The sequence below is a fragment of the Streptomyces macrolidinus genome (assembly GCF_023887685.1).
Classification (GTDB): domain Bacteria; phylum Actinomycetota; class Actinomycetes; order Streptomycetales; family Streptomycetaceae; genus Streptomyces; species Streptomyces macrolidinus.
Genome location: NZ_JAMWMR010000007.1, coordinates 1 through 57,002 on the forward strand (window position 1 = coordinate 1; position 57,002 = coordinate 57,002).

The 57,002-nt window shown below is 70.6% G+C and carries 51 protein-coding genes and 3 pseudogenes (1 of these 54 running past the window's edge); 35 read left to right on the plus strand and 19 right to left on the minus strand.

The genetic code is table 11. From position 1 onward, the window contains the following. Window positions 1-111: 111 nt before the first annotated feature. From NGF19_RS10530 to NGF19_RS10560, 7 genes are all read left to right on the plus strand, one after another. On the plus strand, window positions 112-1,332 hold the full coding sequence (locus NGF19_RS10530) for an MFS transporter (protein WP_252424347.1): 1,221 nt from the start codon (window positions 112-114) through the stop codon (window positions 1,330-1,332). Continuing rightward, complete coding sequence (locus NGF19_RS10535; protein ID WP_252424348.1) at window positions 1,283-2,455, plus strand: acetoin utilization protein AcuC; 1,173 nt, start codon at window positions 1,283-1,285, stop codon at window positions 2,453-2,455. Before NGF19_RS10530 ends, NGF19_RS10535 begins: the two co-directional genes overlap by 50 nt. Before the next feature lie 87 nt (window positions 2,456-2,542). After that, entirely contained in the window at window positions 2,543-3,247 is a 705-nt protein-coding gene (locus tag NGF19_RS10540; protein WP_372505651.1) for a phosphatase, read from the plus strand. Window positions 3,248-3,376: 129 nt separating this feature from the next. Continuing rightward, complete coding sequence (locus tag NGF19_RS10545; protein ID WP_004984898.1) at window positions 3,377-3,589, plus strand: helix-turn-helix domain-containing protein; 213 nt, start codon at window positions 3,377-3,379, stop codon at window positions 3,587-3,589. 144 nt (window positions 3,590-3,733) lie between these two features. Beyond that, entirely contained in the window at window positions 3,734-3,832 is a 99-nt protein-coding gene (locus NGF19_RS10550; RefSeq protein ID WP_003948845.1) for a 30S ribosomal protein bS22, read from the plus strand. A 251-nt stretch (window positions 3,833-4,083) separates the two neighbouring features. After that, window positions 4,084-5,145 carry an NAD-dependent epimerase/dehydratase family protein gene (locus NGF19_RS10555; RefSeq protein WP_252424352.1) on the plus strand — a complete coding sequence of 354 codons (1,062 nt, stop codon included), beginning with the start codon at window positions 4,084-4,086 and terminating at the stop codon, window positions 5,143-5,145. Window positions 5,146-5,159: 14 nt separating this feature from the next. Further along, entirely contained in the window at window positions 5,160-6,206 is a 1,047-nt protein-coding gene (locus tag NGF19_RS10560) for a lysophospholipid acyltransferase family protein (RefSeq protein ID WP_252424354.1), read from the plus strand. A 123-nt stretch (window positions 6,207-6,329) separates the two neighbouring features. On the opposite strand, the gene NGF19_RS10565 is transcribed toward NGF19_RS10560, so the two are convergent. From NGF19_RS10565 to NGF19_RS10575, 3 genes are all read right to left on the minus strand, one after another. After that, the gene (locus NGF19_RS10565; protein WP_252424356.1) at window positions 6,330-7,568 is read right to left on the minus strand and encodes a DUF5667 domain-containing protein; all 1,239 of its coding nucleotides are present in this window, start codon (window positions 7,566-7,568) and stop codon (window positions 6,330-6,332) included. A 367-nt stretch (window positions 7,569-7,935) separates the two neighbouring features. Continuing rightward, window positions 7,936-8,715 carry an ECF subfamily RNA polymerase sigma factor, BldN family gene (locus NGF19_RS10570; protein WP_252424358.1) on the minus strand — a complete coding sequence of 260 codons (780 nt, stop codon included), beginning with the start codon at window positions 8,713-8,715 and terminating at the stop codon, window positions 7,936-7,938. A 401-nt stretch (window positions 8,716-9,116) separates the two neighbouring features. Next, entirely contained in the window at window positions 9,117-10,058 is a 942-nt protein-coding gene (locus tag NGF19_RS10575; RefSeq protein WP_252424359.1) for an HAD family hydrolase, read from the minus strand. 182 nt (window positions 10,059-10,240) lie between these two features. Here NGF19_RS10575 and NGF19_RS10580 point away from each other — a divergent pair, with 182 nt between their 5' ends. The 6 genes from NGF19_RS10580 to hemB all read left to right on the plus strand — a co-directional run bounded on the left by NGF19_RS10580 (window position 10,241) and on the right by hemB (window position 17,240). After that, the gene (locus NGF19_RS10580) at window positions 10,241-10,543 is read left to right on the plus strand and encodes a glutaredoxin family protein (RefSeq protein WP_252424360.1); all 303 of its coding nucleotides are present in this window, start codon (window positions 10,241-10,243) and stop codon (window positions 10,541-10,543) included. Between the two features lie 391 nt (window positions 10,544-10,934). Next, on the plus strand, window positions 10,935-11,696 hold the full coding sequence (locus tag NGF19_RS10585) for a redox-sensing transcriptional repressor Rex (RefSeq protein WP_252424361.1): 762 nt from the start codon (window positions 10,935-10,937) through the stop codon (window positions 11,694-11,696). After that, window positions 11,693-13,420 carry a glutamyl-tRNA reductase gene (locus NGF19_RS10590; RefSeq protein ID WP_252424362.1) on the plus strand — a complete coding sequence of 576 codons (1,728 nt, stop codon included), beginning with the start codon at window positions 11,693-11,695 and terminating at the stop codon, window positions 13,418-13,420. The genes NGF19_RS10585 and NGF19_RS10590 overlap by 4 nt, the downstream gene beginning before the upstream one ends. Next, window positions 13,417-14,412: a hydroxymethylbilane synthase gene (hemC, locus tag NGF19_RS10595; RefSeq protein WP_252424363.1), complete on the plus strand. Its 996-nt coding sequence runs from the start codon at window positions 13,417-13,419 to the stop codon at window positions 14,410-14,412. The genes NGF19_RS10590 and hemC overlap by 4 nt, the downstream gene beginning before the upstream one ends. Next, complete coding sequence (locus NGF19_RS10600; protein ID WP_252424364.1) at window positions 14,409-16,100, plus strand: bifunctional uroporphyrinogen-III C-methyltransferase/uroporphyrinogen-III synthase; 1,692 nt, start codon at window positions 14,409-14,411, stop codon at window positions 16,098-16,100. Before hemC ends, NGF19_RS10600 begins: the two co-directional genes overlap by 4 nt. 147 nt (window positions 16,101-16,247) lie before the next feature. Further along, complete coding sequence (gene hemB / locus NGF19_RS10605) at window positions 16,248-17,240, plus strand: porphobilinogen synthase (RefSeq protein ID WP_252424365.1); 993 nt, start codon at window positions 16,248-16,250, stop codon at window positions 17,238-17,240. Here hemB and NGF19_RS10610 read toward each other — a convergent pair. Both NGF19_RS10610 and NGF19_RS10615 read right to left on the minus strand, forming a co-directional pair. Beyond that, entirely contained in the window at window positions 17,204-17,413 is a 210-nt protein-coding gene (locus NGF19_RS10610) for a hypothetical protein (protein WP_252424366.1), read from the minus strand. The genes hemB and NGF19_RS10610 overlap by 37 nt on opposite strands. Window positions 17,414-17,557: 144 nt before the next feature. Continuing rightward, window positions 17,558-18,319 (minus strand): DUF4232 domain-containing protein, encoded by a 762-nt coding sequence (locus NGF19_RS10615; protein ID WP_252424368.1) that lies wholly within the window; start codon window positions 18,317-18,319, stop codon window positions 17,558-17,560. Between the two features lie 212 nt (window positions 18,320-18,531). Here NGF19_RS10615 and NGF19_RS10620 point away from each other — a divergent pair, with 212 nt between their 5' ends. The 3 genes from NGF19_RS10620 (at window position 18,532) to NGF19_RS10630 (ending at window position 21,914) form a co-directional block, all read left to right on the plus strand. Beyond that, complete coding sequence (locus NGF19_RS10620) at window positions 18,532-19,944, plus strand: helix-turn-helix domain-containing protein (RefSeq protein WP_252424370.1); 1,413 nt, start codon at window positions 18,532-18,534, stop codon at window positions 19,942-19,944. Between the two features lie 89 nt (window positions 19,945-20,033). Further along, window positions 20,034-20,936, plus strand: a complete 903-nt coding sequence (locus NGF19_RS10625) for an SAM-dependent methyltransferase (RefSeq protein ID WP_252424372.1) — start codon at window positions 20,034-20,036, stop codon at window positions 20,934-20,936. A 66-nt stretch (window positions 20,937-21,002) separates the two neighbouring features. After that, window positions 21,003-21,914 (plus strand): SAM-dependent methyltransferase, encoded by a 912-nt coding sequence (locus NGF19_RS10630; protein ID WP_252424374.1) that lies wholly within the window; start codon window positions 21,003-21,005, stop codon window positions 21,912-21,914. Window positions 21,915-21,982: 68 nt separating this feature from the next. Here NGF19_RS10630 and argS read toward each other — a convergent pair whose 3' ends face one another. Next, complete coding sequence (argS, locus tag NGF19_RS10635; RefSeq protein ID WP_252424375.1) at window positions 21,983-23,743, minus strand: arginine--tRNA ligase; 1,761 nt, start codon at window positions 23,741-23,743, stop codon at window positions 21,983-21,985. Between the two features lie 266 nt (window positions 23,744-24,009). Here argS and lysS point away from each other — a divergent pair, with 266 nt between their 5' ends. Further along, entirely contained in the window at window positions 24,010-25,752 is a 1,743-nt protein-coding gene (gene lysS / locus NGF19_RS10640) for a lysine--tRNA ligase (RefSeq protein ID WP_252424376.1), read from the plus strand. An 80-nt stretch (window positions 25,753-25,832) separates the two neighbouring features. Here lysS and NGF19_RS10645 read toward each other — a convergent pair whose 3' ends face one another. The 3 genes from NGF19_RS10645 to NGF19_RS10655 form a co-directional block, all read right to left on the minus strand. Continuing rightward, a complete protein-coding gene (locus NGF19_RS10645) occupies window positions 25,833-27,212 on the minus strand; it encodes a DUF2637 domain-containing protein (protein ID WP_252424377.1) in 1,380 nt (459 codons plus the stop codon). A gap of 147 nt (window positions 27,213-27,359) precedes the next feature. Beyond that, window positions 27,360-28,253: a DUF3558 domain-containing protein gene (locus NGF19_RS10650; protein WP_252424378.1), complete on the minus strand. Its 894-nt coding sequence runs from the start codon at window positions 28,251-28,253 to the stop codon at window positions 27,360-27,362. A 125-nt stretch (window positions 28,254-28,378) separates the two neighbouring features. Then, entirely contained in the window at window positions 28,379-29,188 is an 810-nt protein-coding gene (locus NGF19_RS10655) for a DUF3558 domain-containing protein (protein ID WP_252424379.1), read from the minus strand. Between the two features lie 180 nt (window positions 29,189-29,368). Between NGF19_RS10655 and NGF19_RS10660 the strand changes: the two genes are divergently transcribed. The 6 genes and pseudogenes from NGF19_RS10660 (at window position 29,369) to NGF19_RS10685 (ending at window position 35,172) form a co-directional block, all read left to right on the plus strand. Continuing rightward, entirely contained in the window at window positions 29,369-30,625 is a 1,257-nt protein-coding gene (locus tag NGF19_RS10660; protein WP_252424380.1) for an RtcB family protein, read from the plus strand. Between the two features lie 118 nt (window positions 30,626-30,743). Beyond that, complete coding sequence (locus tag NGF19_RS10665; protein WP_252424381.1) at window positions 30,744-31,247, plus strand: hypothetical protein; 504 nt, start codon at window positions 30,744-30,746, stop codon at window positions 31,245-31,247. A 195-nt stretch (window positions 31,248-31,442) separates the two neighbouring features. Continuing rightward, window positions 31,443-32,126, plus strand: a pseudogene (locus NGF19_RS10670) (helix-turn-helix domain-containing protein); the annotation flags it as partial. Between the two features lie 55 nt (window positions 32,127-32,181). Continuing rightward, complete coding sequence (locus NGF19_RS10675) at window positions 32,182-32,622, plus strand: hypothetical protein (protein WP_252424382.1); 441 nt, start codon at window positions 32,182-32,184, stop codon at window positions 32,620-32,622. A gap of 610 nt (window positions 32,623-33,232) precedes the next feature. Then, on the plus strand, window positions 33,233-33,529 hold the full coding sequence (locus NGF19_RS10680) for a hypothetical protein (RefSeq protein WP_308288471.1): 297 nt from the start codon (window positions 33,233-33,235) through the stop codon (window positions 33,527-33,529). Window positions 33,530-33,948: 419 nt separating this feature from the next. Further along, window positions 33,949-35,172 (plus strand): MFS transporter, encoded by a 1,224-nt coding sequence (locus tag NGF19_RS10685; protein WP_252424383.1) that lies wholly within the window; start codon window positions 33,949-33,951, stop codon window positions 35,170-35,172. A gap of 105 nt (window positions 35,173-35,277) precedes the next feature. Here the strand turns inward: NGF19_RS10685 and NGF19_RS10690 are convergent, their stop codons facing one another. Then, complete coding sequence (locus NGF19_RS10690) at window positions 35,278-35,682, minus strand: hypothetical protein (protein WP_252424384.1); 405 nt, start codon at window positions 35,680-35,682, stop codon at window positions 35,278-35,280. Next, window positions 35,679-36,128, minus strand: a pseudogene (locus tag NGF19_RS10695) (transposase); the annotation flags it as partial. The gene NGF19_RS10690 and the pseudogene NGF19_RS10695, both read right to left, overlap by 4 nt. A gap of 290 nt (window positions 36,129-36,418) precedes the next feature. Here NGF19_RS10695 and NGF19_RS10700 point away from each other — a divergent pair. Beyond that, window positions 36,419-36,721, plus strand: a pseudogene (locus tag NGF19_RS10700) (RtcB family protein); the annotation flags it as partial. 42 nt (window positions 36,722-36,763) lie between these two features. On the opposite strand, the gene NGF19_RS10705 reads toward NGF19_RS10700, so the two are convergent. From NGF19_RS10705 to NGF19_RS10720, 4 genes are all read right to left on the minus strand, one after another. After that, window positions 36,764-36,949: a hypothetical protein gene (locus NGF19_RS10705; protein WP_252424386.1), complete on the minus strand. Its 186-nt coding sequence runs from the start codon at window positions 36,947-36,949 to the stop codon at window positions 36,764-36,766. Next, on the minus strand, window positions 36,946-37,725 hold the full coding sequence (locus NGF19_RS10710) for an SDR family NAD(P)-dependent oxidoreductase (RefSeq protein WP_252424388.1): 780 nt from the start codon (window positions 37,723-37,725) through the stop codon (window positions 36,946-36,948). Before NGF19_RS10710 ends, NGF19_RS10705 begins: the two co-directional genes overlap by 4 nt. 214 nt (window positions 37,726-37,939) lie before the next feature. Further along, entirely contained in the window at window positions 37,940-38,275 is a 336-nt protein-coding gene (locus tag NGF19_RS10715; protein ID WP_252424389.1) for a YnfA family protein, read from the minus strand. A 205-nt stretch (window positions 38,276-38,480) separates the two neighbouring features. Then, window positions 38,481-39,293, minus strand: a complete 813-nt coding sequence (locus NGF19_RS10720) for a helix-turn-helix transcriptional regulator (protein WP_252424391.1) — start codon at window positions 39,291-39,293, stop codon at window positions 38,481-38,483. Between the two features lie 184 nt (window positions 39,294-39,477). Between NGF19_RS10720 and NGF19_RS10725 the strand changes: the two genes are divergently transcribed. After that, window positions 39,478-40,194, plus strand: coding sequence for a response regulator transcription factor (locus NGF19_RS10725; protein WP_252424394.1), 717 nt, complete (start codon window positions 39,478-39,480; stop codon window positions 40,192-40,194). 99 nt (window positions 40,195-40,293) lie between these two features. Further along, window positions 40,294-41,916, plus strand: a complete 1,623-nt coding sequence (locus NGF19_RS10730; RefSeq protein WP_252424717.1) for a sensor histidine kinase — start codon at window positions 40,294-40,296, stop codon at window positions 41,914-41,916. A gap of 34 nt (window positions 41,917-41,950) precedes the next feature. Here the strand turns inward: NGF19_RS10730 and NGF19_RS10735 are convergent, their stop codons facing one another. Beyond that, window positions 41,951-43,906: an APC family permease gene (locus NGF19_RS10735; RefSeq protein WP_252424396.1), complete on the minus strand. Its 1,956-nt coding sequence runs from the start codon at window positions 43,904-43,906 to the stop codon at window positions 41,951-41,953. 254 nt (window positions 43,907-44,160) lie between these two features. Here NGF19_RS10735 and NGF19_RS10740 point away from each other — a divergent pair, with 254 nt between their 5' ends. After that, entirely contained in the window at window positions 44,161-44,619 is a 459-nt protein-coding gene (locus NGF19_RS10740; RefSeq protein WP_252424398.1) for a hypothetical protein, read from the plus strand. Window positions 44,620-44,730: 111 nt separating this feature from the next. On the opposite strand, the gene NGF19_RS10745 is transcribed toward NGF19_RS10740, so the two are convergent. Beyond that, a complete protein-coding gene (locus NGF19_RS10745; RefSeq protein ID WP_030860612.1) occupies window positions 44,731-45,168 on the minus strand; it encodes a hypothetical protein in 438 nt (145 codons plus the stop codon). 442 nt (window positions 45,169-45,610) lie between these two features. Here NGF19_RS10745 and hemL point away from each other — a divergent pair, with 442 nt between their 5' ends. From hemL to NGF19_RS10785, 8 genes are all read left to right on the plus strand, one after another. Beyond that, window positions 45,611-46,930, plus strand: a complete 1,320-nt coding sequence (hemL, locus tag NGF19_RS10750) for a glutamate-1-semialdehyde 2,1-aminomutase (RefSeq protein ID WP_252424400.1) — start codon at window positions 45,611-45,613, stop codon at window positions 46,928-46,930. Continuing rightward, complete coding sequence (locus NGF19_RS10755) at window positions 46,927-47,601, plus strand: histidine phosphatase family protein (protein WP_252424402.1); 675 nt, start codon at window positions 46,927-46,929, stop codon at window positions 47,599-47,601. The genes hemL and NGF19_RS10755 overlap by 4 nt, the downstream gene beginning before the upstream one ends. 178 nt (window positions 47,602-47,779) lie before the next feature. After that, on the plus strand, window positions 47,780-49,033 hold the full coding sequence (locus tag NGF19_RS10760; protein ID WP_252424719.1) for a polysaccharide deacetylase family protein: 1,254 nt from the start codon (window positions 47,780-47,782) through the stop codon (window positions 49,031-49,033). Window positions 49,034-49,497: 464 nt separating this feature from the next. Further along, window positions 49,498-50,133 (plus strand): TlpA family protein disulfide reductase, encoded by a 636-nt coding sequence (locus NGF19_RS10765; protein WP_252424404.1) that lies wholly within the window; start codon window positions 49,498-49,500, stop codon window positions 50,131-50,133. Between the two features lies 1 nt (window position 50,134). Then, window positions 50,135-50,908: a cytochrome c biogenesis CcdA family protein gene (locus NGF19_RS10770; protein WP_252424406.1), complete on the plus strand. Its 774-nt coding sequence runs from the start codon at window positions 50,135-50,137 to the stop codon at window positions 50,906-50,908. Window positions 50,909-50,911: 3 nt separating this feature from the next. After that, a complete protein-coding gene (gene resB / locus NGF19_RS10775) occupies window positions 50,912-52,723 on the plus strand; it encodes a cytochrome c biogenesis protein ResB (protein ID WP_252424408.1) in 1,812 nt (603 codons plus the stop codon). Further along, window positions 52,720-53,805, plus strand: coding sequence for a c-type cytochrome biogenesis protein CcsB (gene ccsB / locus NGF19_RS10780; protein ID WP_252424410.1), 1,086 nt, complete (start codon window positions 52,720-52,722; stop codon window positions 53,803-53,805). The genes resB and ccsB overlap by 4 nt, the downstream gene beginning before the upstream one ends. A gap of 136 nt (window positions 53,806-53,941) precedes the next feature. After that, on the plus strand, window positions 53,942-54,370 hold the full coding sequence (locus NGF19_RS10785; protein ID WP_252424412.1) for an SRPBCC family protein: 429 nt from the start codon (window positions 53,942-53,944) through the stop codon (window positions 54,368-54,370). Window positions 54,371-54,376: 6 nt separating this feature from the next. Here the strand turns inward: NGF19_RS10785 and NGF19_RS10790 are convergent, their stop codons facing one another. Both NGF19_RS10790 and NGF19_RS10795 read right to left on the minus strand, forming a co-directional pair. Then, window positions 54,377-55,921: a type 1 periplasmic-binding domain-containing protein gene (locus NGF19_RS10790; RefSeq protein WP_252424413.1), complete on the minus strand. Its 1,545-nt coding sequence runs from the start codon at window positions 55,919-55,921 to the stop codon at window positions 54,377-54,379. Further along, a protein-coding gene (locus NGF19_RS10795; RefSeq protein ID WP_252424414.1) for a hypothetical protein crosses the window boundary here: on the minus strand, window positions 55,921-57,002 show its 3' portion. It continues 1,027 nt past the right edge of the window; 1,082 of the gene's 2,109 nt are visible here — the last part of the coding sequence; its start codon lies beyond the right edge, outside the window — the gene reads right to left on this strand; the stop codon is at window positions 55,921-55,923. Before NGF19_RS10795 ends, NGF19_RS10790 begins: the two co-directional genes overlap by 1 nt.

The following is a 57,002-nucleotide window of genomic DNA, read 5'->3' on the forward strand; positions in this document are numbered from 1 at the left end:
CCAGTTCCGGGCCAGTTTCTGGACGCGACTGTCGCCGTCGCCAGGTAAAGCTGAACAGAAATCATCTTCGCGGGTCTACCCGCTGGTAGCCCGTGGCCCTACGCTCCCGCCATGACAGATGTGCTGCGGCGCGGCAGAGCCCTCCTGGCGTTCAGCTTCTTCGCCCAGGGAGCCACCTTCGCTCTGCTGGTGACCCGTATCCCGGCCATCCAGCGCCAGTACGGGCTTTCCGACACCCTGCTGCCCGTCGTCCTCGCCGCTGTGCCGATCCTCGCGGGCGTCGGCAGCGTCGGCGCCGAGCAGCTCGTCAGGCGCATACGGCCCAGCCGACTGCTGCGCTGGTCGCAGCCCGTCGTACTGCTCGCCCTGCTCGGCGTCGGGGCCGGTGGCCGTATGGCCGAACTCGCGCTCGCGTTGGGCGTGTTCGGGCTGGCCGTAGGGGCGCTGGACGCCTCCATGAACATGCTCGGGGTGAGCCTCCAGCGGTCCTACGGGCGCAGCATCATGCTCGGCTTCCACGCCGCGTACAGTCTCGGCGGGATCGTCGGCGCCTCGCTCGCGTGGGCGGGGGCGCACTGGCACCTCGCGCTGTGGGTCTCGTATCTACCGGTCGTCGCCGTCCTGCTGCCGGCCACCTTCGTCGGCAGCCGCTGGTACGTCGACGGGGGCATGCCCACGGCGGACACCCAGGACGCCCAGGCGGCGACGGCCCGCCCGGTGGCGTTCCGGCTCCTGCTGCCGCTGTGTCTGGTGATGACCTTCGCGTACATCGGGGACTCGACCGTCTCCAACTGGAGCGCCAAGTACCTTCAGGACACCCTCGGGAGTTCGGAGCAGCTCGCGACCGTTCCGTACAACATCTATATGGTCACTACGCTGCTCGGGCGGTCCCTCGGGGACCTCGGGGTGCGGCGGTTCGGGGCCGCGGCCGTCGTACGGCTCGGGACGCTGGTGGCGGCGGCCGGGTTCGCCGTGGTGGCGGGCGCGCCCGCGGCCTGGGCCGGGATGCTCGGGTTCACTCTGCTGGGTCTTGGGCTGTGTGTGCTCGTCCCGCAGACCTTCGCGGCGGCGGGGCGACTGTTCCCCGAGGCGTCGGACGCGGCCGTCGCGCGCCTCAACATCTTCAACTACGTCGGGTTTCTGGTCGGTTCACCCCTGGTGGGAGCGCTCGGGGACGCCTGGAGCTACCGGGGGGCCATGCTCGTACCGATGGCACTGGTCCTGGTGACTCTGGTCCACGTCCGCTCGTTCGCGCCGGGCGCGGAACGCTACCGTGACGACCATGAGCGGTCGCGCGCAACTGATGTGGGACGAGGCGGTAACGGGATATGACTTCGGTCCGGACCATCCCATGGACCCGGTGCGGCTCGCGCTGACCAGGAGGCTCGTCGACGCCCTTGGCCTGGACCGGCATATCGAGGTGGTCGCGGCCAAGCCCGCTGGCGACTCCACGCTGCGGCTCGTGCACCGCGAGGACTACGTCCAGGCCGTGAAGGACGCCTCCTCCGACCCGGCGTCCGCCGATGTGGCGTACGGGCTCGGGACGGTGGACGACCCCGCCTTTGCCGGGATGCACGAGGTCTCGGCGCTGATCGCCGGGCAGTCGGTGGCGGCGGCCGAGGCCGTGTGGCGCGGAGACGCCCTGCACGCCGTGAACTTCGCCGGAGGGCTGCACCACGCGATGCCGGGCGCGGCCTCCGGGTTCTGTGTCTACAACGACGCCGCGCTCGCCATCGCCCGGTTGCTGGAACTGGGCGCGCAGCGCGTGGCGTACGTGGATGTGGACGTCCACCACGGGGACGGCGTGCAGGCCGCGTTCTGGGAGGACCCGCGGGTCCTCACCGTCTCGCTGCACGAACATCCGCGGACGCTCTTCCCACAGACCGGGTGGCCGCAGGAGACGGGCGCCCCGAACGCGGAGGGCAGTGCCGTGAACCTGGCGCTGCCGGCCGGGACCGCGGACACCGGGTGGGTGCGGGCCTTCCACGCCGTCGTGCCGGAGCTGCTCGCCGACTTCCGGCCACAGGTGCTGGTCACCCAGCACGGCGCCGACACCCATATCGAGGACCCGCTCGCGCATCTCGCCGTCTCGCTGGACGCGCAGCGGGCCGTGCAGAGCGCCTGCCACGACCTCGCGCACGCGTACTCCGACGGCCGCTGGGTCGCGTTGGGCGGCGGTGGGTACGCGGTCGTGGACGTCGTACCGCGCTCCTGGACGCATCTGGTGGCCATCGCGGCCGGGCGGCCGGTCGCCCCGGAGACCGTGATCCCCGAGAGCTGGCGGCAGGAAGTGTACGCGCGGACACGGCAGTTGGCGCCCGCGCGGATGACGGACGGCCGCTGGCCGGTGCCTTACGCGGACTGGCAGGCGGGGTACGACCCGGCGGACCGGCTGGACCAGGCGGTGATCGCCACCCGCAAGGCGGCGTTCCCGCTGCGCGGGCTGCTGGCCTGAGTCCTGTCGCGAATCCCCTGTGGCGAACGCCCCGTCACCCATCACCCGTCACCCGTCACCCATCACCCGTCACCCGTCACCCGTCACCTGCTCACCACTTGCCGTCCCGGCCGCCGTGCAGGATCGCACGATTACGCCAACTGTGGGGCGTTCACCGCGTTTTGCCCACCCCTCCTCGGCAACTGGGCCAGCATCGCTGACGTGTTGAGCCCCGGAGCGCTGCGTGCGCATCTGCCGACCGCCAAGCCGGCCGGGGCTGTGGCCACTTCACGCGAGGACAGGTCCCCGGTTCTGCTGGGCACCGGCCATCCGCACCGTTTGCTCGGCTTCTACGCCGCACTCGCGGACGCTTTGTCGACGGCGGGATGTGCTGTCCTCACCCCAGCGCATGGTCGCTGTATCGACATAACGACCCGGTTCGGTCTACGTACCTACGCTCTCGATTACGTACGAGGAGTCGCATTCGTGCGCAAAACGGGGCGTGAAGCCGCCGGTTGTGAGCCCGGCGCACATACGCACTCGCCGCTCCCGGTTCGTAGTGTGCCGGCCGCCGCGGCGGAGGCCGGAGGGCCGCTTCCGTGGCTGGTCATCGGGGACCACGGACGGGTCTGCGGGGCAGGTCAGCTCGGGTTCGAGGGGGTCGGGCCGGCCGATACGGATGATCCCGCGCCCTTCGTCGGGGAGACGGAGGGGCGGGTGTCCGTCGCCGTTCCGCTTGATGACGCTGTGCGGTCTGCTTACTACGGACCGCTTACTCGCTATGTACTCAATCGAGCGTGTCTGTCACAGTAGGCCGCGGATGCCATCCCCTCTTCCCCACTTGCATCACCCGCCCCTAGTCTGGGGAGTGAGCACGCAACGACGAAGAGTCACCGGAAGGGGAAGCCGGTGGCCGTCGAGTGCGGAAGGTTCAGGTGTGTCATGGCTGCTGCTGGCGAGAGGCCTCTGAACGAGGTTCAGTTCCTGACCGTGGCGGAAGTCGCCTCGGTGATGCGCGTGTCGAAGATGACCGTGTACCGGTTGGTGCACAGCGGTCATCTGCCGGCGATCCGGGTGGGGAGGTCCTTCCGGGTGCCGGAGCAAGCGGTTCACGAGTACCTCCGCGAGAGCTATGTGGGGGTGGAGACGGCCTGACGGCGGGCCCGGCGGGGCCGTTCCCGGCCCCCCCGGATCACCTCGATTACGACCTCAGCGCTCGGGCGGGTAGGCTAGCCCCTCGTAGGTCGTGTGGGCCCATGGCGCCCAGCACCGAGTGATGAGAAGTGAGCGAGGGTAGTCGTGGGCTCTGTTATCAAGAAGCGGCGCAAGCGGATGGCCAAGAAGAAGCACCGCAAGCTGCTCAAGCGCACGCGCGTTCAGCGTCGCAACAAGAAGTAAGGCACTGCCCCGTGAGGGGCATCCTTGCTCGTTGCGCGCAGCGCACAACCATGGCCCCCCACCACCGGTGGGGGGCCATGGGCGTTGTCGGCGGCCCGCGCCGATGAGGCAAATGGCTTGCTCTGTACGTCCGTCATCGGGCTGTCGTCCCCGCGCGACATCGACCCGCTAAGTTGGCCGCACACGAGGGACGCGGCACGGCCGCGCCCGTGCGGAAGCGGTGTGACGGGACGGGAAGAGAGGCGCTGATCTTGGGGCAGGTCGTGCTCGTGACCGGGGTGGCCCGTCGGCTCGGGGGCCGGTTCGTACGACGGATCCAGCGTGACCCCGAGGTCGACCGGGTCGTCGGCGTGGACGTGGTCGAGCCCGAGCACGACCTGGGCGGCGCCGAGTTCGTCCGGGCCGACATCCGCCAGCCCGCCATCGCCCGGGTGCTCGCCGAGCACTCCGTCGACACGGTCGTCCACATGGACGTGACCGGCACCCCGCTGGGCAGCGGCAGCCGGGCCACGGTCAAGGAGACCAACGTCATCGGCACCATGCAGTTGCTGGGCGCCTGCCAGAAGTCCCCGACCGTCGCACGGCTCGTCGTGAAGTCCAGTACGAACGTGTACGGATCCGCGCCCCGCGACCCGGCGGTGTTCACCGAGACGACACCGCCCAAGTCCCTGCCCAGCGGCGGCTTCGCCAAGGACACCGTCGAGGTCGAGGGCTATGTACGGGGGTTCGCGCGGCGGCGGCCCGATGTCGCCGTCTGTGTGCTGCGCTTCGCCAACATCCTTGGTCCGGACGCCGATTCACCGCTCGCCTCGTACTTCTCGCTGCCGGTCCTGCCCACCGTCTTCGGCTATGACCCGCGGTTGCAGTTCGTGCACGAGGACGACGTCATCGACGTGCTGCGGATCGCCTCGCACGAGCCGCGGCGTGGCACGCTCAACAGCGGCACGTTCAACATCGCGGGCGATGGGGTGCTGCTGCTGTCGCAGTGCGCGCGGCGGCTCGGGCGGCCCACCGTGCCGCTGCTGCTGCCCGCGGTGACCTGGGTGGGCTCGGCGGTGCGCAGCGTGGGCATGACGGACTTCTCGCCCGAGCAGATCCGGCTGCTCACACATGGCCGGGTCGTGTCGACGGACCAGATGCGCGAGACTCTCGGTTTCGAGCCGACCTACACGACCGCGGAGACCTTCGCGGACTTCGCGCGCAGCCGCGGCCCCGGACTGCTGCCCCCGGAGGCCCTCGCGGCAGCCGTCGACCGGATCGCCGGGCTGCCCGCCCTGGGCGGTGGCCACCCCCCGACGCAGAGCGCCAACTGAGGAGCGCATCAACGATGGCGGACGCCAAGGTCATTCCGTTCGACGACGACCGGTCCCGCGGGGCTGCCGCGCAGCGGTCGCAGCGGCGCCGGAGCGCGGGGAGCCGGCGCTCGGGCGAGCCTGCGGCGGTTAGGGAGGTCCAGCCGCTGCGCGGCAGGGCGGCCCCGCAGGATGATGGGGGTGTGACAGGCGAGAAGAAGCCGCCGGTGCGCCCGCGGGAGTCGGGCGTGGAGCGGCGCGTCGCCGAGGGCCTGGCGTTCCTGCGCCGACGGCTCACGGGCGACTACGAGGTCGACGACTTCGGCTACGACGAGGAGTTGACCGACCACGTCCTGATGTCACTGCTGCGGCCGTTGTACGAGAAGTACTTCCGGGTCGAGGTGAAGGGCGTCGAGAACATCCCGGCCAAGGGCGGGGCGTTGATCGTCGCCAACCACTCCGGGACGCTGCCGCTGGACGGCCTGATGCTCCAGGTCGCGGTGCACGACCACCACCCGGCCGAGCGCCATCTCCGGCTGCTCGCCGCGGACCTGGTCTTCGTGCTGCCGGTGGTCAACGAACTGGCCCGCAAGGCCGGTCACACCCTGGCGTGCGCGGAGGACGCCCAGCGGCTGCTGGAGCGTGGCGAACTGGTCGGGGTGATGCCGGAGGGCTTCAAGGGCATCGGCAAGCCGTTCAGCGAGCGCTACAAGCTCCAGCGGTTCGGGCGCGGTGGCTTCGTCTCCACGGCCCTGCGCGCCGGGACGCCGATCGTGCCGTGCTCGATCGTCGGGGCCGAGGAGATCTACCCGATGATCGGCAACGCGAAGACCGTGGCCCGGGTGCTGGGCTTCCCGTACTTTCCGATCACGCCGACGTTCCCGTGGCTGGGCCCGTTGGGGGCGGTGCCGCTGCCGACGAAGTGGACGATCCAGTTCGGCGAGCCGATCCACACGGAGAGCTATCCGCCGGAGGCCGCCGAGGATCCGATGCTGATGTTCAACCTGACGGACCAGGTCCGCGAGCAGATCCAGCACACGCTGTACAAGCTGCTGGTGCAGCGCAGGTCGGTCTTCTTCTGAGCGGTCTCCTGAGCGGCTTCCACCGGCTTCCGGTGGCTTCCGGGTCGGTTTCGCGAGTCGTACGAGGACGGGGCGCCCCCTTTCGCCCGGGGGTGCCCCGTCCTCGTACGTGCCCTGCTCGCCCTACCTGTTGTCCTCGCTGTTGATGCCCAGGCCCGGCAGCAGGCCGGGGAGCAGCGGGGGCAGGGTCACCTGCGGGTCGGGCGCGGTGCTCTTGCTCGGTGACGGCGTGCTGCCGGTGGTGTCCTTCGGCGGGTCCAGCAGGCCGCCCGTGCCACCGCCGAGCAGGCCGCCGCCGTCGCCGCTGGTGGACGAGGACGGCTGGGGTTCGCCGCTGCCGTGGCCGCCGGTGGGGCTGCCGCCGGTGGCGCTGGGCGTCGGGCTGTCCGCGCCGGTCGCGCCGACGGGGGCGGTGGGCTTGCTGTCGCCGCCCTGATGCCGCCCGGGGCTGCGCTGCGACGAGGGCCGCGGCAGCAGCGACTGCAGCGGGGCGACCTCTTGGTCTATGGCGTCGAACACCGACGAGACCTGCTGACTGACGTCACCGAGCTGGACGGGCAGCCGGTCGCGCAGGGCGCCCCAGGCCTCGCGGTGGGACTCGGAGAACGTGGAGAGGGCCTGGATAGGGCCGAGGGAGCCGTCTCGCTTGTAGGCGTCGTGCAGCAGGCGGTGGCCTTCGGAGGCGTCGCGTTGCATGCCGGACAGCGTGCGGCGGATCTCGCCGATGGACTCGTGGTCGAGTTGGCCGCCGCGATCGCGCTCCATCAGCCTGCGGGCTTCGCTCAGCCGCGTCGACGCCTGGTCCAGATAGATCCGGCCGCGCGCGTTGTCGCCGTCGGCCATGCCGAGCTTGACGTCCTCGATGCCGCGTTTGAGGCCGTAGAGCGTGTCACCGGGCAGGGCGTCGGAGCTGGCCGCGGCCACGCCGCCGAAGGAGGCGGCGGCCACCCCCACGCTGAGCCCGCCCGCGGCCAGGCCTTTGGTGAGCCGGGTACGGGGCCGCAACTTCCCGAGCGGGCTCGCCCGATGGGCGCCCCGGCCGCGGTGGGGCCGCTGCTGGGGCACCGACGGGCCCGCCGCCTCGCCGCCGACGGCCGTGCCCTCCTGGAGCATGGCCTCCATCGCGGCCACCAGCCGCGCGCGCTGGGCGACCTTGACCTCGGGGCTGAGCGCCGGTTTGGGCAGTTCGCCGAGCCGGGTCGCGAGGCCCAACAGGGGGGTCTGGTCGGTCCGTTCCGCGGCGGCCGGGGCCGGATCCGGCCCCGCGGACCACTCGGCCGCCGTACCCCGGTCGTCGGACTGGTCCTCCAGGGCCTGGGCGAAGGCGTTCGCCCGCCGGTGCGCCGATACGTTCGCGATCACTGGCGGCACCTCCTCTCGTCATGACGGTCGGACTCCCCAGGGGATCCTGAGGGTTGCACGCCCCGATCGCTGCCACACGATCGAGTGATCGAGGGTAGCGGGGGAGTGACCACAGGGAGCCTGCATTCCGCACAACGAGCGGCTCGGCACTTCGGTTACGGACTGCGGAGTGCTGGGGTGAGGAATCAACTAGTAGGTATACGCGCTGAGTTGACGGGCCCTCAGTGGTGCGGACGCGGACCGGGGCGGTCCGGCGCAGGTGTGTGGGGCAGGGGATGCGGGACGGCTCGATGCGGGTGCGCGCGGCGGCGTGGCGTGGGCGCGCGGTGCGGCGGTGTCGGGCGCCGGGGGTGCGGGCGCGCGGGGTTCAGCGGGCGTCTTCGGGCAGGAGCCGGGCGAGGGTGCGGACGGCGCGGTACTGGAGCGTCTTGATCGCGCCCTCGTTCTTGCCCATCACCCGCGCGGTCTCGGCGACGGACAGACCCTGGAGGAAGCGGAGCGTCACGCACTCCTGCTGCTGGGGGTTGAGCCGTCGTACGGCCTCGAGCAGCGCGGCGTTGGAGAGGGACTCGAGGACGGAGTCCTCGGGCGAGCGCTCGACCTCGTTGGCGTCGAGCATCTCCCCGGTGGTCACTTCGAGCCGGAAGCGGCTGGACTTGAAGTGGTCCGCGACGAGGTTGCGGGCGATGGTGACGAGCCAGGCGCCGAAGTCGCGGCCCTGCCAGGTGAAGGTGCCGATGCGGCGCAGGGCGCGCAGGAAGGTCTCGCTGGTGAGGTCCTCCGCGGTCGCCTTGCCGCCCACCCGGTAGTAGATGTAGCGGTACACGGTGTCGCTGTACTGGTCGTACAGGCGCCCGAAGGCGTCCGCCTCGCCGGCCTGGGCGCGCTCGACCAGCTCCATCATGCGGGCGCTGTCGCTGTCGGCGGCCGGGCGGCGGGCCGTGGTGGCGGTGGAACCGGCGGAGCGGCTCCGTCTGCCGCCGACCGTGGTGCTGCCGTCGGCCAGGGCGTAGCACGGGCCGACGGGTGCGGCGGTGGCGAAGGCGGGTACGGCGTACGCGGTGGGGACGAAGCCGCGCAACAGGTCGCGGACCGTTGCGCGCAGCGTAGCCAGGCCCGAGGTGTCAACCCCGACGTGTGGGTACACGGGACTCCCAGAGGCAGAGCTTCCATCACGTGCAGTGCGGGACCGTTCACCCGTCGTGGCGACGGAGGGGTACCGGAATGCGTCTGAGGAGAATAACGCTTAGTACAGGGGGCGCTACGCCCAGTTGCTCAAATCATCGATTACGTCGCTTCCGTAACCGATTGACGCCCATTCAAATGCCGCAACCTGATCGGTTGTTGACCGAAAGAGTTCGTCTTCCGTCTGAGTGCAGGGTGTGTTGTGGTCGGGGCGCGGTTGACGGGGGTTCGGAAGAGGCGCGGCCTCGGGGTCCGCGGTTGTGTGCGGAGGGTGAAGACCCGTCAGGGGATTCAGCCCGAACGGCCCAGTGGCCGCCTGCGGCCGGGGGCGGTCGGGTCGGTCGGGTCGGTCGCGTCGCGGTGTCAGCGGCGGCGGCGGTGCAGGGCGATCGCCGCCGCCGTGCCGCCCGCGACCGCGCCCACACCGGCCGCCGCGGGCAGGCCGACCTTGGCCGCCTTGCGGGCCGTGCGGTAGTCGCGCAGCCGCCAGTCGTGGGCGCGGGCGTGCTTGCGGAGCTTGGCGTCCGGGTTGATCGCGTAGGGGTGGCCCACCAGCGACAGCATCGGGATGTCGTTGTGGGAGTCGCTGTACGCCGCGCAGCGGGCGAGGTCCAGGCCCTCCGCCGCCGCCAGCGCGCGGACGGCCTCCGCCTTGGCCGGGCCGTGCAGGGGTTCGCCGACCAGCCTGCCGGTGTAGACGCCCCCGACGGACTCCGCCACCGTGCCCAGCGCCCCGGTCAGGCCCAGGCGGCGGGCGATCACCGTGGCGATCTCGACGGGTGCGGCCGTGACCAGCCAGACACGCTGGCCCGCGTCCAGGTGCGCCTGGGCCAGCGCGCGCGTACCCGGCCAGATCCGCTCGGCCATGTACTCGTCGTAGATCTCCTCGCCGATCGACATCAGCTCGGCGACACGGTGGCCCTTCACGATCGACAGCGCGGAGTCGCGCGCTTCCTGCATGTGCTCGGGGTCCTCCACCCCGGCCAGCCGGAACCACGCCTGCTGCCACGCGAACTTCGCCAGCTCGCGGGTCTCGAAGAACTGCCTCTTGTACAGGCCGCGGCCGAAGTGGAACAGCGCGGCGCCCTGCATCACGGTGTTGTCGAGGTCGAAGAACGCGGCGGCCTTCTCGTCGCCGAGAACCGGGAACGGGGCCTCCTCGGCGGAGGCGTCCTGGGGGGTGGTGTCCGGGGAGGTGGTGTCCTGTGAGGACTTGCGCGCTGCCTCCGCAGAGGCCTCGCCTGCCAACACGCTCCGCGCCGTGGCGGAGCGCCTACGGGGAGTGAGCCATCCGAGAGCGGCCATGCCGTGAGCATAGCCAGTCCGTTCCGCGCATCCGGTGCCGAGAGGTTCGCGGGCTGTGAACTCCGGGTGTCCGTGTCGTTCCGCGCTCGGGACGGGGTCGTACCGTCTCGTCGCCCGGTAGGGCCGGACGGGTGCGGGTTGCGGCCGGTTGGCCCCGCGTCTTTCCGTCCGGTCGAGCGAGAATGGCCGACATGAGTCCCCTCTTCCGGCGGGAGCCCGCCCAGAAGGCCCGGAACGCCCAGGCTGCCCGGGACCATCTCGTCACGCTCATCCGCAAGCCCGGCTGCCATCTGTGTGATGACGCACAGATCGTCATCGAGAAGGTCTGCGGCGAGTTGGGCGTTCCCTGGGAGCAGAAGGACATCACCCAGGACGAGGAGCTGAACCGTGAGTACTGGGAGCAGATCCCGGTCGTCCTGATCGACGGCGCGCAGCACACGTTCTGGCGCGTGAACGAGGACCGCCTGCGCAAGGCCCTCGCCTAGCTGCCCGGAGTCGCTCCGGAGTTGCCCGGAGCCGCTCCGGTGGTCACCCGGAGACCTTTCCGGCAGTCGCTCCAGCGGTCGTTCCGATGCCGCCGCGGAACTGACCGAGCAGTCCAAGTGGCCCGAAAGTCGCTTAGGATCGATGGCGATCGGTCTCGGGGGCGTGGATTGTTGAGGAGAGTGTGCGGTTTTGCCCCCAGAACGACAGGGACGCAGGTGCGCGTGCGCCGGTTCCGAAACAGGGCGCCGAAGGCGCGTGACCCCGGTCACGTTGGCCGGGCAAATCGGACACCATCTTTGTGCACGCGTTCACAAAGACATAGCCTGCTTTCGACGGGGCGGTCTGGGGACGTATGACCGCCTACAGCCCCGCTCTACCCGCAGGAGCACCGTGGCAACTGGCCGAACTCACCGACCGGCGACCCGCAGCCGAGGAATCCCCGAGGCCACCGTCGCCAGGCTTCCGCTGTACCTCCGAGCGCTGACCGCACTGTCGGAGCGCTCGGTTCCCACGGTCTCCTCCGAGGAGCTGGCCGCGGCGGCGGGGGTCAACTCAGCGAAGCTGCGCAAGGACTTCTCCTACCTCGGTTCCTACGGGACCCGTGGCGTGGGCTACGACGTCGAGTATCTCGTGTACCAGATCTCCCGCGAACTGGGCCTGACCCAGGACTGGCCGGTTGTGATCGTCGGTATCGGTAACCTCGGCGCGGCGCTGGCCAATTACGGCGGGTTCGCCTCCCGTGGCTTCCGGATCGCGGCGCTCATCGACGCGGACCCGGCGATGGCCGGGAAGCCGGTCGCGGGCATCCCGGTCCAGCACACGGACGACCTCGAGAAGATCATCAAGGGCAACGGCGTGTCGATCGGGGTCATCGCGACCCCGGCGGGCGCCGCCCAGCAGGTCTGCGACCGGCTCGTGGGTGCCGGGGTGACCTCCATCCTGAACTTCGCGCCGACCGTGCTGTCCGTCCCGGACGGCGTCGACGTGCGCAAGGTCGACCTCTCCATCGAGCTGCAGATCCTCGCCTTCCACGAGCAGCGCAAGGCGGGCGAGGAAGCGCTGCCCGACGGGCTGCCGGCCTCCGCCGCCGCTGCCCGGGAGTCCACCGACAAGGGACCCGACGGGGACGTTCCCGCCGTGATGCCGGCATGAGTCTTCTCGTTGTCGGGCTGAGCCACCGCAGCGCTCCGATCAGCGTCCTGGAGCGGGCCGCGCTGGCCACGGACGCCCAGGCCAAGCTGGTCCAGGACACGGTCGCCGCCGAGCCGGCCACCGAGGCCGCGCTGCTCGCCACCTGCAACCGCATCGAGCTGTACGCCGACGTGGACAAGTTCCACGCCGGTGTCGCCGAGCTGTCGACCCTCCTCGCCCAGCACAGCGGCGTCGGCCTCGACGAGCTGACCCCGTACCTCTATGTGCACTACGAGGACCGGGCCGTCCACCACCTGTTCTCCCTGGCCTGCGGGCTCGACTCCATGGTCGTGGGCGAGGGCCAGATCCTCGGCCAGATCAAGAACTCCCTGGCCGCCGCGCAGGAACGACACACCGCGGGACGACTGCTGAACGACCTGTTCCAGCAGGCCCTGCGGGTCGGCAAGCGCGCCCACTCCGAGACGGGCATCGACCGCGCCGGGCAGTCGCTGGTGACCTTCGGCCTGGAGCAGCTCTCCGCCGGTACGCCGGTCGAGACCTGGGCCCGGGGCAAGCGGGCCCTCGTGATCGGCGCCGGTTCCATGTCCTCGCTGGCCGCGGCGACCCTCGCGCGCGCCGGCATCACCGAGGTCGTGATCGCCAACCGCACCTTCGAGCGGGCCGAGCGGCTCGCGCAGATCCTGACGGAGGCCGACGACACGGACGTGCTGGCGCGCGCCGTGCCGATGGAGACGGTCGCCGACGAGCTGGCACGGGCCGATGTCGCGGTGTCCTGTACGGGCGCGACCGGCGTGGTCCTCACGGCCGACGCGGTCGCCGCCGCGCTGGAGGGACGCGTGGCGGGTCCGGTGACCCCGCTCGTCCCCGCACCGGGCGGTGCCCCCGAGACCGTCCCCGCGAGCCCGGCCGGCCAGGACGAGTGTCCGATCGACCTGTCCGCGGTGCAGCGCACCGCCGGCTTCTCGGTGCTCGGCGAGGCCGCCGTCGCCGGGATGGCGGCCACCGAGCTGGAGCAGCACGCCGCCTGGGTGGACAAGGGTGTCGAGCCGCGCGGCCACCGCGCCGCCGCCGGGTCCACCGTGCTCGACCCCGAGGCCGACACCGACGCGATCAACGCGCTGGTCGCGACCGTCGCCGCCACCGGCCGGGTCCCCGAGCGCCGCAGCCCCGAACCCGTCGAGATCCCCCGCCCCGCGCCCGCGCTCGCGCTGCTCGACCTCGCCATGCCGCGGGACATCGACGCGGCCGTGCACCGGCTGCCCGGCGCGCGCCTCGTCGACATCGAGTCGCTGGCCGACGCCTCCGCCGACGCGCCGATGGCCGCCGACGTGGACCTCGTACGGCGCATCGTCTCCGACGAGGTCGCCGCGTTCGGCGCCGCCCTGCGCGCCGCGCACATCACGCCCACCGTCGTCGCGCTGCGCACGATGGCCGCCGACGTGGTGGCGAGCGAGATCGCGCGCCTGGAGGGACGGCTGCCCGACCTCGACACCAAGCACCACGCCGAGATCACGCAGACCGTACGACGCGTCGTGGACAAGCTGCTGCACGCGCCGACCGTGCGGATCAAGCAGCTCGCGGCCGAGCCCGGCGGCGCCGGGTACGCGGACGCGCTGCGCACCCTGTTCGACCTCGACCCCGAGACGGTCGCCTCCGTCTCCCGGGCCGAGGACACCGAGAACGACACGAACACCGAGAACGCCAAGAACCGAGGGCGAGCATGAGTGAGCAGGCACTGAGGCTGGGGACCAGGCGCAGCAAGCTGGCCATGGCCCAGTCCGGTCAGGTCGCGGACGCCGTGACCCGGGTGACCGGACGGCCCGTCGAGCTCGTGGAGATCACGACGTACGGCGACATCTCCCGCGAGCACCTCGCGCAGATCGGCGGCACCGGTGTGTTCGTGGCGGCCCTGCGCGAGGCGCTGCTGCGCGGCGAGGTCGACTTCGCCGTGCACTCCCTCAAGGATCTGCCGACCGCGCAGCCGGAGGGCCTCGTGCTGGCCGCCGTGCCCGTGCGCGAGGACCCGCGTGACGTGATCGTCGCGCGTGAGGGTCTGAAGTTCGCCGACCTGCCCCGCGGGGCCCGCATAGGCACCGGCTCGCCGCGCCGCATGGCGCAGTTGAACGCGTACGCCCGTACGCACGACCTCAGCATCGAGACGGTCCCGATCCGGGGCAACGTCGACACCCGCATCGGATACGTCCGCAGCGGCGAGCTGGACGCGGTGGTCCTCGCCGCGGCCGGGCTGAACCGTCTCGGGCGTCTCGACGAGGTGACCGACTTCCTGTCGGTCGACACCGTTCTGCCCGCCCCCGGCCAGGGGGCACTGGCGATCGAGTGTGCTGCGCGGAACGCGGAGCTGATCGCCGCGCTCGCCGAGCTCGACGACCCCTTCACCCGGGTCGCCGTGACCGCCGAGCGGTCCCTGCTCGCCGCCCTGGAGGCCGGTTGCAGCGCTCCCGTGGGCGCGCTGGCCGACCTTCACCCTCTCTCGGCTTCGCTCGAGCGAGGGGACTCCCGGGGCGCCGGGCAGACTGTCAAGGAAATGCGCCTGCGCGGCGTCGTCGGCCGGGCCGACGGTTCCGCGCTGGTGCAGATGTCCACCACCGGTCCCGTGCTCGAGTCGCACGACCAGGCGATGGCGCTCGGCAGCGAACTCGCCGCCGAGATGCTTGCCAAGGGCGCGGCCGGTCTGATGGGGGAGCGAGCACATTGAGCCCCACCACCCTTCCCGCCGGCCTCGACCACGGGCACGTCACCTTCCTCGGTGCCGGACCCGGGGATCCGGGACTTCTCACACTGCGCGCCGTGGAGGCGCTGGCGAACGCGGACGTTCTCGTCGGCGAGCACGATGTGCTCGACGTGGTGCGTACGCATGCCAAGGTCGGCGTCGCCGTCCTTGACACGGACACGGCTCCCTCGACGGGCACGGGCGCACCTCAACTCGCGGTTGTCGGCGGTGAGTCGACTCCCGCTGCCCCTGCGCCGAGGGATGCCGCACATCTTGTCATGGAGGCTGCGCGGGGTGGCAGGCGGGTCGTCCGTGCGGTGACCGGGGACCCCGGCCTCGACGCGTACGCGGCCGAGGAGATGCTGGCGTGCGCCGCGGCGGGTATCCCGTTCGAGGTCGTCCCGGGCATCGCCACCGCCGTGGGTGTGCCCGCGTACGCGGGTGTGCCGCTGCGGGGCGAGGGGGGTACGGACGTCCGGTTCCTGGACGCCCGGACCGCTTCGGACCGCTGCTGGACCGAGGTCGGTGCCTCCGACTGCACGGTCGTGGTCTCCACGACGCTGGACTCGGTGGCCGCCGCCGCCGGGGAACTGGTGGCCGCGGGCCGTAAGCCGGACACCCCGCTGACGGTGACGATCGCCGGTACGACGACGCGGCAGCGCACGTGGTCCGCGACGCTCGGCTCGATCGCGCAGACCCTGAAGCAGGCGAAGGTCCTGCCGTCCCCCGACGGCGGCCGACCGGTGATAGCCGTGGTCGGTGAGCGTTCCGCCGCCGCGCAGCGCGACCAGCTCTCGTGGTTCGAGAGCAAGCCGCTGTTCGGCTGGAAGGTCCTCGTCCCGCGGACGAAGGAGCAGGCGGCCTCGCTCTCCGAGCAGTTGCGCTCGTACGGGGCCGTGCCGCACGAGGTGCCGACGATCGCCGTCGAGCCGCCGCGTACGCCCCAGCAGATGGAGCGGGCGGTCAAGGGCCTGGTGACGGGCCGCTACGAGTGGATCGCGTTCACCTCGGTCAACGCGGTGAAGGCGGTCCGGGAGAAGTTCGAGGAGTACGGCCTCGACGCGCGCGCCTTCGCGGGCATCAAGGTGGCCGCGGTCGGCGAGCAGACGGCGAACGCGCTGATCGCCTTCGGCGTGAAGCCGGACCTGATCCCCTCCGGGGAGCAGTCCGCCGCGGGCCTGCTGGAGGACTGGCCGCCGTACGACCCGGTGTTCGACCCGATCGACCGTGTCTTCCTGCCGCGCGCCGACATCGCCACGGAGACCCTGGTGGCCGGTCTGATCGAGCTGGGCTGGGAGGTCGACGACGTCACGGCCTACCGGACCGTGCGCGCCTCGCCGCCGCCGGCCGAGACCCGTGAGGCGATCAAGGGCGGTGGCTTCGACGCGGTCCTGTTCACGTCGTCGTCGACGGTCCGGAACCTCGTGGGTATCGCGGGCAAGCCGCACAGCGTGACGGTGATCGCCTGTATCGGCCCGGCGACCGCGAAGACGGCCGAGGAACACGGCCTGCGCGTGGACGTCATGGCGCCCGAGCCGTCGGTCCACAAGCTGACGGAGGCGCTCGCGGACTTCGGCCTCAAGCGGCGCACGGCCGCCCTGGAGGCCGGTGACCCGGTGACCCGGCCGAGCGAGCGGAGGCCGGGGGCGCGCAGGCGCCGTTCGAGCACCTGAGGCTCATGAAGAGGAAGGGCGTCCCCGGTCTGCGGGGGCGCCCTTCCTGCTGTGGTCCCGCACCAGGTCACGAGGGAGAAACCGGTGGTTTCCGGTCCGACGTCGCGTCGGCAAAAGGACCCTACGGGCGGGCGTAGCGTAGGTGGCATGACGAAGTACGGATCCTTCCCCGGTACCCGTCCCCGGCGGCTGCGCACGACGCCCGCCATGCGCCGTATGGTCGCCGAGACCCGGCTCCACCCGGCCGACTTCATCCTCCCCGCCTTCGTGCGGGAGGGCGTCAGCGAGCCGGTGCCGATCGAGGCCATGCCGGGGGTCGTGCAGCACACCCGCGACAGCCTGAAGAAGGCCGCGCTGGAGGCCGTGGAGGCCGGAGTCTCCGGGATCATGCTGTTCGGCGTGCCCGAGGAGTCGAAGAAGGACGGCGCCGGTACGGCGGGCACCGACCCGGACGGGATCCTCCAGGTCGCCCTGCGCGACGTACGGGCCGAGGTCGGCGACGACCTGCTCGTCATGTCCGACCTGTGCCTGGACGAGTTCACCGACCACGGCCACTGCGGCGTCCTCGACGCCGACGGCCGGGTCGACAACGACGCCACGCTGGAGCGGTACGCCGAGATGGCGCAGGTGCAGGCCGACGCGGGCGCGCACATCGTGGGCCCGAGCGGGATGATGGACGGCCAGATCGGCGTCATCCGCGACGCGCTGGACCAGATCGGGCGGGAGGACGTCTCGATCCTCGCCTACACCGCCAAGTACTCCTCGGCCTTCTACGGTCCCTTCCGGGAGGCCGTCGGCTCCGCGCTGCGGGGCGACCGCAAGACCTATCAGCAGGACCCCGCCAACGTGCGCGAGTCGCTGCGGGAGCTGGCGCTCGACCTGGAGGAGGGCGCCGACATGGTGATGGTGAAGCCCGCCGGGCCTTACCTCGACATCCTCGCGCGGGTCGCCGAAGCGTCGGACGTGCCCGTCGTCGCGTACCAGATCTCCGGTGAGTACTCGATGGTCGAGGCCGCCGCCGAGAGGGGCTGGATCGACCGGGACCAGGCGATCCTGGAGACCCTGACCGGCATCAAGCGGGCCGGTGCCGACAACATCCTCACCTACTGGGCCGTCGAGGCCGCGCAGAAGCTGCGCTGAGACACACCGTCGCCGCAGGGCCCGCCCGTCGTCCCCAGAGACCTGGAGACGACGGGCGGGCCCTCGTCGCGTACGCCCCGACCGTCCTGGCAGCCCGCCGTGAGGCCGGCGGTCGCGGCGATCACGAGCACCGTGGCGGCGAGCAGTTGGGTACGGGCGCTGCGTACGGGCATGGGTGGTCCCTCCTTGTGGACCGGAGAGGGGCCCTGCGCGGGCCCCTCGGTGGTGATGAACGGCGGGGCGGTCGCGGGATCGGCGGGGGTCGGCCGGATCGGTCACGCGGCCGGTCACGCGGCCCTCGGTCACTCCGCCTCCGGTCAGAAGTCCACGGCCGGGGCCATGGTGCTCTGCCAGTAGGAGACCGTCAGCTTGTCGTCGACGTAGACGCCCTTGGCGGGCAGTGACACCGTGGCGATCGAGCCGTCGTCGAACGGGATGGTCAGCGTGGAGACGGTGTGGCCGTTCTCGCCGTCGCCGCTGGACAGGATGACCCCCGCGTATCCCGACTCGCCCGGCGCCAGCGTCGTCACCGCCTGCGGCTGGGTGTCCTCGGCGACCGGCGGCACCGACTGGGCCTCGCCGAAGCGCGCCGCCGGGTAGGCGGGCAGCATGCACGTGGTCGAACCGGTGTTGGTGGCCGTCAGCAGCAGGTGGTTGATGGGGCGGGGCGGCTCGGCAGCGGTGATGCGCAGGTGCGCGGCGCCGCACTTCGCGAGCTTCCCGGAGGCCGTACCGCTCTGCGAGCCGCCGCCGGAACCGTTGCCCGTGCCCTTCGAACCGCCGGAGCGGGAAGCGGAGTCGGTGCCGTTGGTGCCGGTCGAGCCCTGGGCGCCGGTGGAGTCGCTGGAACCGTTGCCGTCGTGAGAGGACGGGGCGTCGGAGGGCTGCCGGCTCTGCGCGGTGGAGGTGGCGGTGACCGACGGGGACGAGCCCGCCCCGTTCGTGTCCTCGTCGCTTCCGTTGCACGCGGTCAGGGACAAGGCGGCGGCGATCGAGAGCGCGGTGACCGCGAACAGACGGGTGCGGGTGGTGCGGGTGGTGCAGGCGGTGCGGGCGGTGCGGAGGGTGCGTGCGGACATGGGAGTGCCTTTCGTACGGAGTGCTGGGGACCGGCTGCTCGACCGGGTGCCGGGAGCGCCGTGCTTGCTTGGACACCACCTTGTGGGAGGATCCGTCCCGGGGGCCAGCAGTACGGGAACATGCGGGACGCTGGAACGCTGAGAACGGCTCTGACCTGGGGAAACGGCAACCGCCTGGGACGCTGTCCAGGGATCTCGGGAGAGGGAGAACGGTGGCGGGGGACGACTTCGCGGAGCTGCTGCGCGAGTTGAAGGAACGGTCGGGGCTCAGTTACGGGGCGCTGGGCAATCGCCTGCACATGAGCGCGTCCACCGTGCATCGGTACGTCAGCGGCGAGGTCGTACCGACGGACTACGCTCCCGTCGAACGCCTGGCCCGCGTCTGCCGGGCGACACCGGACGAGCTGCTCGAACTGCACCGCCGCTGGATCCGCGCGGACGCGCTGAGGGGGTTGAAGAGCCCGGAGAACACTTCGGACGCGGCCCCGAGCGTGGACCCGGATCCGGACCTGAACGCTGCTCAGGACTCGGGCCTGGACTCGGGCTCGGATTTGGCCCTGAACGTCGGCCTGGACGCAGGCCCGTTGCGTGCCCCGAACTCCGGTCCAGACTCTCGCCCGTTGCGTGCCCCCGAGTCAGATTCGTCCTCGGACCCGGCCTCGGACCCGGACCTCGTACGCGACCCCGCCCTCGATCTCAGCCCCGCCGCGCCCCCCGAACGCACCCCCCGCAAGCGTCCCACCGCTCTGCTCGCCGGTGTCGGGATCGTCGTGGTCGCCGCGGCGACGGCCCTTGTGGTGAACCTGGTTCCCGGGCACGCCGATCGGCCCGAGGCCTCTCGGGACGTCGCCGCGAGCGTCGGTGTCACGTCGTCCGCGCCGCGGGCCGCCCGGTCGTCGGCCAGTCCCACGGCGAGCGCGTCACCGTCGACCTCGCCGACCCGGCAGCGGACCACCGCTCCGAGCGCCGACGCCCCCTCCGACGCTCCGTCCCGCCGCCCGCGCACCGCGAACACCGCCGCGCCGGGCGCGGTGCCGGTCACGGTCGCCACCACCCCGTACTACTGGGACGTGCCCTGCGACCAGAGCTTCCTGGTCGACCGGAGCCCGCAGAACGTGCCGCCGCCGCCCGCGCAGCAGGACGTGGTCGGCTGGAGCACGGCGCTCGGCGCGGTCGCCGCCGACCACCAACTGGTGGCGCTCACCGTGCAGGGCACCGGCGCGGACACCGTCGTACTCCAGGCGCTGCACGTACGCGTGGTGAGCAGCGACGCGCCCCTGACCTGGAACAGCTACGCGATGGGCAACGGCTGCGGCGGCGAGGTCGACACCAAGTCCTTCGACGTGTCGCTCGACCTCGGCAACCCGCTCGCGCACCCCATCGGCGGGCAGCGCGACTTCCCGTACAAGGTGAGCGAGTCCGACCCCGAGGTCTTCTACGTCAACGCACACACCAGCGGGCACGACGTCCGCTGGTATCTGGAGCTGGACTGGTCGAGCGGCACCCGCCACGGCACCGTACGCGTCGACGACCACGGTCAGCCGTTTCGCACCAGCGGCGCCGGGAAGCCGGACTACGTCTATCCGCTGGGCGGCAGCGCCTGGGAGCCCCCGCTCGGGGGCTGAGTGGCCCTGGTTCGCCGCTGCGGACAGCATCAAGTCGCCCTGGGAGCTAGGTTGTTGACCACCAGTCGTAGCTTCCAGGGAGACGCCTTATGCCCGGTGATGCCCTCCACCACGATCCTGTCGAGGTGAGCGGGAGGATCGATACGACCAAGCCCCATCCGGCCCGGGTCTACGACGTCCTGCTCGGCGGCAAGGACCACTACCCGGTCGACCGGCAGGCGGCAGCCGCGGCCTTCGCCGACCACCCCCGAGGCCATCTCACCGCCCGGCACAACCGGGACTTCCTGCGCCGCGCGGTCACCACGCTCGTCCGGGACGAGGGCATCCGCCAGTTCCTCGACATCGGCGCCGGTCTGCCCACGGCGGAGAACGTCCATCAGATCGCCCAGCGGATCAGTCCGGACGCGCGGGTGGTGTACGTCGACAACGATCCGATCGTGCTCGCGCACGCGCGTGCCCTGCTGACGAGCAGTGCCGAGGGTCGTACCGACTACATCGACGCCGACTTGAAGGACCCGGCGCGCATCCTCGAAGTGGCCGCGAAGACCCTGGACTTCGACCAGCCGATCGCGCTGTGCCTCGTCGCGGTGCTGCACTTCATCGAGGACGAGGCTGCCTACGGCGTCGTCCGGGAGCTGCTGGACGCGTTGCCTCCGGGGAGCCGCCTCGTCCTGAGTCACCTGGCGGACGACCTCAACCCGGAGCAGAGCGCCAAGGTGGCGCAGTCGTTCCGGAAGAGCGGGCTGACCTTCGTACTCCGGTCACGGGAGAAGGTGGAACGGTTCTTCACCGACAACGGGCTGACGCTCGCCGAGCCGGGCGTGGTCCCCGTCCACCGCTGGCGGCCCGATGGCGCGGCGCCCGTGCTCCCGGCACCGGACCCCGAGCGGTTCGCCGCCCTCGAGTTCGTCGACCGGCTCAAGTACCACGACATCAACGACGTCACGGACGAAGACATCAGCGTCTACGCGGCGATCGGCCACAAGCCCTGACACCCATCAGCCTTGACCGTCCACCAGACCTGACCACCCCAGCCAAGAACCACTCACGGAGACCCCATGTCCGGTGATGCCCTCAGCCACGACCCCGCCGAGCTGCGCAGGAGGATCGACACCACCAAGGCCCACCCCGCCCGGGTCTACGACGTCTTCCTCGGCGGCAAGGACCACTACTCGGCCGACCTCGCGGCAGCCGCCGCCGGACTGGCCGCCAACCCGCGCGGCTATCTCGACGTACGGCACAACCGCGACTTCCTGCGCCGGGCCGTGACCACGCTGGCCGAGCAGGACGGCATCCGCCAGTTCCTCGACATCGGTACCGGTCTGCCCACGGCGGAGAACGTCCATCAGATCGCCCAGCGGATCAGTCCGGACGCGCGGGTGGTGTACGTCGACAACGATCCGATCGTGCTCGCGCACGCGCGTGCCCTGCTGACGAGCAGTGCCGAGGGTCGTACCGACTACATCGACGCCGACTTGAAGGACCCGGCGCGCATCCTCGAAGTGGCCGCGAAGACCCTGGACTTCGACCAGCCGATCGCGCTGTGCCTCGTCGCGATCCTCCACTTCATCGAGGACGAGGACGCCTACCCGATCGTGCGCGAACTGGTCGACGCCCTGCCCGCGGGCAGCCGGCTGGTCCTCAGCCATCTCACCGAGGACCTGAACGCCGAGAACGTCCGCGCGGTGCAACGCACGTACACCGAACGGGGGTTCACCTTCGTACTGCGCTCCAAGGCGGAGGTGGAGCGCTTCTTCACCGACAACGGGCTGGAACTCGCCGAGCCGGGCCTCGTCCCCGCCCACCACTGGCGCCCCGACCACGCCGCCCCGGTCCCGGAGCAGCCCGAACCGGCGTACCTGGACACGCTCGAGGACATCGAGAAGGTCCGCTACCACGACATCAACGACGTGACGGACGCCGACATCAACGTGTACGCGGCCCTCGGCAGCAAGCCCGCGACGGCATGACGCGACGGGGCCGTCACCGCGGACAGCGGTGACGGCCCCGTCGTGACGCGTGGTGTCGCGCCGGTGCCTCAGAGACGCTCAGGCGTCCTGATGCCCAGCAGTGCCATGCCCTGGTGCAGGATGCGGGCCGTGACGTCGCACAGGAAGAGGCGGTTCTCGATCTGCTCGGGCGTCTCGGCCTTCAGGACCGGGCACTTGTCGTAGAACGTGGTGTACAGGGACGCCAACTGGTAGAGGTACCCGGCCATCTTGTGCGGCGCGTACTCCGCGGCGGACTCCGCGACCGTCTCCGCGAACTGGTCCGCGTGCAGGCCCAGCGCGCGCTCCGCCTCGCTCAGCGCCAGCTCCGGGTGCGCGGCCGGGCGGATGTCGCCCGCCTTGCGGAGGATGGACTGGATACGGGCGTACGCGTACTGGAGGTACACGCTCGTGTCGCCGTTCAGCGAGACCATCTGGTCCAGGTCGAACTTGTAGTCGCGGCTCGCCGACGTCGACAGGTCCGCGTACTTCACCGCGCCGATGCCGACCTGGGTGCCGCGCTCGGCGATCTCCTCCTCGGACAGGTCCCGTGCCTTCTCGCGCACGACGGCGGAGGCACGGTCGATGGCCTCGTCGAGGAGGTCGACCAGCCGGACCGTCTCGCCCTCACGCGTCTTGAACGGCTTGCCGTCCTTGCCGAGGACCGTGCCGAAGGCGAGCTGGACCGCCTTCACGTCGTCGTTCAGCCAGCCTGCGCGCCGCGCGGTCTCGAAGACCATCTTGAAGTGCAGCGACTGGCGGGCGTCCACGACGTACAGAAGGGAGTTCGCCTTGTGGTGGAAGACGCGGTCGCGGATCGCGGAGAGGTCCGTCGCCGCGTAGCCGTAGCCGCCGTCCGACTTCTGCACGATCAGCGGGACCGGGTTGCCGTCGGGGCCCTTGATGTCGTCGAAGAACACGCACAGCGCGCCCTCCGAGCGGACCGCCACGCCGGACTCCTCCAGCAGGCGGCAGGTCTCGGCGAGCATGTCGTTGTAGCCCGACTCGCCGACGATGTCGGGGTCCCGGATCTCCATGTCGAGCTTCTCGAAGACGGAGAAGAAGTAGATCTTCGACTCGTCGACGAACTTCTGCCACATGGCGAGCGTGTGCGGGTCACCGGCCTGAAGGTCGACCACCCGGCGCCGGGCGCGCGTCTTGAACTCCTCGTCGGAGTCGAACTTCCGGCGCGCGGCCTTGTAGAGGCGGTCGAGGTTGGACATCGCCTGCTCGCCGGTGACCTCGCCGGCCTTGTGGTCCAGCTCGTGCGGGTGCTCGTCCAGGTACTGGATGAGCATGCCGAACTGGGTGCCCCAGTCGCCGATGTGGTGACGGCGGACCACGGTCTCGCCGGTGAACTCCAGGAGCTGCACGACCGAGTCACCGATCACCGCGGAGCGCAGATGCCCGACGTGCATCTCCTTCGCCACGTTCGGCTGGGCGTAGTCGATGACCGTGGTGCCGGGGGACTCCGCGTACGGCACGCCGAGGCGGCCCTCGGGGTCGGCGGCGCGCGCTGCGAGGTTCTCGGTGATCGCCCGGTCGGTGACCGTGATGTTGAGGAAGCCGGGGCCGGAGACCTCGATGTCCTTGATCACGTCACCGAGGACGACCTTCTCCACGACCTGGGTCGCCAGCTCGCGGGGGTTCGCCTTCGCCTTCTTCGCGAGCGCCAGGATCCCGTTGGCCTGGAAGTCGGCCCGGTCGCTTCGTCGCAGCAGCGGGTCCGCGGCGGCCTCCGGCAGGGTCGCCGTGAGAGCGGTCGCGAGGCGCTGGTGGACGGAAGCGGTGAGGGACGTGACCGAGGCCATGGGGTGGGTGCCGTTCTCCTCGTATGTACAGACGGACCCGGCCAGTATCCCACGGTGGGTCCAGCGGATTTCCCGGCTGTGGACAACGCCCTGTGGACAACCGTCCGGGGAGGTCCGCCGCGCCCGTGCGCCGAGGCTGTCGCGCGTGTGCCCGGGTGGGACGGTTGAAAAGGGGTTTTCGCGGATGCGGCCGTGGCGGGGACAATGGAGCGGTCAGCCGTGTGACCATGCCGGCTGGGTGTGAGGAACTTCCAGACAAAGAGGACGTGCCGATCGTGGCTCAGAGCACCGAGACCACCGACTGGGTCTCCCGTTTCGCGGATGAGGTCATCGAGGAGTCGGAGCGCCGGGCCCCGGGCAAACCGGTCGTCGTCGCGTCCGGGCTCTCTCCTTCCGGGCCCATCCACCTGGGCAACCTGCGCGAGGTCATGACGCCCCACCTCGTCGCCGACGAGATCCGGCGGCGCGGGCACGAGGTCCGGCACGTGATCTCCTGGGACGACTACGACCGGTACCGCAAGGTGCCCGCGGGCGTCGTGGGGATCGACGAGTCCTGGGCCGAGCACATCGGCAAGCCGCTGACGTCGGTGCCCGCCCCGAAGGGCTCCGCCCACGCCAACTGGGCCGAGCACTTCAAGGCCGCGATGATCGACTCGCTCGCCGAACTGGGCGTGGAGTTCGACGGCATCAGCCAGACCGCGCAGTACACCTCCGGTGCCTACCGCGAGCAGATCCTGTTCGCGATGAAGCACCGCGGTGACATCGACGCGATCCTCGCGCAGTACCGGACCAAGCCCAAGGCCGCCGCCAAGAAGCAGCAGAAGCCCGTCGACGAGGCCGAGCTGGAGGCCGCCGAGGGCTCGGGCGCCGCCGCCGAGGACGACGGCAGCGCCGGGTCGGCCGGGTACTTCCCGTACAAGCCCTACTGCGGCGGGTGCGAGAAGGACCTGACGACCGTCACGTCGTACGACGACGACACCACCGAGCTGACGTACTCCTGCACGGCCTGCGGCTTCTCCGAGACCGTCCGGCTGAGCGAGTTCAACCGCGGCAAGCTGGTGTGGAAGGTCGACTGGCCCATGCGCTGGGCCTACGAGGGCGTCGTCTTCGAGCCCTCCGGTGTCGACCACTCCTCGCCGGGCTCCTCGTTCCAGGTCGGCGGCCAGATCGTCGGGATCTTCGGCGGCAAGCAGCCGATCGGGCCGATGTACGCGTTCGTGGGCATCAGCGGCATGGCCAAGATGTCCAGCAGCAAGGGCGGGGTCCCGACCCCGGCCGACGCGCTGAAGATCATGGAGCCGCAGCTCCTGCGCTGGCTGTACGCGCGCCGCAGGCCCAACCAGTCCTTCAAGATCGCCTTCGACCAGGAGATCCAGCGGCTCTACGACGAGTGGGACAAGCTGGCCGCGAAGGTGGCCGACGGCTCCGCCCTGCCCGGTGACGTGGCGGCGTACACCCGCGCCGTCGGCACCGCCGCCGGGGACCTGCCGAAGACGCCGCGCCCGCTGCCGTACCGCACGCTCGCGTCCGTCGCCGACATCACCGCGGGCCACCAGGACCAGGCCCTGCGCATCCTGTCCGACCTCGACCCGGCGAACCCGCTCGCCGCGCTCGACGAGGCACGGCCGCGCTTCGACAAGGCCGAGGCCTGGATCAACACCTACGTCCCGGCCGACCAGCGCACGATCGTCCGCGACGAGCCCGACGCCGAGCTGCTGAAGTCCCTCGACGAGCAGGGCCGGGAGTCGCTGCGGCTGCTGCTCGACGGCTTGGAGAAGAGCTGGTCCCTGGACGGCCTCTCCCACCTGGTGTACGGGGTGCCCAAGGTCCAGGCCGGCTTCTCCGCGGACGCCACGCCCAAGGAGCTGCCGCCGGAGATCAAGACCGCCCAGCGGTCGTTCTTCGCGCTCCTCTACCACCTGCTCGTCGGCCGTGACACCGGCCCGCGCCTGCCCACCCTGCTGCTCGCGGTGGGCCAGGACCGGGTACGGAGTCTGCTCGGCGAGTAGGACCGCCTGAAGATCCGAACGACGAAGGGGCGCCCGGTGACCACCGGGCGCCCCTTCTCGTCCGTCCTGCCGTGTGCCGGTCAGGCGATGTGGTCCTCCTCCAGTTCCGCGTTGAAGCGCTCGGAGAAGCGCAGCACCATGCGCTTGGCGGCGGCATCACCGAGGGAGATGCCGTACGTCGCCTCGACGCTGTCGCCGAACTCGCGCGGCGTGGGCAGGCTGCCGTTGATCGACTGACGGAAGACCTGGTAGTAGTCCTCCTCGCCCGGCTCCGCGCCACCGCCCTCACCGAGCCGGCGCGTACGGTTCGGGCCCGCCGGGACGGGGAAGTCGCCGGTCTCCGGGTCGCCGGTCTCCTCGCCGTGGGGGTGCCGGGGCTCCTGCGGCTGCTCCTCCGGGAACCCCTTGCCGCCCTGGCCCTCGCGCTCCCGCAAGAACTGCTGTTCCCGTACGTACTGCTGTTCCTGCAGGTACTGCTGCTCCTCGTACCACTGCCAGTGCTCCTCGTCGAGGTCGTGAGGAGGCTCCGGCTCGTACGTCGGGTCGTAGTCGCCCTGGTACTCGACGTCCTGCGGCGGCTTGAACCACGGGTTCTGCGCGGGGTCCGGCGCGGCGTCGGGGGCCTGGGCGTGCTCGGGCCGCTCGGGGTTCGCGGCGCCCTCCAACTGTGGGCGCTGCTCGGCGGGAGGCGCCGCCTGCTGCTGCGGGGCGGGTGCCGCCGGAGCGTCCACGGCCACCTCCACGCGGGGCGCCGGCGGTATCAGCGCGGGTTCGATCCCCGCCGCCGCGAGGCCCGCCGGGGCGGTCTCCGCCAGCGGAACGCCGTACCGCGCGAGGCGCAGCGGCATCAGCGACTCCACCGGGGCCTTGCGCCGCCAGGCCCGGCCGAAGCGGGAACGCATCCGCGCCTGGTAGACGAGACGTTCCTGCTCCAGCTTGATGACCTCTTCGTAGGAGCGCAGCTCCCACAGCTTCATCCGGCGCCAGAGCAGGAAGGTGGGGACCGGGGAGAGCAGCCAGCGGGTCAGCCGGACGCCCTCCATGTGCTTGTCCGCCGTGATGTCCGCGATCCGGCCGATCGCGTGGCGGGCGGCCTCGACCGCGACCACGAACAGGACCGGGATCACCGCGTGCATGCCCACGCCCAGCGGGTCCGGCCAGGCCGCCGCGCCGTTGAACGCGATCGTCGCCGCCGTCAGCAGCCACGCCGTCTGACGCAGCAGCGGGAAGGGGATACGGATCCAGGTCAGCAGCAGGTCCAGGCCCAGCAGCACACAGATGCCGGCGTCGATGCCGATCGGGAAGACATAACTGAAGGTCCCGAAGCCCTTCTTGATGGCCAGCTCACGGACGGCCGCGTACGAACCCGCGAAGCCGATCCCGGCGATGATGACGGCGCCGGTGACGACCACGCCGATCAGAACCCGATGTGTCCGTGTGAGCTGGAGTGGCGCGGCCACCCTAAAACCCCTTCCCGATCGTGTAGTTGCGCGCAACAGGGTGGCACACACGTGCGATGCCTGTGTGGCCGGAGGGGGCGAAAGCCCGGTCCGTTCGGGACCGGGCTTCGTCAACTCACCTGCTGAGACCGGGAGTTCGGGGGTTGGTCAGTCCTTCGCGGACTTCGACGCCGACGGGGACTCTTCCTTCGCGGTGTCCTTCGACGCGCCCTTCGACGGTGCGGTGTCCGATGTGCCGCCCGCCTTGTTCGCCGTCGCGACGGCCGCGACGGCCTCCTTGGCGGCCTTCTCCGCGGCCTTCGCCAGGTCGTCCGCGTTCGGCGTCTTGTCGCCCGCCATGCCCGCGCCGTTGTAGTCGAGGGTGACGACGACGTTCTCCGTGCGGGCCACGACCGTCTGCTGCTTGAAGGCGCCTTCCTTCTTCTTCTGGTCGTAGCGCACGGCGGTCGCCTCGTCGCCCACCCCGTCGACGGGGTGGGCCTTGACGTTCTTGGCGCCGTCGACGGCCTGCACGTCCTGGACCTGCTTGGTGTAGTACTCCTGCGCGCGCTTGCCGCCCGCGCCGCGCGCGGCGTCCGACTCGAAGCGCAGCAGGGAGACGTTGAGCCAGCGGTACTGGGAACCCTTGACGCCGTTGTTCTCCAGGCTGGTCCACGAACAGCTCGTCCGCAGCCCGGTGTCGTCCGAGGGGCCTTCCTTGCCGGACTTCGCGCCCTTCGGGACGAGGTCGCCCAGCGTCTTGCCGGACAGGGCGGAGCAGGGCTCGGGCAGCGTCTTGTACACGGCCGGCTCGACCGTGTCCGCCGAGGCGCTCTGTCCGGTGCTCGGGCTGGACGCGGACGTCCGCTCGGCGTCGCCGCCCGAGCCCGAGTTTGAGTCCGAGCCGGAGTCGGAGGAGCAGCCGGCGGCGACGAGCACGGCCGGGACGGCGACGGCGCAGACGAGGAGGCGACGCAGGCGCGGACCCCGCCGGCCCTGCCGCCGCTCGCTCCGGGCGTGCTCGGCGTGCTCGTGCTGGTCTCGCTGTGCAGGTCGGTGCATGGTTCCTTCACTCATGACGCTCGTGGATCGTGCGGTCGGATCGGGTCCGAGGGGCCACGGTACGCGGTGGTGACGTGTGCGTCGCGAGGTCAGGTCGCTTGGACGGGGTGCTCCGCGGGGGTGCGTCAGCCGAGGGAACCGGCCAGCCGATGGGCCAGCTTCTGCGCCTTGTCCTGCATCTCCTCGCTGCTCGGGGCGGCTGCCGCGGCGGTCGGCTGCTCGTCGTACTCGATGGTCACGATCACGTTGGACGTGCGGAACGCCACAGTCACACTGCGCTGCCGGGCGGTGCCCGACCGGTCGTCCAGGAACGCCTCGTCCCCGAGGTCGTCGAGGGCGCGCGGCTGAAGGTCCATCGGGGCGTCCGTGGCGGACGGGGTGCCGGAGGCGGCGGCGGACGAGGAGTCGGACGGGGTGGCGCTCGGGCTCTCCTTGCCCTTGGTGGGGGAAGCGGAGTCGTGGTCCGCCGAGGCGCTCGAACTGCCGCTGGGCAAGGGGATGTTCGCGGCCTTCGCCTTGCCCGCGAAGACCTCTTCGGCGCGGCTGTCGTCGCTGACCGTGGTGTCGTACGACACGACCCGCTCGAAGTCGATGCGCAGATGGTCCGTGACGCCGGTCGACTCGGCCTTCCAGCGGCAGCCCGAGCGCCGGTCGTTGTTGTAGGTGAGGTCGGCCTCGCCCTCGTAGACGCGGTCGCGCTGCTCCGGGTCGGCTATCTCCTTGATGCCGGGCAGGAGCGCGTCGAGTGTGCCGTGACTCACGGCGGCGCACGCGTCGGTGAGGGTGTGGTACTTGCCGGGCTCGGCGGCGGTGGCGGCGGAGCCACCGGACTGGGAGCCGTCCGTCGCGCTGCTGTCGTCGCCGCTGCCGGTGCAGGCGGCCAGCAGGGCCGCGAGGAGCACGACGGCGCCCGGTACATACGCCTTCCGCTGCACGGTCAGGCTCCTCTCGACGGTTCGTCGCTGGTTATTGGGTTGCCGCGCGGGGCGGGCCCCTGGAGACAATGTCTATCGCACGCGCTGCCGTGGACGCCGGTCCGTTGTCCCTTACGTCGACCTTGGCGCCGGTTTTGCGTTTTGAGGCCTGCATTGCCTTCCAGGGGGAGTTGAGGGGATATGTCGTACGCGGAGATACCGGGGGCGAAGGTTCCGATCCGGATGTGGACGGATCCGGCGGCCGTCGAGGGCGGCGCGCTGCGGCAGTTGCAGAACGTGGCGACGCTGCCGTGGATCAAGGGCCTCGCGGTCATGCCCGACGTCCACTACGGCAAGGGCGCGACGGTCGGTTCGGTCATCGCGATGCGGGACGCGGTGTGCCCGGCGGCGGTCGGCGTGGACATCGGCTGCGGCATGTCCGCGGTCCGTACCTCGCTCACGGCGGGCGACCTCCCCGGGGACCTGTCGCGGCTGCGGTCGAAGATCGAGCAGGCGATCCCCGTGGGGCGCGGGATGCACGACAGCCCCGTCGACCCCGGGCGGTTCCACGGGCTGGCGACGTCCGGCTGGGACGACTTCTGGGCGCGGTTCGACGGGGTCGCGGACGCCGTGAAGTTCCGGCAGGAGCGCGCCACCAAGCAGATGGGAACGCTCGGTTCGGGCAACCACTTCATCGAGGTCTGCACGGACACGACCGGCGCCGTCTGGCTGATGCTGCACTCCGGATCCCGCAACATCGGCAAGGAACTGGCCGAACACCACATCGGCGTGGCCCGGAAGCTCCCGCACAACCAGGACCTGGTCGACCGCGACCTCGCCGTCTTCGTCGCGCAGACCCCGCAGATGGCGGCGTACCGCAACGACCTGTACTGGGCGCAGGAGTACGCCAAGCACAACCGCTCGCTGATGATGGCGCTCCTGAAGGACGTGGTCCGCAAGGAGTTCAAGAAGGCGAAGCCGACCTTCGAGTCGGAGATCTCCTGCCAGCAGGAGGACAGCGAAGGTCAGATGAGGACCGTCACGTACCGCCCCGGCGAGATCAGCTGCCATCACAACTATGTCAGTGAAGAGCGGTACGAGGGGATGGATCTGCTGGTCACCCGCAAGGGCGCGATCAGTGCGGGCAAGGGGGAGTGGGGGATCATCCCCGGTTCCATGGGCACGGAGTCGTACATCGTCCGTGGCCTGGGCAATCCGAAGTCGTTCAACTCGGCGTCGCACGGCGCCGGTCGGAGGATGAGCCGGAACGCCGCCAAGCGGAAGTTCTCGACGCGGGACCTGGAGGAGCAGACGCGGGGTGTGGAGTGCCGCAAGGACTCCGGCGTCGTGGACGAGATTCCGGGCGCGTACAAGCCGATCGCCCAGGTGATGGAGCAGCAGCGGGACCTTGTGCAGGTTGTGGCCAAGCTCAAGCAGGTCATCTGCGTGAAGGGCTGACCTCCAGCACTTCACGTGAACGACGGGGCCCCGAACAATCCGGGGCTCTCTGTTGCTCTCGTCCACCCTCGACCGGCCTAAGATCCTGGCGGGCGATTCGCCGTAGAGAGGATCGACCATGACCCCGGACCACGACATGCTGTGGCGTCGCTGTGCGCTCTTGGGCCGTGTCCTGCTGCCGCTGGTGGATCTGGAGCCATGGCGGCAGGCTCGTCGTCACGAGAATCTGCAAGCCTGGGGCATCGACACGGCGGCAGGCGAGCGGCTGATCGAGATCTTCGCGGCCCTGGCGGCCCATGCTGCCGCGGTCGACACTTCGTTGTCCGCCGCGGAATTAGACGATCTGTCCCTCAAGGCTGTGGCCGAAGCGGCGACCGGAAAGCGCGACTACGAACTGCTCGCCGGGCTTCCGGAAATCATCGCCGATGACCGTGACGGACATGCCGTCAACGTCTTTCGCCTGCATATCTACAGGGGCGGGCAGTACAGCCACCGGCTCACCCAACTGGGCACGGAGCTGCGCCATGCACTGCTCGTCCTCGCCGAACGCGCGCCGATACGGTTGCCCACGTGTGGGGACGTCTTCCGCCGGGCAGCCGAGGTCGGCCCCTGCAGTGAGTGACGAGCTGAGGCCGCACTTCCCACGGAGGGAGAAGGGCCCCGTCCACCTGCCACGGGGGAACGGCAGGCGGACTGGGCGGTCTGTGGGTCAGACCAGGTCTTCGGCCAGGTCCCGGAGCGCTACCGGCTTGCCAAGGCCGGGGCCGGAAGGGTTTGGGCGCGGCCTCCCAGGTAGGGCGGCTGCCCGCGAGTTCCCGCAGCCGAACGGGCCGCATGGTCCGCACGGCTGTCAGGCGACCCGGTGATGCCTGTCGTCGCCGACTGGATGCGCGTCTGGGACATGTGGGCCACAGCGGATTGGGATGACGCGATTGCCTTGTCCGACAAGGCGATTCGCAGCGTGCAGCAAGGGTACGACCGTGGTGATCCGCTGGCCGTTCGGGCGTGGGGGTCGCTGCAACTGCGCGCGGGTGTCTCGGCTGCACGGGGCGGTGGCAAGGCGGAAGCGAAGGACCGGATCAAGCATGCACGGGATGCGGCCGAGCGGATGACGGAGGCCGTCGGCTCTCCGGTCTACGACCGTCACAGCCTGACCTTCTCGCCGGGCAACGTGCAGATCCACGCGATCAGCGTCGCTCTGGAGATGCATGAGCAACGCGAGGCGCTGTCGATAAACCGGCGCACGAGCAAGGAGTTGATCGCGTCGCTTCCCAATTCCCGTCAGGGCCACCACCACATGGACCTGGCCCGCGCTTGGCCGTGGGACGGAAACCGTGACAAGGCGCTGAAGGAGCTGGGGACGGCTGAGCACATCGCGCCGCAGCTCGTCCGCAATCACCCCATCGCCCGGTCAACCCTGCGCAGCATCGTGTATGCCGAGCGAGCAGGCACTCGTGAGAAGCTGCGCCGCATGTCAGACCGCTTCCATCCGGTTGGATGAGGGTCGTATTCCTTCGGTTCATATTGGGCCCTGGAGAACTCCATGGCTTCGAGGCATGGCCGAACAGACCTTGAAGCAACTCCCGGCACGGGGCGTCAAGTTGATCGCCGGCGCCCGGTTTCACCCCCGTCTCGGCGACCTGGCCCTTGACCTCGCGAAGGCGGGCAGGATCGGTGTGGTCGTCGCTTTGCCGAGCGACACCTCGGCGTCGTACCACCTGCGCTCGCCCGGTGGTGGCGAGGACTGGCGGGCCAGGTCCGACGGAAGCACCCTGCGCCCCGTGCCCGTCCCGGTCACGCATGTCACGCCCCTGAAACGGGACGCCGTCTACGACCACCGCGCACAGCAGGCCGCCGTGCCCGTCACCGTGCACTACGAGGACGGCGGCGCCTGCGAGACGACGCTCGTGCTCACCCCCGGGCAGGTCGAGCTCTACTCCGTCCAGCTCGGTCAGCTCGTCGAAGCGAGGCAGGCGGCTCGGGAGCAGGAGCGGTGACCCCGGCCGTGCTGACGCTCGCTCCGCCGGCCTCTGCACGCATCCCGATGCGGTCGCCCGTCGCCTACCGCTGCGAAGCGAGTGCTCATGACCTCAGCGGCACCCGCGAGGTCCTGCTCGCCACCTACCGCGGCCGGTCCCCGCGTCTCGCCGCCCGCTGGCTACGTGCCGAAGCACTCCACCTCGCCTGGATGCTGTCCCCGGACCCCCAGGCCCTATACCTCCGGGACGCGCCGCTCACCACCGCAGGGCCGGGCATGCCTCGTCCTGACGCCGAACTGCACGCGTGGGCCGACAGTAACCAGGCATACGAGCACGCGCTACGCGCCCTCGCCGTAGGCCGCGCGTTCGTGTTCACCGTGGCGGACTACGACGCCCGGTACTCCCTCCGGGTGTATCCGCTGCCCACACGCCGCCTGGCGCCCCCGCAAGCCTCCGTCCCCGCTCGGTACCCACCCCGCTCCCCGGCGGGGACGGGCCACCGCCGGACGCCTCGAGGGCGACGCAGCACCCGATGACTCCCGCCCCCGCGTCTTTCCCGGTTCCCCGGCGTGGGGGCGGGTGCACCACCTGTTCGGAGCCTTACCGCCCGACCAAGGGAAGTGAGCCGATGGAACAGTTCGAGCGTGCACGTCTCGATTCCTACTTCGCGCGGATCGCGGACGCCTTCGCCTCGATCGAAAGGCCGTCGTCCTTCCTGATCACGCATCTTCTGCCCGAACGCCCCTCGTTCGTCCGGGCCGTGGGCATCAACACACGTCTGCGGGCCGTCCTGTCCAAGCCCAAGTCCATCGACCAGACCGCCCGCCGCGAGATCGAGAAGACAACCTCGTGCGACCCCCTGTCGCGTGAGCTGTTCGAGGAACCTGACCCCGCGGTCGACTACGTCGAGTCGCGCGCCCTATGAACGGAATTCGCGCTTTGAGAGGGCAGTTCGTGATTCTTTGAGAGGTTCTGTCGTCGCCTGATGGTGTGCGCGCGAGCGGAATCTGTTGGTCCGCAGCCGCTGGTCTGCTGGGGCGGCGGGGTGAGTGAAGGCATGCCGTACCGCATGGTGACGTCGGCGGTTTCGCCGGGAAGCAGCAGGCCCGGCCGAGCACCGCGGTCAGCGGCCCTGCCGCACCCTCGCGCGGAAACGGACATCAACCTGTGAACCGCCTTCTCGGCACCAAAGCCCCTGACTGGCAGCCATGTTGCAGAGCGATTCAGCAGGTCTGCGACATCACCCTCGCGTCACAAGAATGATGTCGCAGACCTGCCAGCCCTCACTGCGCGGGGCCTGTTGAACTGATCAGGCAACGACAGGCCCTTCAAGGAACGGAATTCATGGCCTCGACAAACACCACCACGTGCCACTCTGGCGGGGTCGGCTTACCGAATCGATCCCCCCTGATCGGGTGGCTGGCCGTGAGTTCGGTCATGCTGGGAATCTTCTCGATCGTCACGACCGAGATCCTGCCGATCGGTCTGCTCACCACGATCGGCTCCAGCTTCGCCGTCTCCGACGGGATGGCCGGGCTGATGATGACCATGCCCGGACTTCTTGCAGCCGTCTCCGCACCCGTGGTCACCGTGGCGACCGCACACATCGACCGTCGTCTGATGCTGTGCGTGTTCATGCTCATGCTGGCCATGGCGAATTTCCTGGCCGCCGCGGCACCCGACTACTGGCTGGTCCTGGTCTCCCGTGTCATCGTCGGCATCGTCATCGGGGGCTTCTGGTCGATCGGTGCCGGATTGGCCGAGCGCCTGGTGCCCGCGGCGTCGGTCGGCCGCGCCACGTCGGTGATCTTCTCCGCAGTACCGCTGGGCTCCGTGCTCGGTGTACCGGCCGGCACGTTCATCGGGGACTTGGCCGGCTGGCGCACGGCTTTCGTCGTCATGGGTGCCCTCACAGTCGGTGTACTGGCCATGCTGCTCCTGGTCATGCCGCCGCTGCCGCCCAACCGGACGACCCGTCTGAGTGTGCTGCGCGGCATGTTCAAGAGCGTCAACACGCGTTTCGCGCTGCTGTTGACCTTTTTGGCCGTGCTGGCGCACTTCGGGACCTACACCTACGTCACTCCGTTCCTGGAGCAAGTCACCGATGCCAGCTCGCAACTGATCACTGTCTTCCTGTTGGTCTACGGTGCCGCAGGAATCGTCGGCAACTTCCTGGGCGGAGCGGTGGTCACTCGCTATCCCCGAGCCACCTTCGGTCTCGCCGCCGGCATGATCGCAACCGTCACCTTGCTGCTGCCGGTTCTGGGGCGCTGGCAGATCGGCGCCGTCGCCCTGTTGATCGTCTGGGGCGTTGCCTATGGTGCCGTCCCCGTCTCCTCCCAGACGTGGTTCGCCATGGCAGCCCCCGACGCGCCCGAGGCAGCGTCGGTGCTGTTCACTGCTTCCTTCCAGGTGACGATCTCACTCGGCGCGGTGGCCGGTGGTGTCATCGTGGACCGAACCTCCCCGTCCACGGTCATGACGCTCGGCAGCCTTGTTGCCATGCTCATGGTCGTGGCCGCATGGGCGCACTGCGCCCGCCGTCTGACATGGCCGGACAACACCTGACGGCTCGCAGAGACCCCGAGCGTTTGTTCCAGCGGGCGGCTCGTGGGTCGATGTCTTGTCCCGGGTGAGACTGAAGCGGGGCTGCTGAGCGCGGGGCCCGGTCGGTTACCGCTTCCTGGCGAAGCTGCCGGCGTCGTCCTTGGTGAGGATGTTGAGCTTGACCAGGCGTTTCAGCTTGGTGCGGGCGCCTTCATTGTTCTTCGGCAGCGGTTCGTGGTCGAGGGCTTGGCAGATGTCTCGGGCCCGGAGGGGGCCGGTGGTTTCGTGGAAGACGGCGAGGATGCGGGAGTAGTCCGGGTGCTCGGGCAGGTCCGGCGAGGCGGCCCGGGTGGGGATCCGGTCGGCGAGGGCGATGATGGTCTTCCGGGTGATCGCGAGGTGTTCGAGGTGGGTCTCGGCTTCCCGCAGCCGGGCCTGCAGTTCGCCGATCTGGGTGCGGAGGTCGTCGGTCAGGGCCTGGGCCGCGTCTTGCCGGACGTCCAGTGCTTCGAGCAGAGGCTGGATGTTCACGTCGTCACCGCCTGAGGGCCGCGCCAGGTGGGGGTGTTCGCGCCGGTGAGGCGGCGGACCATGACGTGGGTCATCGCCCAGTAGACGCGGGAGGCGGACGACGACGGACGGTGCTCGTAGTCGCGGACCAGGCGTCGGTGCAGTATCAGGATCCCGTAGGTCTGCTCGACCCTCCACCGCTTCGATTGCGGGACGAACCACGTCTCCTGCGGGTTGCGTTCGACGGTCTCGACGTCGACGCCGAGGCGGCTGCCGTGAGCGGCGACCTGGTCCAGCAAGGCGATGCCCGCCGCGTTGTCGTGCACGCTCGCGGCAAGGACGGTGACGGCGATGACCAGGCCGAGCACGTCCATGGCCGGTCCCCTCTTGCGGCCCGGCACCCGTTTCCCGGCGTCCCGGCCGGTCGTGGAGGCGGGGACCCCGGCAGCAACGTGGACACTCTCCGAGCGGGCCGCGGCAACGCCAAGGAGACCGCGGTACTCGGCTCCATCGCCGTAGAGATCGTGCCGTCACGTGTCGTCTGAACCAAGAAGAAGCGGCGAGCGCGCCTCCACCATCTGGCCCGCGCAGAACGAGGCGAGCCGGTGTCGGGGCGCCGATACCCCGTCGATGGTGTGGTATGCGTCGCCGATGACCGGCTGTACCGAGGGGCGCACGCCTACGAGCGCTTCGTGGACTCGTTCACTGCCCGTTCGTTCGGTTGGAACGACGACAAGCTGACCCTGCACCCCGAGGGTTCGGCATCATCCCGGGCTCGATGGGCACGGGTTCGTACATCGTGAAGGGCCTCGGCAACGCGAAGGCGTTCAACTCGGCCTCGCACGGCGCCGGTCGGCGGATGAGCCGCAGCGCGGCCAAGCGCCGCTTCTCGGCGAAGGACCTGGAGGAGCAGACGCGGGGCGTGGAGTGCCGCAAGGACTCCGGGGTGGTCGACGAGATCCCGGGCGCGTACAAGCCGATCGAGCAGGTCATCGACCAGCAGCGCGACCTGGTCGAGGTTGTGGCCGAGCTCAAGCAGGTCGTCTGCGTGAAGGGCTGACGTGCGAGACCCCCGGCCGCTTCCGGCCGGGGGTCTCGGCGTTCACTTCGCGTGCTTCACCGCGAAGATCATCACGAACGCCACGAGATGGATGCCGAAGAGGAAGTACGCGAGGTAGTACCAGACGTAGCGCTCGCGCTTCTTCTCCAGCGCCAGGCGCTGCTGCTCCGCGGCCCGCGCGCGCTCCTCTTCCGGAGTGCGCTCCTCCTCCGGGCTCGGCTCCGTCACCGCTTCTCCCGGTGGACCTTGGTGTTCGAGGCCTGGGCGCGCGGGCGGACCACCAGCAGGTCGATGTTGACGTGGCTGGGCCGGGTGACCGCCCAGCCGATCGTGTCGGCCACGTCCTCCGCCGTGAGCGGATCGGCGACGCCCTCGTAGACCTTGGCCGCCTTCTCCTTGTCGCCGTCGAAGCGGGTCAGCGCGAACTCGTCCGTCTTCACCATGCCGGGGGCGATCTCGATCACCCGGACCGGGGTGCCGACGATCTCCAGGCGGAGCGTCTCGGCGAGGACGTGCTCGGCGTGCTTGGCGGCGACATAGCCCGCGCCGCCCTCGTACGTGGCGAGGCCCGCGGTCGAGGAGACCACCACCACGGTGCCGTCGCCGCTCGCGGTCAGCGCGGGCAGCAGGGCCTGGGTGACGTTCAGGGTGCCGAGGACGTTCGTCTCGTACATCCGGCGCCAGTCGTCGGGGTCACCGGTCGCGACCGGGTCCGCGCCGAGCGCGCCGCCCGCGTTGTTGACCAGGACGCCGACGGTCTTGAAGGCGGTCGCGAACGCGTCGACCGCCCCGCGCTCGGTGACGTCCAGCGCGTACGCCGCCGCCGCGTACCCCGCGGCGTTCAGCTCCTCCGCGAGCGCCTCGATACGGTCCTTGCGGCGGGCGGTGAGGACGACGCGGTAGCCCTCGGCGGCGAGCCGGCGGGCCGTTGCGGCACCGATTCCGCTGCTCGCGCCGGTGACGACGGCGATGGGGGAGGCGGCGGAGGGTGCGGCGGCGGTCATGGGCTGCTCCTCGGACGGCAGGCTCGTGCGGACGGGCATACGGATCGGTGGGTACGGGGCGCGTGCGGCGACGCGCGGTCCCGGTGGTGGGCCGTTCACCCGGGGTGCCGGGCCGTGCGAGCGACTCCCGCTCAGGATAGGTGCCCGGCGCGAGGTCCGGCGGAGTGCCGTACGCGGGGTCGTACGCGTGGCCCCTGCGGAGCCCGCGGCGACGTCAGTGCCCTCGCGGCGCCCACATGATCACGGCCATCCCGGCGAGGCAGATCAGCGCGCCCGTCAGATCCCAGCGGTCGGGCCGGTAGCCGTCCGCCACCACGCCCCAGGCCAGGGAGCCCGCCACGAAGACACCGCCGTACGCGGCGAGGATGCGCCCGAAGTGCGCGTCCGGCTGCAGGGTGGCGACGAAGCCGTAGACGCCGAGGGCCATCACACCCGCGCCGATCCACACCCAGCCGCGGTGCTCGCGTACGCCCTGCCAGACGAGCCAGGCGCCGCCGATCTCGAACAGCGCGGCGACGACGAAGAGGGCGGCGGAGCGGAGGATCAGCATGCGGCCACCCTCGCACGCCGCTCCCGCCGCGCCCGCGGGAGGGCACCAGGGCCTGTCGTATGGATCATGCCGGCCTCGTCGGTTGGCAGGGCTCCGCCCTGCCGCCCTCCTCCGCCTTGCGATGCTCCCCCACTGCCTGAACGGCGTGGGAGGTGCCCCCAGCACCAGACACCGCTCCCTGATCCGGCCTGATCCAAACGAGGCCCTAGCCGTGGCTGCCCGCGCGAGGTGCGTACGCGGTCGGTGGCACCCCCACCGTCGCCGTGAAGTCCCGTACCAGATGGGCCTGGTCGGCATAGCCGAGGTCCGCCGCCAGGCCCGCCCAGTCCACGGCCCGCTCGGTCTCCGCGCGCTCCAGCGCCTCGTGGATGCGGTAGCGCAGGATGACCCACTTCGGGCCCACCCCTACGTACGCGGCGAACAGGCGCTGCAGGAGACGTACGGACAGGCCCTCCGCCCGTGCGAAGTCGGCGACCCGCCGGATCGTGCGGTCCGTGCGGATGCGGTCGACGAGGGCCGTCGCGAGATCGGCCTGCGGGTCCGGGCGGGGGCCGAGGCTCAGCAGGAAGGTGTCCAGCGCGGCCACGCGCGCGTGTTCGTCCTCGGGGGTGAGGACCGCGGCCGGGTCCGCGTCCGGGTACGCCTCGGGCAGCGGGACACGGCGGTTCGTCCAGTGCGTCACCGGGCGGCCGGGCGCGAAGGGACGGAAGCCGCCCGGCCGGAACTGGATCCCGCACACCCGGCCCCTGCCCTCCAGCCGCTGGGTGAACAGCCCGAGGCCGACGCCGGAGACCTCGCCGAAGGGCGGCTGGTCGCCGTAGCGCTGGAAGACGATGTTCACCGACGGATGCGGGACGACCTGCGACGCGTGCGGCTGCGGGAGGTCCCAGTCCAGCAGCCAGTAGTGCTCCAGATACGGGCGCAGCGGCTCGGCCGGTTCGTGGCGCCGGAAGGAGACGCGCGCGAAGAGTTCGGCGGCGTCGACGATCCCGCGTGTGTCACGGCGTGGGGAGGCCATGGACGGAGCGTACGAGCCGGTACTGACAACGGCGGGGGTGCGGAGGCGAGGGGGGTGCGCATAGCCGACGTCCCGGCCCGACCGGGTAAGTCGCCACGCGCCGAGCGGTGAGAGGGGGGTAAGAAGCCCCTCCGTGGCCCCCTGGGCCGGTGGAGTACCGCCGTGGCCTTGGCAGACTGGTCGGGTGACCCAGACCGTGCTGCTCGCCGAGGACGACCGCGCCATCCGCCATGCCCTGGAACGCGCGTTGACGCTGGAGGGCTACGCGGTGACCGCCGTGGCCGACGGGGTGGAGGCCCTCGCCCAGGCCCATCGCACCCGGCCCGACATACTCGTCCTCGACGTGATGATGCCCGGCATCGACGGCCTCCAGGTGTGCCGCGTCCTGCGCGCCGAGGGCGACCGCACCCCGATCCTGATGCTCACCGCCCTGGTGGAGACCGCCGACCGTATCGCGGGCCTGGACGCGGGCGCCGATGACTACGTGGTGAAGCCGTTCGACGTCGACGAGGTCTTCGCCCGGCTCAGAGCCCTGCTGCGGCGCACCAACGGCACCGCGCCCGAGGCGCCCAAGGAGAAGGAAGAGGAGCGGATCCCCGCCGGCCAGGTGTCCGTCGCCGGGCTGCGCATGGACGTACAGGCGCGCCGTGCCTGGCGTGGTGCGCGTGAACTGGAGCTGACCCGCACCGAGTTCGACCTGCTGGAGCTGCTCGCCCGCAACGCCGGTATCGTCCTCGACCACGCCACCATCTACGACCGCATCTGGGGCTACGACTTCGGCCCCGGCTCCAAGAATCTGGCCGTCTACGTGGGTTACCTGCGGCGCAAGCTCGACGGGCCGGGGGCCCCGGCCCTCATCCACACGGTGCGCGGCGTGGGGTATGTGCTGAGGGAGGACTGACCGGTGCCTGCCACGGCGGCCGGGTTCTGGCTGAGCCTCTGGCGGCGGCTGCCGCGAGAGCTGCGCGCCCGGCTGCGGCTGCGGTCCCGGCTGCGGCGGATGTCGTCGCTGCGGACCACCTTCACCGTGTCCTTCGCGGCCGTGGCCGCCGGGGTCACCGTCCTTGTCGGCTTCCTCAGTTACGACGCCGCGGCGCGCCTCGTGCGCGTGGACCAGCAGACCGTCTTCGTCCAGGTCGTGGCCGACCTACGGGACCAGGTGGGTCGCAAGCCGCTGACACCGCAGGACTTCGCGGTCTCCGACCGGGGCCACGGCTCTCCGCGTGAGGAGATCATCCGGCCCAGCCGTACGGTCGTCCAGGTGCTCGGCCCCGGCGGGGCGGTCGTCGGCCACTCCAAGACGGTGCTGCCCGTCCGCGCCGAGGACCGGCGTATCGCCGCCGCCGTCAGGTCGGGTGAGCTGGTGGAGCACCGAAGCGTCGATGTCGGCGGCGTCGTCTACCGGGTGGCGACGGTCGGGCTCGGCCAGGGCCGTGGCGCCGTGCAGGTCGCCCAGGAACTCAGCGGCACCGAGGACCTGTTGCGCAGTCTGCAGCGGCGTACGGCGCTGCTGATGGGCGCGGTGGTGGTGGCCGCCGGGCTGTTCGGCTGGTGGCTGGCGCGGCGGATCACGGGGCGGCTGGTGCGGCTGGCCGATGCCGCCGAGGGGGTGGCGCGCACGCGGCGGCTCGGCGTCCAGGTCTCGGTCACCGGCAACGACGAGGTGGCGCGCCTCGGCCGCTCCTTCGACCGCATGCTGGGGCGGCTGGCGCAGTCGGAGGAGGACCAGCGCCGTCTGGTGCAGGACGCCGGGCACGAACTCCGTACGCCGCTGACGTCCCTGCGGACGAACATCTCGCTGCTGCGCCGGATCGACGAACTGCCGCCCGCGGCCCGCGAGGAGCTGGTGGCCGATCTCGCCCAGGAATCACGGGAGTTGACCGACCTGGTCAACGAACTGGTCGATCTGGCGGCCGGGCAGTGCGACACGGAGCCGGTGCAGCGGCTGACGCTCGCCGATGTCGCCGAGGACGCGGCGGTGATCGCGCGCCGTCGCCTGGGACGCGAGATCGTCGTCCGGGTCACCGGCGACACGACGGTCGACGGGCGCGCCTCGGCTCTGCAGCGGGCGGTGTCCAACCTGCTGGAGAACGCGGCGAAGTTCGACCGCGAGGGCACCGCGCCGATCGAGGTGGTCGTCACGGGGCCGGGGCAGCCGCCGCCCTGGTCGGAGTCCTGGCCCGAGCCCCGGTCCTTGCCCCGGCAGGCGGCGTCGGGCCAGTCGGCGTTCGGCGCGCGGGATTCCGGCCGGTACGCGGCCGGGGACACCGCGGGGGGCATGGACGGGGCGGTGGACGGGGCCGTGAACGGCCGGGGGGCGCTGCCCGCCACGGCGCTGAAGGACGGAGGCGAGGCGCCGGGAACGGGCTCGCTGCCGGGCAGTGTGCGCGTGGAGGTCCTCGACCGGGGGCCGGGCATCGAGGAGGGCGACCTCCTGCGGATCTTCGACCGCTTCTACCGGGCCGCGGACGCCAGGAGCCTGCCGGGCTCGGGCCTCGGCCTGTCGATCGTGCGCGAGGTGGCGACCTCGCACGGGGGCGCGTCGTTCGCGTGCCGGCGCGAGGGCGGCGGCTCGGTCATCGGGTTCACGGCGGGCGGGGGACGGCGGCCGGGCAGCGAGTGACGCGACCGTACCCGGACCCCGTCCGTCTCCGGCGTCAGCCGACGTGGACGCGGGGTCGCCGGGCGCGTTCGGGCTCCGCCTCGCGCAGCACCTCCCGGGTCACCGGGGCCACCTCGCCCTGCCCGAAGAGGAAGAAGCGCAGGAAGTTCGCGAACGGGTTGCCCTCGGTCCACTCGAAGTAGATGTGCGGGGTGCGGCCGGTGGTGTCGCGGACGTGCAGCAGCAGGGCGGCGAGCGCGTTGGGGACGGAGGACGACTCCAGGGTGAGGACGCGGTAGCGGTCGTGCAGGACCTCGCCCCGTACGGTCAGCCCCGTCTCGAACTCCGAGGGGTCGCGGACCGTCACCTCCACGAAGACGAAGTCCTCCAGCGACGGGACGTCGTTGTCGGCGCGGATCTGCTCGATCTTGCCGCGGTACTCGGCGAGGTCGCGGGCGCCGGGCTCGTTGGCGATGAACCGCATCTTCCGGCTGGCGATGTCACGGACGAACCGCTGCGCCATGTCGTCCAGGACCACCTCGGTCACCCGCAGCTCGAAGGAGCGGGCGAGCCGGGACAGCAGCGAGACGAGGATGATCCCGGCGATGAAGCAGGCGCCGATCTTCACCCCGTCCGGTCGTTCGAAGACGTTGGCGACGGTGGTGTAGAGGAACACGGCGGAGATGACGGCGAAGACGGCCGTCCACCGCTTCTGGCGCGCCCGCCGCGCGGCGACGGTCACCGCGATGGCGGCGGAGCTGATCAGTACGAGGACGCCGGTGGCGTAGGCGCTGCCCTGGGCGTCGACGCTGGCGTTGAAGATCCAGGTCACCAGGAAGGCGATCAGGATGAAGACGATGACCATGGGGCGTACGGCACCGGCCCAGTGCGGGGCCATGCCGTAGCGGGGCAGATAGCGGGGCATCAGGTTGAGCAGCCCGGCCATGGCGGAGGCGCCCGCGAACCAGAGGATCGTGATCGTCGAGATGTCGTAGACCGTGCCGAAGGTGTTGCCGAGGTGGGCGTGCGCCAGATACGCCAGCGCCCGGCCGTTCGCCGGGCCGCCCGCCTGGAACGCCGGTGCCGGGATGAGCAGGGTGGTGATGAAGCTGGTGGTGATCAGGAAGCCGCTCATGATGACGGCGGCGGTGGTCAGCAGCTTGCGGGTGTCCCGGATCCGGCCCGTGGGCTGCTCCTCGGTGTCGCCGGGGTCACCCCGCACATGCGGCATGACGGCCACGCCGGTCTCGAAGCCGGACAGGCCGAGGGCGAGCTTGGGGAAGACGATCAGGGCGACGCCGACCATGGCGAGGACGTTGCCGTGGTGGGCGCTCGTCAGGGCGCCGGTCCAGTCGGTGATCACATGCTCGGCGGTGAGCACATGCCACAGGCCCGCGACCACGACGACGGCGTTGAGGGCGAGATAGGTCCCGACCAGGGCGACGGCGACGCCGATGGCTTCGAGGAAGCCCTTGAGGAAGACCGCGCCGAGCAGGGCGATGAGCAGCAGCGTGATGAGCATCTGGTGGCCGTGCAGGGCGCTGCTGAGGTGGGGGTTCTGGATGAGGTGGGTGGCGGCGTCGGCGGCGGAGAGGGTGATGGTGATCAGGAAGTCGGTGGCGGCGAAGCCGAGGAGGGTCAGGACGAAGAGCTTGCCCTTCCAGAAGGTGAGCAGGCGTTCGAGCATGGCGATGGAGCCCTGGCCGTGCGGGCTCTCGCGGGCGACGCGGCGGTAGACGGGCAGGGCGCCGGCGAGCGTGACGAGGACGAGGACGAGGGTGGCGAGCGGGGAGAGCAGCCCGGCGGCGAGGGCGGCGATGCCGGGCTGGTAGCCGAGGGTGGAGAAGTAGTCGACACCGGTCAGACACATCACCCGCCACCAGCGGCGGCCTTCGTGCGGGGGCGCGGGCGGGGCGTGCGGACCCTGGGGGGCACCCTTGCCCATGTCGGACAGGCCTTCCAGCATCCAGGCCCGCAGCCGGTCCCCGCGGGTGCGCTCCATGGCGGTCATCGGCGTTGCTCCCCTGGCCCGAGGCTCTGCGAACGGTTCGCGGCTACCAGCGTAGGTGGGGCAAAGGTAATAACTAGGTCATATGGGCGCTGTTCTCACCTGCTTCGATGACAGGCGGTCACTGATATGTCTGATGACTTCGTGGCAAAGCGGTGAAATCCCGGTCGCTGACGGATCGGTTACGTGCCAATCTCAATGGTGCGCGCGCTGGGGGAGTCCGTAGCGGGGGAACTGTCTCAGTACAGGAGTCCAACGTGAAATCCTCACTTCGCACCCGCTCCACCCGTGTCCTCGCCGTCGGCGCCCTGTCCGCGGCACTGCTGACGGCCGGTACGGCCGGCGCGTTCGCCGCCGAGCCGAACCCCAACCCCAAGGCGACGCGTATGGCGGAGCCCGAGGCGACCCTCAAGCAGGACCCGAACATCAACGAGCGTTCGGCCTCGGTCACCACGAAGGTCGACAGGACCCAGGTCATGGCGGGCGAGAAGGTGACGCTCACCGGGCGCACCGACGGCCTGAAGACAGGCAGCCCCGTCGTGATCGAGCGCTACTACGACGGCAAGTGGACGCCGATCAAGACCGAGCTCCACTACACGATCGACAAGAACTACAACTACCGCCTGGACACCCGGCTCGACTACAAGGGCCAGGAACAGCTCAGGGTCCGGGCCGGTGACGTGGTCTCGCAGCCGGTGACGGTGACGGTCAAGTAACCGCCCCGTCGCGGTAGCCGCACCACCATCAGAGGGCCGGTCCTGACTCAGGGCCGGCCCTCGCTGCCGTCGACCTCGACGACAGGCCTGTCCGCTACCCCTGACGGTGACTCACGGCCAGACCAAGCAGTAGGCCTGATGCCCCGCCTCATGCAACCGGTGGCTGAAGTCCTGCCATTCGTGCAGGAGTTGGTACACGTTGAACGCGTCGCGTGGGCCGCCGCGGTCCGGGACCGTGGACCAGATGAAGGCCGCCGCGCCCACCGCCTCCTCGCCGATGCCGCGGAGCGGGTCCACGACCGTCATGGGGAGTTTGACCACCGCGTAGTCGGGGTGCAGGACCACCAGTTCCAGCGGGGGGACCTTGTGCAGCGGGACGCCCTCGATGCCGGTGAGGACCATCGCCGCCATCGTCTCCGGCTTGATCTTGGTGAACATCCCGCCCATGCCGAGCTCGTCACCGCCCAGTTCCTCCGGGCGCATCGAGATCGGGACGCGCGCCGCCGTGGCGCCGTCCGGCGCGCCGAAGTACTTGTACGTCACCCCCACCCGGCCACCATTCCCGCTCCCTGCCCCCAGTCGGTCGGCCGTGTGGTTCCTGCGGTCCCTGTGGGCCGCCCGGTCGATTCTGTCAGGCCCGCCCTGGGATCCCGGAGGGTTTTGCGTGCCCTGAGTGTTCTGCGAACTCTGTGGGAGCTGTGAACCGCGGGAACCGGAGGGTTCATGCGCCTCGTGCGGCCCCTGTGCCCGACGTGTCTCGCTCTCCTCCGCGTCGCGCCGGTGCCTTCCCCGCCGGGCACGCCGAGGACCCAGGTCATCGGTCCCCTCGCCCAGTCCGCCACCGCGATGCATATCTCCACCCGACTGCTGTTCTAGGACGCGTGGCCCCCGCCGCGCAACCTGATCATCGTGTCAGTGACCTCCCCCACGGCCGCTCGCCGAAACGTGCGTGGAAACACCTGTCCGCGGGTTCGTCGCGGCCTCTGACACCATGGCTTGTGTGAGCTATCCGTACGAAGCCCCAGTTTCGCAGACTCTTTTCGAGCGCGCGGCGGTCGTCACGCCAGGAGGCGTGAACTCTCCGGTGCGCGCCTTCGGAGCCGTGGGCGGTACGCCCCGGTTCATGGTGTCCGGCAGCGGCCCCTGGCTGACCGATGCCGATGGACGTGAATACGTCGACCTCGTGTGTTCGTGGGGACCCCTGATCCTCGGGCACGCCCACCCGGAGGTGATCGCGGCGGTTCAGGAGGCCGTCTCCCGCGGCACCTCCTTCGGCGCGCCCGGTGAGGGCGAGGTCGCGCTGGCCGAGGAGATCGTCGCCCGGATCGAGCCGGTCGAGCAGGTGCGCCTCGTCTCCAGCGGGACCGAGGCCACGATGTCGGCGATCCGGCTGGCCCGCGGGTTCACCCAGCGGTCCAAGGTGATCAAGTTCGCCGGGTGCTACCACGGCCATGTCGACTCGCTGCTCGCCGCGGCCGGCAGCGGTGTCGCCACCTTCGCGCTGCCCGACACCCCGGGTGTCACCGGCGCCCAGGCCGGGGACACCGTCGTCCTGCCGTACAACGACCTCGATGCCGTCCGCGCCGCCTTCGCCGCCCACCCCGGCGAGATCGCCTGTGTGATCACGGAGGCCTCGCCCGGCAACATGGGCGTCGTGCCGCCGCTGCCCGGGTTCAACCAGGGGCTGAAGGACCTCTGCCGGGAGAACGGCGCGCTGTACATCTCCGACGAGGTCATGACCGGCTTCCGGACCAGCAGGGCCGGCTGGTACGGCGTCGACGGCGTGGTGCCCGACCTGATGACCTTCGGCAAGGTCATGGGCGGCGGCTTCCCCGCCGCGGCCTTCGGCGGGCGCGCGGACGTCATGGCGTACCTCGCCCCGGCCGGGCCCGTCTACCAGGCCGGCACCCTCTCCGGGAACCCGATCGCGACCGCCGCGGGCCTCGCCCAGCTCCGCCTCCTCGACGACGCCGCGTACGAGAAGGTCGACGCGGTCTCCGCCGAGATCCGTAGGCTCGTCACGGACGCGCTCGCCAAGGAGGGCGTCGCCCACCGGGTGCAGAACGCCTCCAACATGTTCTCGGTGTTCTTCACCGACCGGCCGGTGCACACCTACGAGGACGCCAGGAGCCAGGAGTCCTTCCGGTTCACGGCGTTCTTCCACTCCCTTCTCTCGCAGGGCGTGTATCTGCCGCCGTCGGCGTTCGAGTCCTGGTTCGTCTCCACCGCCCATGACGAGCGGGCGCTCCAGAAGATCGCCGACGCCCTCCCGGCGGCGGCCCGTGCGGCAGCGGAGGCCACAGCGGCATGAGTGACATCACCGTCGTCCACCTGATGCGGCACGGCGAGGTCGCCAACCCCGAGGGGATCCTCTACGGGCGGCTGCCCGGGTACCACCTCTCCGACCTCGGCCGGCAGATGGCCGAGCGGGTCGCCGACCACCTCGCCTCCCGGGACATCACCCACGTCGTCGCCTCCCCGCTGGAGCGGGCGCAGGAGACGGCCACCCCGATCGCCAAGGCGCACGGGCTCGACCTGGCCGCCGACGAGCGGCTCATCGAGGCCGACAACGTCTTCCAGGGCAAGACCTTCGGCGTGGGTGACGGCGCGCTGCGGCGGCCGGAGAACTGGAAGCACCTCGTCAACCCGTTCAAGCCGTCCTGGGGCGAGCCGTATCTGGAGCAGGTCGTCCGGATGATGGCCGCGCTGGACGCCGCCAAGGACGCCGCGCGCGGCCATGAGGCCGTGTGCGTCAGCCACCAACTGCCGATCTGGATCGTGCGCAGCTTCGTGGAGAAGCGGCGGCTGTGGCACGACCCGCGCAAGCGGCAGTGCACGCTCGCCTCCCTGACCACGTTCACGTACCAGGGCGACAAGATCGTGTCGGTGGGGTACTCCGAGCCGGCCCGGGACCTCGTGCCCGCTCATCTCCTCGCGGGCGCCAAGCCGGTGAAGGGAAAGCAGAAGGCGTTCGGGGCCTGAGCGCACCGCTGTGCCGCCGGGCTCCCGCGGACGCGTGTCCGCGCAAAGCCCGGCGCGACGGGGGCGTGTTCGGGAACCGCCCTCTTCATCGCGCCCTCTTGCCTAGTGCCCCGACGGACAACGCTGCCTGCCGGGGCACGGGTGACCACCAAGAGGGCGCGATGAAATGGGGAACGTGATGCGGCGCATCGGCCGACGGGGACTGATCGGGCTCGGAGCGGGCGCGGCAGCGGCGATGGGACTGGCCGCGTGCGGGTCCCAGCAGGGGGGTACGAAGCCGGGCGGTTCCGGCAAGGGCGCCGCCGGAAGTACCGGCCCCAGTGTTCCCGTACGTCCGCTCGGTGACGGCTCCACCGCCGACACCGGTGCGCAGCCGAACCAGCCGGACAAGCCCGCACCGCTGGAGCCCGGCCGGACCCCGCCCCAGTTCGTCGTGTTCTCCTGGGACGGCGCCGGAGAAGTCGGCAACGGCCTCTTCCCGCGCTTTCTCGACCTCGCCAAGAATCACGGCGCGCACATGACGTTCTTTCTCTCCGGGCTGTATGTGCTCCCGGAGTCGAAGAAGCGCATGTATCTGCCGCCGAACAACCAGCCGGGCGCCTCGGACATCGGATATCTCACCGACGACCACATTCGCGCCACGCTGAAGAATGTCCGCCGCGCCTGGCTGGAAGGCCATGAGATAGGCACCCATTTCAACGGCCATTTCTGTTCCGGTTTCGGCACGGTCGGGAACTGGACGCCGAAGCAGTGGCGCAGCGAGATAGAGCAGGCCAAGTCCTTCGTCAAGGAATGGCGCACCAACACCGGGTTCAAGGACCTGCCGCCGCTCCCCTTCGACTACGACAAGGAGTTGGTCGGCGGCCGTACGCCCTGTCTCCTCGGCCAGGAGAACCTGCTGCCCACGGCCCGCGAGCTGGGCTGGCGCTACGACGCCTCCTCGCCGGGCGGGCGGCAGCGCTGGCCGGAGAAGAAGCAGGGGCTGTGGGATCTCCCGCTCCAGCTCATCCCGTTCCCCGGGCATCGGTTCGAGGTGCTGTCGATGGACTACAACATCCTCGCCAACCAGTCGATCAACTCGACCCAGGCACCCGCGCACAACTACCCGGGCTGGCGCAAGCAGGCAACAGACGCCTACATAGCTGGATTTGACCGGGCATACCGGACGAACAGGGCGCCGTTCTTCATAGGCAACCACTTCGAGCAGTGGAACGGCGGCATCTACATGGACGCCGTGGAAGAAGCGTTCAAGCACATCGCGCGCGAGAAGGAGAAGGGCGCCGACATACGGCTCGTCTCCTTCCGGCAGTTCACGGACTGGCTCGACGCCCAGCGGCCCGAGGTGGTCCACAAGCTCCAGTCGCTGGACGTGGGGCAGCAGCCGACCGGCGGCTGGAAGGAGTTCCTCGCCGCCACCGGCACAGGGGCCTAAGGGCTGTCCCGTAATCCCTGGCGGATCAGCGCGCGGCGTCGGATGCGGTGCATCGCAAGGCGGAGGGACGCCCGAATACTGGACGTATTCGGGCGTTCCGACAACGCGGCGAGGTGCCGTAGCCGTCGTCGCGCGCCCGTCAGGGATTACGGGACAGCCCTTAGGGCCTGTATCGAGTTGCCCGCCTGCGTCGCGACGCCTGGCACGGCACCTCGCCGCGTTGTCGGGCTCGCCCGCGTACGCCCAGTACGCGGGCGACCCTCCGCCTTGCGAGGCTCCCCCACTGCCTGAAGGGCGTGGGAGGTGCCCCCAGCACCAGACGCCGCGACGCCCGCCTTCCGGGCGGACGACGGGCAACTCGATACAGGCCCTAGGGGGACCCGTCGAAGGCCGCCTGAAATGCGGGTTTCCACCCGTGAGGGGGGTGCGCAAGATCCCCGGAACGGACATGCGAAACTTTTCACATGAGTGCCGCCTGCCGCGCCCCGCAGCGCCTGAACCGCACCCGTAGCCGCAGTCGCCGCCATGCCGTCCTCGCCTCCGCCGGGGCCGCCATCGCGGCGCTCGTGCTGTCCGCGTGCGGATCCGGCGGCGTCTCCGGGGGCTCGGGCAACACCAACTTCATCACCGGCAAGGACGGCATCGCGACCGTCAAGAAGGGCGAGCGGGACACCGCCCCCGACCTGTCCGGCACCACGATCGACGGCAAGAAGCTCGACGTCGCCTCCTACAAGGGCAAGATCGTCGTCCTCAACGTCTGGGGCTCCTGGTGCCCGCCGTGCCGCGCCGAGGCGTCGAACTTCGTCAAGGTCGCCAAGGACAACGAGCGCAACGGCGTCCAGTTCGTGGGCATCAACACCCGCGACACCAGCACCGGCCCGGCCCGCGCCTTCGAGAAGGAGTACGGGGTCACCTACCCGAGCCTGTACGACCCGACGGGCAAGCTGATGCTGCGCTTCAAGAAGGGCACGCTCAACCCCCAGGCCATTCCCTCCACGCTCGTCATCGACCGGGACGGCAAGATCGCCGCGCGTACGCTCCAGCCTCTGACCGAGGAGAAGCTGCGCGAGATGATCGACCCCGTCGTCGCGGAGAAGTGACGTGAGCGCAATGGTCACGCTCGCGGCGGTCGCCGAAGGCAATGAGACGGTCCGCAACGGGGCGCTGCTGGTCGCCCTGCCCGTCGCACTTCTCGGCGGGCTCGTCTCCTTCTTCTCGCCGTGCGTCCTGCCGCTCGTCCCCGGCTACCTCTCGTATGTCACGGGGGTCGCCGGCACCGACCTGGCCGAGGCCCGGCGGGGCCGGATGGCCATGGGCGCCGCGCTGTTCGTCCTCGGCTTCACCGCCGTGTTCGTCTCCGGCGGGGCGCTGTTCGGGTATTTCGGGGCGACGCTCCAGGAGTACCGGGACACCCTGTCCAAGGTGCTCGGCATCTTCATGATCCTGCTGGGCGTCTTCTTCATGGGCCTGATGCCCTGGCTGACCCAGCGCGAGTTCCGGTTCCACCAGCGGCCCGCCACCGGTCTCGTGGGCGCGCCGCTGCTCGGCGCGCTGTTCGGGATCGGCTGGACGCCCTGCATCGGCCCGACCCTCTCCTCCGTCCTGGTGCTCTCCTCCGACCAGGGCAGCGCAGGCCGCGGTGCCCTCCTGACCGTCGCCTACTGCCTCGGTCTCGGTGTCCCCTTCGTGCTCGCGGCGGTCGCCTTCCGCAAGGCGCTCGGTGCGTTCGGCTGGGTCAAGCAGCACTACGCCTGGGTGATGCGGATCGGGGGGATCATGATGATCGGTACGGGCCTGCTGCTGCTGACCGGCGCCTGGGACGGCATCGTGCAGCAGATGCAGAGCTGGTCCGACGGCTTCACGGTGGGGATCTGATCCATGAGCGACACACGGAGCACCGACGTGCACAGCGAGACGACGGACACCCCCGCCGATACGGGCACCTCCACCGACAAGGACCTCACCGAGGCCGGATCGCGGCTCTCCACCGCCCCCGTCGAGACCGCCATGCCCGGCTCCTTCGGCGGCTCCCGGGCCCCCGGCGCGCTGGGCTGGATCAGCTGGACCGCGCGCGAGGTCATCGGCTGGGCCCGCTGGTTCTGGCGGCAGCTCACCTCGATGCGGGTCGCGCTGCTCCTGCTCTTCCTGCTCTCGCTCGGCGCGATTCCCGGCTCGCTGATCCCGCAGTCCGGCACCAACGCGATGGCCGTCCAGGCGTTCAAGGACGCGCACGACGTCCGCGGCCCGCTCTACGACCGGCTCGGGCTGTTCCATGTGTACAGCTCGGTGTGGTTCTCCTCGATCTACATCCTGCTGTTCGTCTCGCTCATCGGCTGTATCGTGCCGCGCGCCTGGCAGTTCGTCGGCCAGCTCAGGAGCCGCCCGCCGGGCGCGCCGAGGCGCCTGGAGCGACTGCCCGCGTACGCGACCTGGCGGACCGACGCCGCACCGGAGGAGGTCCGCGCGGCCGCGCTGAAGGCGCTCCGGCAGCGCCGCTTCCGGGCGCATGTGACGGGGGACGCCGTCGCCGCCGAGAAGGGCTATCTGCGCGAGGCCGGCAACCTGCTCTTCCATGTCGCCCTGGTGGTGATGCTGGTCGCCTTCGCCTGGGGCCAGTTGTACAAGTCCGAGGGCAACAAGCTGATCATCGAGGGCGACGGCTTCGCCAACACCCTCACCCAGTACGACGACTTCAAGTCCGGCAACCTCTTCACCGCCGACGACCTGGTGCCGTACAGCTTCACCCTGCGCGACTTCACCGGCACCTACGAGCGCACCGGCCCGAACAAGGGCACCCCGCGCACGTTCAAGGCGGACCTCACCTACAGCGAGGGCGCCTACGGCAAGGAGAAGAAGACCACCGTCAGGGTCAACCAGCCGCTGCACGTCGGTGACTCCAAGGTCTACCTCGTCAACCACGGGTACGCGCCCGTGGTCACCGTCCGCGACGGCAAGGGCAAGGTCGTCTTCCATGACGCCGTGCCGATGCTGCCCCTCGACGCCAACGTCACCTCGCAGGGTGCGATCCAGGTGCGCGACGGCTATCGCAACGCCAAGGGCGAGAAGGAGCAGCTCGGCTTCGGCGCGATCTTCGTACCGACCTTCGCCGGGGCCGGCCAGGGGTCGATGTTCTCCCAGTTCCCCGCGGCCGACAACCCGGTGCTCGCGGTGAACGCGTACCACGGCGACCTCGGCGTCAATGCGGGGGTCCCGTCGAACGTCTACCAGCTCAACACCAAGAACCTGAAGCAGTTCAAGGGCGCCGACGGCAAGATCCTCAAGGCTCGTCTGGCGCCCGGCCAGACCATGAAGCTGCCGGGCGGTTACGGCTCGATCACCTTCGAGAAGCAGGTCAAGGAATGGGCCGGCTTCCAGATCGTGCAGCAGCCCGGCAGTGGCTGGGCGCTCGGCGGTGCGCTCGCCGCGATCCTCGGCCTGGCCGGTTCCCTGTTCATCCCGCGCCGCCGGGTCTGGGTGCGCGCCACGACCGGCGCCGACGGTGCCACCGTGGTGGAGATGGCTGGCCTCGGCCGCAGCGAGTCGGCGAAGCTGCCCGAGGAACTCGGCGACCTGGCCGCGCTCGTGCACGACCAGGCGCCCACCAAGACCGCCGACCCAGACGCCGACCCCGATCGGGAGCCGGACGCCGCATCTCACGTACCTGCCGCTGAAGGGGTTCAGACGAAGTGACCCTCGCCCTCGCCACCAACGAACATCTCGCGAATCTCAGCAATACGCTGATCTACTCCTCGATGGCCGTCTACACCCTGGCCTTCTTCGCGTACATCGCCGAATGGATCTTCGGCAGCCGCAGCAAGGTCGCCCGTACGGCCAGCGCCCTCACCGCCGAGGCGCCGCGCGCGGCCGAGGCGCCCGCCGTCGCCGTCAAGCAGGCCGGCGGCACCGCGGTGCTGGAGCGGCCGAAGGTCGTCACCCGCGCCGCGGCCGGTGCCCGTGACGTGCCGGACGGTCCGGGCGCCCACGGCGGCGACGAGCAGGGCGACCTCTACGGCCGGATCGCCGTGTCGCTCACCGTGCTGTCCTTCCTCGTCGAGCTGGCCGGGGTCATCGCCCGCGCGGCCTCGGTGCAGCGGGCGCCGTGGGGCAACATGTACGAGTTCAGCATCACCTTCTCCACGGTCGCGGTCGGTGTGTACCTCGCGCTGCTGGCGCTGAAGAAGAACGTGCGCTGGATCGGCCTGTTCCTCATCACCACGGTCCTGCTCGACCTGGGTCTCGCCGTCACGGTCCTGTACACGGCCAGCGACCAGCTCGTACCGGCCCTGCACTCGTACTGGCTGATCATCCACGTCTCCACCGCGATCTTCTGCGGAGCGGTCCTCTACGTCGGTGCGGTCGCCACGCTCGCCTACCTCTTCAAGGACTCCTACGAGAACAAGCTGGCCGGCGGGGGCAAGCCCGGCCGCTTCGCCACCTCGGTCATGGAGCGGCTGCCCTCCTCGGCCTCGCTCGACAAGTTCGCCTACCGCGTCAACGCCGCCGTCTTCCCGCTGTGGACCTTCACGATCATCGCGGGTGCCATCTGGGCCGGTGACGCCTGGGGCCGCTACTGGGGCTGGGACCCGAAGGAGACGTGGGCCTTCATCACCTGGGTCGCCTACGCCTGCTATCTGCACGCCCGCTCCACCGCGGGCTGGAAGGGCCGCAAGGCGGCGTACATCGCGCTCGTCGCCTTCGCCTGCTACCTGTTCAACTACTACGGCGTGAACCTCTTCGTCGGCGGTATGCACTCGTACGCGGGCGTGAAGTAACTCCCCTCTGGCGAAGGCCGGTTCGGTGCGGCACTGCACCGGACCGGCCTTCGTCGTACGCGGACGTCCCGCCGTGCTCGCCGGGGCGTCGCCCGGACCGTGTGCGGATCCCTCGCCCGCGCGCGAGGCTGGTGGTATGAGCAGTCCCATCGAGCCCGTCGAACCGATCGAGGAAGGCACTCCCGAATGCCGGGGCGAGCTGTGGGTACGGCACTACCTGCTGCGGCTGCCCGGCACTGTGGAGGAGACCTGGCCCGTCCTCGCCACCCCCGAGGGGCTGGGGGAGTGGCTGGCCGCGGCCGAGCCGTTCGAACCACGGCTCGGCGGCGCGGTGGCGCTCCACCTGCCCGACGGGACCGCCGAGGGCCGTATCACCGCGTGGGACGTGGAGCGGGTCGCGGAGTACACGGTGGAGGGGCGGGGCCGGATCCGCTTCCATCTGGAGCCGGGGCGACCGACGGGGACGACGGTGCGTTTCACCCACGAGAGCGAGCAGGAGCGGGACCCGGGCTGGCGGGAGCGTTTCGAGCGGCTTCTCGCCCGTGCGGAGCGCGGCGGCGGGTGAGCCCCCTCACGCGGACGGCAGGCAGCTGTCGGCCGGGGGGTCGCGTTCCGGCCAGGCGGTCTGCACGAAGCGGGTGCCGCCCGACGGCTTCAGCTCCACGATCGGCACCGCCTTGTCGTACGGATTGCCATGCACATCGAGGCAGATCCATCCGCTCGCACCGTTCACCCGCTGCTTGCCCTTGATCAGCGCCCACTCGTTGACCACGTCCGCGAGCGAGGGCGCGGTCCTGCCGTTCAGCGTGGCCTCGCGCAGTCCCTTCACCGCGAGCTGCAGGGCGTCGTGCGCGATGATGAGCTGCCCGTCGTCGAGGGCGGTCGGTCCGATCGGGCCGACCGGCGCCTGCTCGGCGCGGCGGATCAGCTCGGCGAGGGTGGCGGCGTCGGCCGTGCTGCCGCCGGTCGCCGCCGTCTTCCCCTTCCAGGCGTCCGGATGGGCCAGCGCGGTGTACCGCACGGAGAGGTTGCGGGTCAGGGCCTTGCGGTCGAGCTTCGTGTCCCCGGCGAGATACGAGCCCTCGTCCCCGGTGAGCACGGTGAACCTGTGGTCCGTGCAGCCGCGTTGCCCCAACTGGTTGATGAACTGGCGTAGTTGGGTGTGGCGTCCGGCGAACAGGACCGTGTCGGTGGACTTCGGGGTGTCGCACAGGAGCTGGGTGATCTGGCGGAACTGGTTCGCGGTCGTGCCGTCCTGGGTGCGGTCCGCGGGCGGGGTGAACGACTGCGGCTGGTGCAGCGTTCCGGGCAGCAGCTTCTCCAGGGAGGTCTGGAGCGTACGGGTGTAGGGGTCGCCCGGCTTGTCGTACACCAGCAGCGCCTTGCGGGCCGTCACCTGGGCGAACGCGGCCAGGGCGCGGGCCTCGTCGGTGTTGGTGGGGGCGACGCGGGCGAGCCCGGGGAACGGGTCCTTGCCGCCTTGCCCGTTGGCGAGGTCGTCGGCGGTGATCGAGGAGCCGACCACGGGGATACCGCGGTGGGTCAGCTCCCGGACGGCCTTCTTGTTGTTGTCGGTGCTCTGCCCTATCCCGGTCACCGCGCGCAGCCGCTCCGGGCCCTTGGTCATCTCCTCCAGCCGGTCGACCACCTCCTGCCAATGGGCCCCGTCCGCCCCGGTGTTGGCCAGGGCGAGCCGGACCCGCGGGTACTCGCCGGTCGGTTCGTGATTGACCTGGTACTGGGCCAGATAGGCGCCCTGGAGTTCATGCAGGGTGTCGTTCAGGCTCGCCGGGGCGGAGGTGGTGAACGGCAGCAGCAGCGCGACCGTCACGTAACTGCCGGGCTTGAGGCGGCGGTTCTCGCGGTCGATCGCATCCGCGGCGGCGGTGAACCGGTGCTGCTTGAAGTCGTACGCCGTCGTGGACACGCCCACGCAGTCGTTGCTGCCCTGCGGGCGGGTCACACCCGTGGCGCAGGACCGGTCCTCCCGGGTGAGCCGGAGCCCGCCCCATACGCCGGCAGCCACCAGCGCGGCGGCGAGCAGCAGCGCCACATACCGGCGGAACCGGATCTCCCAGACGTCCTCGCGCAGCCATCTCCACAGCCGTGCCGCCATCACCGGCTCCCGTCCTGGTCGTCTTGTGGGACGTGCAGTGGCCGTCCGGCCGTCGCGTGCGCGGGCCAGTCCCGCGAGGCCCGCCACAACAGGGCGGTACCTCCGGGCCGCAGGTTCGACAACTGCTCCAGCTCGAAGCGCAGTCGCTCGGCCACCTGCGGGTCGGGCAGCACCAGCGGATCGGTGAGCTGCCAGACCGCGTGCAGCAGTCGCCGTACACGCAGATGCAGTACGGCGTCCACGCCCTCCGGCACCGGATGCGCCGCGTCCGTACGGCCGAGCGCGATCGCCGTGCGGTGATCGCGCTCGGTGACGTCGCGGCCCTCGGGATCGTGGGCGTGGAAGTAGGGCGCGGAGGCGATGAACAGCAGCGCGGACAGCCAGTCCCCGACGTCGGCGTCGGGGAAGGTGTCCCGCAGATGGGCCACCGCGAAGTCGGCCGTGCCGAGGGCCAGTTCGTGGTGCAGCCGGTAGCGGGCGGCGTCCGCGCCGTCCCGCTCGCCGTAGTGGTCGATGAGCGCGCGGTGGGTGGCCTGCCACTCGGCGTGGTCCGTGCCGAGATGGTGCAGCCGCAGCAGGAGCAGCGCCCGCAGGAACGGGTCGCCGACGAACTGCCCGGCGGTCGTGGGCCACCCCTCCTCGGCGAGCCGCTCCTCCAGGCCGAGCACCCCGGCCGCGCCGAAGTCGTCCGGCAGCCGGGCCTCGGCGAGCGCCAGCGCGGAGGCGCGGTCGTGGGCGGCGGCGAGCACGGTCAGCTCGTCCAGCCGGCCGCCCGGCACGAGCCGGTCGAGCAGCTCCCGGTAGGCGGGGCGGCCGGTGTGGTCCTCGTGGACGGCGACATCGCCGGTGAGCAGCGCGCCGAGGGAGCCGGCGCCGCGCGGCAGGTTCTGCCGGGCGGAGGCGGCGAGCAGGGTGATGCCGAGCGGGCTGCCACCGGTCAACCGATGGGTGGCGTGCGGGAGTTGAGGCGGCATGGTGAGGCCGCGGCAGGCGGCGCCCATGAGGTGCAGGGTGTCGTCCGGGGTCAGCGGCGGCAGCGAGACGAGCAGGGCCCGGGAGGACGGGGAGGTGCCGGGCTCCC

What these genes read in the sequence shown, in the direction of transcription:
- resB (WP_252424408.1), top strand. Translation starts at nt 50,912, where the DNA reads ATGAGCGACACACGGAGCACCGACGTGCACAGCGAGACGACGGACACC.
- NGF19_RS10675 (WP_252424382.1), top strand. Translation starts at nt 32,182, where the DNA reads ATGGCCGAACAGACCTTGAAGCAACTCCCGGCACGGGGCGTCAAGTTG.
- NGF19_RS10615 (WP_252424368.1), bottom strand. Translation starts at nt 18,319, where the DNA reads ATGTCCGCACGCACCCTCCGCACCGCCCGCACCGCCTGCACCACCCGC.
- NGF19_RS10560 (WP_252424354.1), top strand. Translation starts at nt 5,160, where the DNA reads ATGGCGGACGCCAAGGTCATTCCGTTCGACGACGACCGGTCCCGCGGG.
- NGF19_RS10760 (WP_252424719.1), top strand. Translation starts at nt 47,780, where the DNA reads ATGCGGCGCATCGGCCGACGGGGACTGATCGGGCTCGGAGCGGGCGCG.
- NGF19_RS10755 (WP_252424402.1), top strand. Translation starts at nt 46,927, where the DNA reads ATGAGTGACATCACCGTCGTCCACCTGATGCGGCACGGCGAGGTCGCC.
- NGF19_RS10610 (WP_252424366.1), bottom strand. Translation starts at nt 17,413, where the DNA reads ATGCCCGTACGCAGCGCCCGTACCCAACTGCTCGCCGCCACGGTGCTC.
- NGF19_RS10590 (WP_252424362.1), top strand. Translation starts at nt 11,693, where the DNA reads ATGAGTCTTCTCGTTGTCGGGCTGAGCCACCGCAGCGCTCCGATCAGC.
- NGF19_RS10650 (WP_252424378.1), bottom strand. Translation starts at nt 28,253, where the DNA reads ATGCACCGACCTGCACAGCGAGACCAGCACGAGCACGCCGAGCACGCC.
- NGF19_RS10660 (WP_252424380.1), top strand. Translation starts at nt 29,369, where the DNA reads ATGTCGTACGCGGAGATACCGGGGGCGAAGGTTCCGATCCGGATGTGG.
- NGF19_RS10730 (WP_252424717.1), top strand. Translation starts at nt 40,294, where the DNA reads ATGTCGTCGCTGCGGACCACCTTCACCGTGTCCTTCGCGGCCGTGGCC.
- hemC (WP_252424363.1), top strand. Translation starts at nt 13,417, where the DNA reads ATGAGTGAGCAGGCACTGAGGCTGGGGACCAGGCGCAGCAAGCTGGCC.
- NGF19_RS10575 (WP_252424359.1), bottom strand. Translation starts at nt 10,058, where the DNA reads ATGGCCGCTCTCGGATGGCTCACTCCCCGTAGGCGCTCCGCCACGGCG.
- NGF19_RS10665 (WP_252424381.1), top strand. Translation starts at nt 30,744, where the DNA reads ATGACCCCGGACCACGACATGCTGTGGCGTCGCTGTGCGCTCTTGGGC.
- NGF19_RS10685 (WP_252424383.1), top strand. Translation starts at nt 33,949, where the DNA reads ATGGCCTCGACAAACACCACCACGTGCCACTCTGGCGGGGTCGGCTTA.
- NGF19_RS10735 (WP_252424396.1), bottom strand. Translation starts at nt 43,906, where the DNA reads ATGACCGCCATGGAGCGCACCCGCGGGGACCGGCTGCGGGCCTGGATG.
- NGF19_RS10545 (WP_004984898.1), top strand. Translation starts at nt 3,377, where the DNA reads ATGGCTGCTGCTGGCGAGAGGCCTCTGAACGAGGTTCAGTTCCTGACC.
- NGF19_RS10680 (WP_308288471.1), top strand. Translation starts at nt 33,233, where the DNA reads ATGGAACAGTTCGAGCGTGCACGTCTCGATTCCTACTTCGCGCGGATC.
- NGF19_RS10790 (WP_252424413.1), bottom strand. Translation starts at nt 55,921, where the DNA reads ATGGCGGCACGGCTGTGGAGATGGCTGCGCGAGGACGTCTGGGAGATC.
- NGF19_RS10720 (WP_252424391.1), bottom strand. Translation starts at nt 39,293, where the DNA reads ATGGCCTCCCCACGCCGTGACACACGCGGGATCGTCGACGCCGCCGAA.
- NGF19_RS10630 (WP_252424374.1), top strand. Translation starts at nt 21,003, where the DNA reads ATGTCCGGTGATGCCCTCAGCCACGACCCCGCCGAGCTGCGCAGGAGG.
- hemB (WP_252424365.1), top strand. Translation starts at nt 16,248, where the DNA reads ATGACGAAGTACGGATCCTTCCCCGGTACCCGTCCCCGGCGGCTGCGC.
- NGF19_RS10535 (WP_252424348.1), top strand. Translation starts at nt 1,283, where the DNA reads ATGAGCGGTCGCGCGCAACTGATGTGGGACGAGGCGGTAACGGGATAT.
- argS (WP_252424375.1), bottom strand. Translation starts at nt 23,743, where the DNA reads ATGGCCTCGGTCACGTCCCTCACCGCTTCCGTCCACCAGCGCCTCGCG.
- NGF19_RS10530 (WP_252424347.1), top strand. Translation starts at nt 112, where the DNA reads ATGACAGATGTGCTGCGGCGCGGCAGAGCCCTCCTGGCGTTCAGCTTC.
- hemL (WP_252424400.1), top strand. Translation starts at nt 45,611, where the DNA reads ATGGCTTGTGTGAGCTATCCGTACGAAGCCCCAGTTTCGCAGACTCTT.
- NGF19_RS10785 (WP_252424412.1), top strand. Translation starts at nt 53,942, where the DNA reads ATGAGCAGTCCCATCGAGCCCGTCGAACCGATCGAGGAAGGCACTCCC.
- NGF19_RS10765 (WP_252424404.1), top strand. Translation starts at nt 49,498, where the DNA reads ATGAGTGCCGCCTGCCGCGCCCCGCAGCGCCTGAACCGCACCCGTAGC.
- NGF19_RS10625 (WP_252424372.1), top strand. Translation starts at nt 20,034, where the DNA reads ATGCCCGGTGATGCCCTCCACCACGATCCTGTCGAGGTGAGCGGGAGG.
- NGF19_RS10710 (WP_252424388.1), bottom strand. Translation starts at nt 37,725, where the DNA reads ATGACCGCCGCCGCACCCTCCGCCGCCTCCCCCATCGCCGTCGTCACC.
- NGF19_RS10580 (WP_252424360.1), top strand. Translation starts at nt 10,241, where the DNA reads ATGGCCGACATGAGTCCCCTCTTCCGGCGGGAGCCCGCCCAGAAGGCC.
- NGF19_RS10715 (WP_252424389.1), bottom strand. Translation starts at nt 38,275, where the DNA reads ATGCTGATCCTCCGCTCCGCCGCCCTCTTCGTCGTCGCCGCGCTGTTC.